The 57671-nt window shown below is 61.1% G+C and carries 48 protein-coding genes, 3 tRNA genes and 1 pseudogene (2 of these 52 cut by a window edge); 39 read left to right on the top strand and 13 right to left on the bottom strand.

Going from position 1 to position 57671, the window contains the following annotated elements:
• From HU715_RS25320 to HU715_RS25305, 4 genes are all read right to left on the bottom strand, one after another.
• Positions 1-49 carry the 5' portion of a LutC/YkgG family protein gene (locus tag HU715_RS25320; RefSeq protein WP_186705971.1) on the bottom strand. The gene continues 623 nt to the left of window position 1, outside the view, so only the first 49 of its 672 coding nucleotides appear in the window; the start codon lies at positions 47-49; its stop codon lies off the left edge, out of view.
• Positions 46-1503: a LutB/LldF family L-lactate oxidation iron-sulfur protein gene (locus tag HU715_RS25315; RefSeq protein WP_186705972.1), complete on the bottom strand. Its 1458-nt coding sequence runs from the start codon at positions 1501-1503 to the stop codon at positions 46-48. The genes HU715_RS25320 and HU715_RS25315 overlap by 4 nt, the downstream gene beginning before the upstream one ends.
• The gene (locus HU715_RS25310) at positions 1500-2324 is read right to left on the bottom strand and encodes a (Fe-S)-binding protein (RefSeq protein WP_186705973.1); all 825 of its coding nucleotides are present in this window, start codon (positions 2322-2324) and stop codon (positions 1500-1502) included. The genes HU715_RS25315 and HU715_RS25310 overlap by 4 nt, the downstream gene beginning before the upstream one ends.
• A 150-nt stretch (positions 2325-2474) precedes the next feature.
• Positions 2475-4169, bottom strand: a complete 1695-nt coding sequence (locus HU715_RS25305; protein ID WP_186705974.1) for a lactate permease LctP family transporter — start codon at positions 4167-4169, stop codon at positions 2475-2477.
• A gap of 262 nt (positions 4170-4431) precedes the next feature.
• Between HU715_RS25305 and HU715_RS25300 the strand changes: the two genes are divergently transcribed.
• Positions 4432-5199 (top strand): FCD domain-containing protein, encoded by a 768-nt coding sequence (locus tag HU715_RS25300; protein WP_186705975.1) that lies wholly within the window; start codon positions 4432-4434, stop codon positions 5197-5199.
• A gap of 198 nt (positions 5200-5397) precedes the next feature.
• Here the strand turns inward: HU715_RS25300 and smpB are convergent, their stop codons facing one another.
• The gene (smpB, locus tag HU715_RS25295; protein ID WP_042730880.1) at positions 5398-5880 is read right to left on the bottom strand and encodes an SsrA-binding protein SmpB; all 483 of its coding nucleotides are present in this window, start codon (positions 5878-5880) and stop codon (positions 5398-5400) included.
• Between the two features lie 118 nt (positions 5881-5998).
• Here smpB and HU715_RS25290 point away from each other — a divergent pair, with 118 nt between their 5' ends.
• The 3 genes from HU715_RS25290 to HU715_RS25280 are packed head-to-tail and all read left to right on the top strand — an operon-like array spanning position 5999 to position 8152.
• Complete coding sequence (locus tag HU715_RS25290; RefSeq protein WP_186705976.1) at positions 5999-7402, top strand: sodium-dependent transporter; 1404 nt, start codon at positions 5999-6001, stop codon at positions 7400-7402.
• A 7-nt stretch (positions 7403-7409) separates the two neighbouring features.
• Positions 7410-7853 (top strand): type II toxin-antitoxin system RatA family toxin, encoded by a 444-nt coding sequence (locus tag HU715_RS25285; protein ID WP_186705977.1) that lies wholly within the window; start codon positions 7410-7412, stop codon positions 7851-7853.
• Positions 7850-8152 carry an RnfH family protein gene (locus HU715_RS25280; RefSeq protein WP_186705978.1) on the top strand — a complete coding sequence of 101 codons (303 nt, stop codon included), beginning with the start codon at positions 7850-7852 and terminating at the stop codon, positions 8150-8152. The genes HU715_RS25285 and HU715_RS25280 overlap by 4 nt, the downstream gene beginning before the upstream one ends.
• A gap of 60 nt (positions 8153-8212) precedes the next feature.
• On the opposite strand, the gene HU715_RS25275 is transcribed toward HU715_RS25280, so the two are convergent.
• Positions 8213-8740, bottom strand: a complete 528-nt coding sequence (locus HU715_RS25275; RefSeq protein WP_014336565.1) for an outer membrane protein assembly factor BamE — start codon at positions 8738-8740, stop codon at positions 8213-8215.
• 97 nt (positions 8741-8837) lie between these two features.
• Between HU715_RS25275 and fur the strand changes: the two genes are divergently transcribed.
• Positions 8838-9242, top strand: coding sequence for a ferric iron uptake transcriptional regulator (gene fur, locus HU715_RS25270; protein WP_003197684.1), 405 nt, complete (start codon positions 8838-8840; stop codon positions 9240-9242).
• A gap of 75 nt (positions 9243-9317) precedes the next feature.
• On the opposite strand, the gene recN is transcribed toward fur, so the two are convergent.
• A complete protein-coding gene (gene recN, locus HU715_RS25265) occupies positions 9318-10991 on the bottom strand; it encodes a DNA repair protein RecN (RefSeq protein WP_186705979.1) in 1674 nt (557 codons plus the stop codon).
• Positions 10992-11234: 243 nt separating this feature from the next.
• Here recN and grpE point away from each other — a divergent pair, with 243 nt between their 5' ends.
• From grpE to HU715_RS25225, 8 genes are all read left to right on the top strand, one after another.
• Positions 11235-11801, top strand: a complete 567-nt coding sequence (gene grpE / locus HU715_RS25260; protein ID WP_186705980.1) for a nucleotide exchange factor GrpE — start codon at positions 11235-11237, stop codon at positions 11799-11801.
• Positions 11802-11902: 101 nt separating this feature from the next.
• Positions 11903-13819 (top strand): molecular chaperone DnaK, encoded by a 1917-nt coding sequence (gene dnaK, locus HU715_RS25255; RefSeq protein WP_014336568.1) that lies wholly within the window; start codon positions 11903-11905, stop codon positions 13817-13819.
• A 321-nt stretch (positions 13820-14140) separates the two neighbouring features.
• Positions 14141-15265 carry a molecular chaperone DnaJ gene (gene dnaJ / locus HU715_RS25250; protein ID WP_039592325.1) on the top strand — a complete coding sequence of 375 codons (1125 nt, stop codon included), beginning with the start codon at positions 14141-14143 and terminating at the stop codon, positions 15263-15265.
• Positions 15266-15274: 9 nt separating this feature from the next.
• Positions 15275-16081, top strand: a complete 807-nt coding sequence (gene dapB, locus HU715_RS25245; RefSeq protein ID WP_186705981.1) for a 4-hydroxy-tetrahydrodipicolinate reductase — start codon at positions 15275-15277, stop codon at positions 16079-16081.
• Positions 16082-16336: 255 nt separating this feature from the next.
• Positions 16337-17473 carry a glutamine-hydrolyzing carbamoyl-phosphate synthase small subunit gene (carA, locus tag HU715_RS25240; protein WP_053118343.1) on the top strand — a complete coding sequence of 379 codons (1137 nt, stop codon included), beginning with the start codon at positions 16337-16339 and terminating at the stop codon, positions 17471-17473.
• A 105-nt stretch (positions 17474-17578) separates the two neighbouring features.
• Positions 17579-20800, top strand: coding sequence for a carbamoyl-phosphate synthase large subunit (gene carB / locus HU715_RS25235; protein ID WP_186705982.1), 3222 nt, complete (start codon positions 17579-17581; stop codon positions 20798-20800).
• Positions 20801-20802: 2 nt separating this feature from the next.
• A complete protein-coding gene (gene greA / locus HU715_RS25230) occupies positions 20803-21279 on the top strand; it encodes a transcription elongation factor GreA (protein ID WP_030139783.1) in 477 nt (158 codons plus the stop codon).
• 28 nt (positions 21280-21307) lie between these two features.
• Positions 21308-21712: an MFS transporter gene (locus tag HU715_RS25225; protein ID WP_186706016.1), complete on the top strand. Its 405-nt coding sequence runs from the start codon at positions 21308-21310 to the stop codon at positions 21710-21712.
• 10 nt (positions 21713-21722) lie between these two features.
• On the opposite strand, the gene HU715_RS25220 is transcribed toward HU715_RS25225, so the two are convergent.
• The gene (locus HU715_RS25220) at positions 21723-22031 is read right to left on the bottom strand and encodes a YhbY family RNA-binding protein (RefSeq protein ID WP_003177852.1); all 309 of its coding nucleotides are present in this window, start codon (positions 22029-22031) and stop codon (positions 21723-21725) included.
• 105 nt (positions 22032-22136) lie between these two features.
• On the opposite strand from HU715_RS25220, the gene rlmE reads away from it, so the two are divergent.
• The 16 genes from rlmE (at position 22137) to HU715_RS25140 (ending at position 37672) form a co-directional block, all read left to right on the top strand.
• A complete protein-coding gene (gene rlmE, locus HU715_RS25215) occupies positions 22137-22769 on the top strand; it encodes a 23S rRNA (uridine(2552)-2'-O)-methyltransferase RlmE (protein ID WP_003177853.1) in 633 nt (210 codons plus the stop codon).
• Positions 22770-22969: 200 nt separating this feature from the next.
• Positions 22970-24883: an ATP-dependent zinc metalloprotease FtsH gene (gene ftsH / locus HU715_RS25210; RefSeq protein WP_053118351.1), complete on the top strand. Its 1914-nt coding sequence runs from the start codon at positions 22970-22972 to the stop codon at positions 24881-24883.
• An 8-nt stretch (positions 24884-24891) separates the two neighbouring features.
• The gene (folP, locus tag HU715_RS25205) at positions 24892-25743 is read left to right on the top strand and encodes a dihydropteroate synthase (protein ID WP_186705983.1); all 852 of its coding nucleotides are present in this window, start codon (positions 24892-24894) and stop codon (positions 25741-25743) included.
• 16 nt (positions 25744-25759) lie between these two features.
• On the top strand, positions 25760-27097 hold the full coding sequence (gene glmM, locus HU715_RS25200; protein ID WP_186705984.1) for a phosphoglucosamine mutase: 1338 nt from the start codon (positions 25760-25762) through the stop codon (positions 27095-27097).
• Positions 27098-27163: 66 nt separating this feature from the next.
• Positions 27164-27919, top strand: coding sequence for a triose-phosphate isomerase (gene tpiA / locus HU715_RS25195; protein ID WP_186705985.1), 756 nt, complete (start codon positions 27164-27166; stop codon positions 27917-27919).
• A 4-nt stretch (positions 27920-27923) separates the two neighbouring features.
• Complete coding sequence (secG, locus tag HU715_RS25190; RefSeq protein WP_025211789.1) at positions 27924-28307, top strand: preprotein translocase subunit SecG; 384 nt, start codon at positions 27924-27926, stop codon at positions 28305-28307.
• A 21-nt stretch (positions 28308-28328) separates the two neighbouring features.
• Positions 28329-28414: transfer RNA gene (locus HU715_RS25185), tRNA-Leu, on the top strand.
• A 97-nt stretch (positions 28415-28511) separates the two neighbouring features.
• Positions 28512-28588: transfer RNA gene (locus HU715_RS25180), tRNA-Met, on the top strand.
• Between the two features lie 140 nt (positions 28589-28728).
• Positions 28729-29187 (top strand): ribosome maturation factor RimP, encoded by a 459-nt coding sequence (gene rimP, locus HU715_RS25175; protein ID WP_053118762.1) that lies wholly within the window; start codon positions 28729-28731, stop codon positions 29185-29187.
• Between the two features lie 59 nt (positions 29188-29246).
• Complete coding sequence (gene nusA / locus HU715_RS25170) at positions 29247-30728, top strand: transcription termination factor NusA (RefSeq protein WP_003177868.1); 1482 nt, start codon at positions 29247-29249, stop codon at positions 30726-30728.
• Between the two features lie 27 nt (positions 30729-30755).
• Complete coding sequence (gene infB, locus HU715_RS25165) at positions 30756-33275, top strand: translation initiation factor IF-2 (RefSeq protein WP_186705986.1); 2520 nt, start codon at positions 30756-30758, stop codon at positions 33273-33275.
• A gap of 160 nt (positions 33276-33435) precedes the next feature.
• Positions 33436-33837 carry a 30S ribosome-binding factor RbfA gene (gene rbfA / locus HU715_RS25160; protein WP_053118363.1) on the top strand — a complete coding sequence of 134 codons (402 nt, stop codon included), beginning with the start codon at positions 33436-33438 and terminating at the stop codon, positions 33835-33837.
• A 3-nt stretch (positions 33838-33840) separates the two neighbouring features.
• Complete coding sequence (truB, locus tag HU715_RS25155) at positions 33841-34758, top strand: tRNA pseudouridine(55) synthase TruB (protein WP_186705987.1); 918 nt, start codon at positions 33841-33843, stop codon at positions 34756-34758.
• Positions 34759-34900: 142 nt separating this feature from the next.
• Positions 34901-35170, top strand: a complete 270-nt coding sequence (rpsO, locus tag HU715_RS25150) for a 30S ribosomal protein S15 (protein ID WP_011332409.1) — start codon at positions 34901-34903, stop codon at positions 35168-35170.
• Between the two features lie 195 nt (positions 35171-35365).
• Positions 35366-37471 (top strand): polyribonucleotide nucleotidyltransferase, encoded by a 2106-nt coding sequence (gene pnp, locus HU715_RS25145; RefSeq protein WP_030139794.1) that lies wholly within the window; start codon positions 35366-35368, stop codon positions 37469-37471.
• 125 nt (positions 37472-37596) lie between these two features.
• Positions 37597-37672: transfer RNA gene (locus HU715_RS25140), tRNA-Thr, on the top strand.
• 10 nt (positions 37673-37682) lie between these two features.
• Here the strand turns inward: HU715_RS25140 and HU715_RS25135 are convergent.
• Positions 37683-38231, bottom strand: coding sequence for a hypothetical protein (locus HU715_RS25135; RefSeq protein WP_186705988.1), 549 nt, complete (start codon positions 38229-38231; stop codon positions 37683-37685).
• 304 nt (positions 38232-38535) lie between these two features.
• Between HU715_RS25135 and HU715_RS25130 the strand changes: the two genes are divergently transcribed.
• The gene (locus HU715_RS25130; RefSeq protein WP_186705989.1) at positions 38536-38841 is read left to right on the top strand and encodes a DUF6388 family protein; all 306 of its coding nucleotides are present in this window, start codon (positions 38536-38538) and stop codon (positions 38839-38841) included.
• Between the two features lie 152 nt (positions 38842-38993).
• On the opposite strand, the gene nadC is transcribed toward HU715_RS25130, so the two are convergent.
• A complete protein-coding gene (gene nadC / locus HU715_RS25125) occupies positions 38994-39842 on the bottom strand; it encodes a carboxylating nicotinate-nucleotide diphosphorylase (protein WP_186705990.1) in 849 nt (282 codons plus the stop codon).
• Positions 39843-40067: 225 nt separating this feature from the next.
• Between nadC and HU715_RS25120 the strand changes: the two genes are divergently transcribed.
• From HU715_RS25120 to HU715_RS27730, 5 genes and pseudogenes are all read left to right on the top strand, one after another.
• On the top strand, positions 40068-42281 hold the full coding sequence (locus tag HU715_RS25120; protein WP_186705991.1) for a DUF1631 domain-containing protein: 2214 nt from the start codon (positions 40068-40070) through the stop codon (positions 42279-42281).
• 64 nt (positions 42282-42345) lie between these two features.
• Entirely contained in the window at positions 42346-42906 is a 561-nt protein-coding gene (gene ampD, locus HU715_RS25115; RefSeq protein ID WP_186705992.1) for a 1,6-anhydro-N-acetylmuramyl-L-alanine amidase AmpD, read from the top strand.
• A complete protein-coding gene (gene ampE, locus HU715_RS25110; RefSeq protein ID WP_186705993.1) occupies positions 42903-43739 on the top strand; it encodes a regulatory signaling modulator protein AmpE in 837 nt (278 codons plus the stop codon). The genes ampD and ampE overlap by 4 nt, the downstream gene beginning before the upstream one ends.
• A gap of 335 nt (positions 43740-44074) precedes the next feature.
• Positions 44075-45214 (top strand): annotated as a pseudogene (locus HU715_RS27735) (HAMP domain-containing protein); the annotation flags it as partial.
• A 144-nt stretch (positions 45215-45358) separates the two neighbouring features.
• The gene (locus tag HU715_RS27730) at positions 45359-46072 is read left to right on the top strand and encodes a methyl-accepting chemotaxis protein (protein WP_437182518.1); all 714 of its coding nucleotides are present in this window, start codon (positions 45359-45361) and stop codon (positions 46070-46072) included.
• 116 nt (positions 46073-46188) lie between these two features.
• On the opposite strand, the gene HU715_RS25100 is transcribed toward HU715_RS27730, so the two are convergent.
• Complete coding sequence (locus tag HU715_RS25100; protein WP_186705995.1) at positions 46189-46965, bottom strand: TatD family hydrolase; 777 nt, start codon at positions 46963-46965, stop codon at positions 46189-46191.
• A gap of 20 nt (positions 46966-46985) precedes the next feature.
• The gene (gene cra / locus HU715_RS25095) at positions 46986-47981 is read right to left on the bottom strand and encodes a catabolite repressor/activator (RefSeq protein WP_186705996.1); all 996 of its coding nucleotides are present in this window, start codon (positions 47979-47981) and stop codon (positions 46986-46988) included.
• A 288-nt stretch (positions 47982-48269) separates the two neighbouring features.
• On the opposite strand from cra, the gene ptsP reads away from it, so the two are divergent.
• The 4 genes from ptsP to HU715_RS25075 all read left to right on the top strand — a co-directional run bounded on the left by ptsP (position 48270) and on the right by HU715_RS25075 (position 55572).
• Positions 48270-51134, top strand: a complete 2865-nt coding sequence (ptsP, locus tag HU715_RS25090) for a phosphoenolpyruvate--protein phosphotransferase (RefSeq protein ID WP_186705997.1) — start codon at positions 48270-48272, stop codon at positions 51132-51134.
• Positions 51134-52075, top strand: a complete 942-nt coding sequence (gene pfkB, locus HU715_RS25085) for a 1-phosphofructokinase (RefSeq protein ID WP_186705998.1) — start codon at positions 51134-51136, stop codon at positions 52073-52075. Before ptsP ends, pfkB begins: the two co-directional genes overlap by 1 nt.
• A gap of 13 nt (positions 52076-52088) precedes the next feature.
• Positions 52089-53834, top strand: coding sequence for a PTS fructose-like transporter subunit IIB (locus HU715_RS25080; protein ID WP_186705999.1), 1746 nt, complete (start codon positions 52089-52091; stop codon positions 53832-53834).
• Positions 53835-54030: 196 nt separating this feature from the next.
• The gene (locus HU715_RS25075) at positions 54031-55572 is read left to right on the top strand and encodes an alkaline phosphatase D family protein (protein WP_186706000.1); all 1542 of its coding nucleotides are present in this window, start codon (positions 54031-54033) and stop codon (positions 55570-55572) included.
• Positions 55573-55709: 137 nt separating this feature from the next.
• Here HU715_RS25075 and HU715_RS25070 read toward each other — a convergent pair whose 3' ends face one another.
• Positions 55710-57671 carry the 3' portion of a PepSY domain-containing protein gene (locus HU715_RS25070; RefSeq protein ID WP_186706017.1) on the bottom strand. It continues 564 nt past the right edge of the window, so the window shows 1962 of its 2526 coding nt (coding positions 565-2526); its start codon lies off the right edge, out of view — the gene reads right to left on this strand; its stop codon occupies positions 55710-55712.

Genomic DNA, 57671 nt, shown 5'->3' with positions numbered 1-57671 from the left:
CCGTCAGGCTTTTACGCAGCTTGGCGAGGATATTTTCCTTGGCGCTCATCGGCGGTCTCCCTGCTGGTTCAGGTGTTCACGGGCCAGGTCATGCAATGAGCGGGCGGCGGGTTTGGGGGCGCTGTGGTTCTGGGTCCACGGGCCAACGTTTCGAGGCGTCAGGGCGCGCAGGCGCGTGGCGAGGAAGCCGAACAGCCGGTACAGCCGCGGCGAGCTGTTGAGCCAGGCCCAGGCATTCCAGATGAACCGTTCCTTGGGCGAGTATTTGCTGCCCTGGCCGCGCATCACTTGGTTAGGGCTGTCCGGCGCCTTGACGTTTTCTTCCCGCAGCCGCCGCAGCAAGGCCGGGATCGGAATTTTCACCGGACACACTTCACCGCAGGCACCGCACAGCGAGGAGGCGCTCGGGTGGTCGGGCACCTTGGCCAGGCCGACCATGTGCGGCGTGATGATTTTTCCGATAGGCCCCGGGTAAACTTCACCGTAGGCATGGCCGCCGATTCGGGTGTACACCGGGCAATGATTCATACAAGCGCCGCAGCGAATGCAGTTCAGGGTCTGGCGCAATTCACTGTCGGCAAATGCCTGGCTGCGACCGTTGTCCAGCAGGACCAGATGGACTTCCTGGGGGCCGTCCAGTTCTTCGGCCTTACGTGGCCCGGAGATCATGTTGACGTAGGTCGTGATGGGCTGGCCGAGGGCTGAGCGGGTCAGCAGCGAGAGCAGCGGCACGACATCACGCAGGTTCTCGACAACCTTTTCGATGCCGGTCACGGCAATGTGCACCGGTGGCACGGTGGTGGACATCCGCCCGTTGCCTTCGTTTTCCACCAGCAGCAGCGTGCCGGTTTCGGCGACGGCGAAGTTGACGCCGGAGACGCCGACGTCGGCCTCGAAGAACTTCTGCCGCAGGACCCTGCGGCCGATCTGAATGAGTTGGTCAACGTCCTTGGTGTACTCCACGCCGAGTTTGTCGTGGAACAAGGACGCGACCTGACCGGCATTCTTGTGGATCGCCGGCATAATGATGTGTGAAGGCTTCTCGTGGTCGAGTTGGACGATGTATTCCCCCATGTCGGATTCGAGACATTCAATGTCCCGAGCCTCGAGGAAATGGTTCATCTCCATCTCTTCGCTGACCATCGATTTGCCCTTGATCACTTGCCGCGCCTCGTGAGCGCGGATGATCGAAAGGACGATGCCGTTGGCTTCGTCCACCGTTTCCGCCCAGTGCACGTTCACACCGTTGCGGGTCAGGTTGCTTTCAAGTTGCTCGAGCAGGTCGGGCAGCTTGGATAACGCACGGGCGCGGACGGCATTGCCCAGCACTCGCAGGTGTTCTCTTTCGTGGGCATCGCTGAAGGACGTTGCCCGCTTGGTCATCAGTGAATCCATCGCACTGCGAAAGTTGTTTCGCAGTTGCGTGTCGTCCAGGGCCTTATGGGCTCGGGCACGAAAATCTTCCTGCACCTCAACGGTCGGAATCAGCGTCGGCGTGCTCATGCGACACCTCCGATGCGCTGGCGGAGGAAACTCGCCAGGTGCTGGCCGCGTAACGCCTCCTGCTGCTTTTCCAGCGCACCGTTGATGTTCATCAAACAGCCGCAGTCAGCGCTGACGACCTGGTGCGCGCCGGATTCCTTCAGCGCTCGGGTCTTGTCGGCCACCATCGCACCGGAAATATCCGGCATGCGAACGCTAAAGGTCCCACCAAAGCCGCAGCATTCGCTTTCGTGGCTGTGTTCGACTCGCTCCACATTGCGCAGCTGCGCCAACAACGCGCGGCCGTGCAGGTGGGTATTCATTTCACGCCGTGCCGAGCAGGACGTATGCAGCGCGACCTTCACCGGCTCGCCGTTGTCGTTCAGCTGCACCTTGCAGACAAACAGCAGGAACTCGGCCAGTTCATAGGTCCGGGCCGCCAAGGCCTGGACCTGCTTGAGCGTTTGCGGCTCGTCCTTGAACAGGTCGGCATAATGCTCGCGCAACATGCCGGCACAGGAGCCCGAGGGCACCACCACCGGATAGTCTTCGGCAAACAAGGCCAGTTGCGCCCGGGCCACGGTCCGCGCCTGCTCGGTATAGCCCGAGGTGTAGGCCGGTTGGCCGCAGCAACTTTGCCCCTGCGGGTAGTCCACCCGGATCCCTTCGCGCTCCAGCAGGTGAATCGCATCCATTCCGGCTTCGGGATAGAACAGGTCCACCACGCATGTGCCGAACAGATAGACCCGGCGCGGTTTCTCGCTGGGGTACTGCCGAGGCTCGGGCAAGGGCGGGGCGACACGGGTCGCGTTCGGTACGGCGTTGTAAAAAAGCTCGCTCATCAGGCGTGTCTCCGGGTGGTCCCGGTTATCCGTCCGCTGAGGCTGCTGAATATAGCCAGGAAATCTTTCAGCAGCCTTGCAGACCCGGTTGTGAATAGCAGACGCCGAATCACGGTTCGGCGTCGGTTTTTCCAGTATTGCGTGTAGGACTTAATGAACCAGCATGCCGGTAAACCAGTAGGCCTGGGCCAACGTGATCAAGCCGACAATCGTTGCAAAGAATAGGCTGTGTTTGAGGGTGAAACGGAACAGATCCGATTCCTTGCCCACCAGCCCGGTCGCGGCGCAGGCCACCGCGATCGATTGTGGCGAAATCATCTTGCCGGTCACCCCGCCGCTGGTGTTGGCCGCGACAAGCAAGGTGTCGCTGACGCCGATCTGGTGCGCGGTGGTGGCTTGCAGCGAGCTGAACAGCGCGTTGGATGAGGTATCGGAGCCGGTCAGGAACACGCCCAGCCAACCCAGGAACGGCGAGAAGAACGGGAACGCCGCGCCCGTGCCTGCCAGGACCAGGGCCATGGTCGACGACATGCCCGAATAGTTGGTGACGAACGCGAACGCCAGCACCATGCCGATGGACAGGATCGGCCAGCGCAGCTCGAAAAGCGTCTCTTTAAAAGTGGTAAGACCAGTTTTCAGGTTGATCTTCAGCACCAGCATCGAGATCAGTGCGGAGAAGAAAATCGCCGTGCCGGTGGCGGAAATCGGATCCAGCTTGAACACGGCCGGGATGGCGGTGGGGTTGATCACGATGGGCGCGACCTTGATCACCATCTGGTCCAGGTGCGCAATGGCGAAGTTGAACACCCAGCCGTACATCGAGCCGCCGGCGGCGAACATGGCCTTGAACGGCTTGAGGGTCCAGATCGTCACCAGCACGGTAAGAATCAGGAACGGCGACCACGCCTTGATGATTTCCCCCAGGCTGTAGGGCGACGCCACGGTGCTGCGCGGTTGGCCGAAACCGCCGGCGTTGGCGGTGACCGTTGCGCTGGAGGTGGTGCCGGCAATCTGGGCGCCGGCGGTGCGCTTGGGCTGCCAGATTTTCAGGAACAGCGTCAGGGAAATCAGGCTGGCCAGGGCGGAGGTGATGTCCGGCAGTTCCGGGCCGATGAAGTTGGAGGTGAAATATTGGGTGATGGCAAAGCTCAAGCCGGCCACCAGCGCTGCTGGCCAGGTTTCCCGCACGCCGCGCAGGCCGTCCATCATGAATACCAGCCAGAACGGCACGAACAGCGACAGCAAGGGCAATTGGCGACCGGTCATGGCGCCGATCTTGAACGCGTCGATCCCGGTGACCTGACCGGCCACGATGATCGGGATGCCCAGCGCGCCGAACGCCACGGGGGCGGTGTTGGCGATCAGGCACAGGCCCGCAGCGTACAGGGGGTTGAAGCCCAGGCCGACCAGCAGGGCGGCAGTGATCGCCACCGGTGCGCCGAAGCCCGCGGCACCTTCCAGGAATGCGCCAAAGCAGAAACCGATCAACAGCACTTGCAGGCGTTGGTCATCGGTAATCGACAGCACCGAGCTGCGAATCACTTCGAACTGGCCGCTCTTGACGGTCAGTTTGTAGAGAAACACTGCGGCGACGATGATCCAGGCAATGGGCCACAGGCCATAGGCAAAGCCATAGCCGGCAGCGGCGAAGGCCATGTCTGCGGGCATATTGAACGCAAAGATCGCCACTGCAATCGCCAGGGCCAAGGTGATGCTGCCGGCCACATGCCCCTTGAGGCGAAACACCGCCAGGGCCAGGAAGAAAAATACGATGGGAATAACGGCCGCGAGTGCGGACAAGCCGAGGCTGCCGAGCGGGCTGTAGAGCTGTTGCCAGGTTTGCATGATGGGTGGGCCCCTAATTGTTGTTGGTCAGGCACTGATCAGCGATTTGGATAATTGGTATTACCAATTTACAAGCGCTGTCGGCTAGGGTAAAAGCCTTGGTTGTCGTGTGTCAATTTGCCGCCCTGAAACTTTCGTCGAATAAGCGGTGCAGAACGCATCTGATCCGTTCGAACAAATGGCTTTTGGTGGGTGTGAGCACGGCCCGGATGGGCCAGAATAGAGAGCCCGGCGAGCCGTCGGGATCGTGGAGAATTGAGTTATGGGGTTTGATCAGATTCGTCAGCGCCGTTTGTCTGACGATATTGTCGAGCGGCTTGAAGGCATGATCCTTGAGGGCACGCTGAAGTCGGGTGAGCGGCTGCCCGCCGAGCGGACCCTGGCCGAGCAGTTCGGTGTGTCACGCCCCTCGTTGCGTGAAGCGATCCAGAAGCTGACGGCCAAAGGCTTGTTGATCAGTCGCCAGGGCGGCGGCAACTATGTGGTGGAGTCGCTGGGCTCGACGTTCAGTGATCCGCTGCTGCAACTGTTGGAAAGCAACCCCGAAGCACAGCGCGATTTGCTGGAGTTCCGTCACACGCTGGAGGCTTCCTGCGCTTATTACGCGGCACTGCGGGCCACGGAGGTGGATCGCGAGCGGCTGACGGCGGCGTTCGACGAACTGCAGGATTGTTACTCGCGCCACGACGAGGTCAGTCGGGCGGAGGAGGGCGCGGCGGATGCCCGATTCCATCTGGCGATCGCCGAGGCCAGCCATAATGCGGTACTGCTGCACACCATTCGTGGCTTGTTCGACCTGCTCAAGCGCAACGTCGTCACCAATATCGGCGGCATGTATAAGCAGCGCAGTGAGACCCGCGACATGCTGATCAGCCAGCATCGGGAGTTGTACCAGGCCATTATGGATGGGCATGCCGAACAGGCGCGGGAAGTTTCCAGCCGACATATCTTGTATGTGCAGGAAGTCTTGGAAGAGGTGCGTCAGGAAGTACAGCGCGTGGCGCGGGCGGAGCGGCGTAAAGGGATGTAATCGCGCCGGTGGCCCCCTGTGGGAGCGAGCCTGCTCGCGAAAGCGGTCTGTCTGACACATCACTGTCGCATGTGCCACCGTCATCGCGAGCAAGCTCGGCTCCCACAGTGGATCTTCAGTGAACACAGGATCTGTGTATTGCCGGGATCTGGTGTGGGAGCGGGCTTGCTCGCGAAAGCGGTCTCAAGGACGAAAGAATCAGTCTTCCTTGCCCTTGTTGCGCACCGCGCGCTGCAGCTCGCGGCCGGCATCGCGTTCGCGCTCGGTATCGCGCTTGTCGTACTCCTTCTTGCCCTTGCCCAGCGCAATTTCGCACTTGATCAAGTGCTTGCTCCAGTACAACGACGTGCAGACGCAGGTGTAGCCCTTCTGCTGCACGGAGGCGAAGAGCTTTTCCAGCTCGCGCTTGTTGAGCAGCAGCTTGCGCGAACGCACGGGATCGGCGATGACATGGGTGCTGGCGGTGGTCAGCGGCGTGATATGACTGCCCAGCAGCCAGGCTTCGCCGTCCTTGAGCAAGACATAACTGTCGACCAGTTGCGCCTTGCCGGCACGCAAGCTCTTTACTTCCCAGCCGGCCAGGACCATGCCAGCCTCGAAACGTTGTTCGATGAAGTAATCGTGTCGCGCCTTTTTGTTTTGCGCGATGGTCCCTGTGGGGTGTTTCTTCTGTTTAGCCATAGGGGCGGCATTATAGGCAGTTGCGTGCGTGTCGGCTACGGTGAAGCTGCGTGCTTGAGCACGTTGAGTGAATCCCGGACAATGCGGCCTCTTTTTTGAACGCTTGGGCGTGATCACGATGTCGACAGACAAGGTTTCTGTCCACGGCAGTTGGGCTAGCCGCTGGGTCTTCATATTCGCGGCGACCGGTTCCGCCGTGGGGCTGGGTAGTATCTGGAAGTTTCCATACATGGTCGGCGTCTACGGTGGCGGTGCCTTCGTATTGATGTTCCTGGCCTGCATCGCCCTGATCGGCGCGCCGGTCATGCTGGCGGAGACACTGATCGGCCGTCGCGCCCGGCAAAGCCCGGCCAACGCGCTGAAGGTGTTGGCCGTGGAGGCAGGACACTCGCCGAAGTGGTCCTGGGGTGCGTTCGCCGGGATGATCACGGCACTGTTGATCTTGTCCTTCTATAGCGTGGTCGGTGGCTGGTCGCTGGACTACATCATCGACATGGGGCGAGGCGATTTCCAGGGGGCGACGCCTGATCAGGTCGGCGCTTACTTCGGCAATGTGATCGCCGACCCTTGGAGACTCACGCTTTGGCACACGCTTTTCATGGTGCTTTCCGCCGTGGTGATAGCCCGGGGCGTGGTGGCAGGGCTTGAGCGCAGCCTGCGGATCATGATGCCCTTGCTTTTCGTGATGATCCTGGTCCTGCTGGGCTACAGCATGACGACCGGACACTTCATGGAAGGCGTGCATTTCATGTTCGACTTCAAGCCGGAAAAAGTCATGGATGGCCTGCTACCGGCCATGGGGCACGCGTTCTTTTCCCTCAGTGTCGGGGTCGGTTCGATCATGATCTACGGCGCCTACATGCCGAAAAATGCGTCGCTGACCAGGACTGTTGTCGGTGTTGCGCTGCTGGATACCTTCGTGTCGCTGCTGGCGGGCGTGGCATTGTTTCCGATTGTGTTTGCCGCCGGCCTGAACCCCAGCGAAGGGCCGGGGCTGATGTTCGTCAGCCTGCCATTTGCTTTCGGTAGCATGGCGTTCGGCCAAGTCATGGGCGTGGTGTTTTTTGTCCTGGTGGCGATTGCCGCCTGGAGTTCGGCCATCTCTCTGCTTGAACCCATGGTGGCCTATCTGGTCGAGCGCACCCGCTTGAGTCGCGCCTGGGTCACGTTCTGGCTGGCTTTCACTTGCTGGTTCGTGGGCTTGGGCACGGTGTTTTCCTTCAATATATGGAAGCAGGCGAAGTTTTTCGTGAACGAAGACGGGCTGTTCCATCTCTACCAGTGGGGAGCAACCGGAGGGCTGGATTTCTTTGGCGTGATTGATTTCTTCACATCTCGGATCATGCTTCCACTGGGAGGTCTGTGTTTCGTGGTGTTTGCAGGGTGGATCATGGGGCGTGAAGCCGTGCGTGATGAGTTGTCGCTGCGCAGTCCTGTATTGTTCGCCTTGAGCCTGTTCTTGATGCGCTATGTGGCGCCCATTGGCATTCTCGTAGTGTTTGCCGCCCAGCTGTGGAAGTGACGCTTACATGACGACACATATTCAACGCTCGGCCTTGCTGCCCTACCCGGCGCAGGCGCTTTACGACTTGGTCAATGATGTGGCGAGTTATCCGGAGTTCCTGCCTTGGTGCTCGTCTGCCGAGGTGCTCGAGAGCTCCGAAACCCATATGCGCGCCAGCCTCAACGTCGCCAAGGGCGGCCTGAGCCAGCATTTTGTTACTCGAAATACCTTGGTGCCTGGCCAGTCCATCGAAATGAACCTTGAAGAAGGGCCATTCAACCAGCTCCATGGTGTATGGGTGTTCAAGCCGCTTGGCGAGAAAGCCTGCAAGATCAGCCTGGACCTTTCATTTGACTACGCCGGTCCGTTGGTACGAGCAACATTGGGACCGCTGTTCAACCAGGCCGCCAATACCCTGGTCGATGCGTTCTGTCAGCGCGCCAAGCAGAACGCAGAGCTCAAGCGTTGATCGAGATAGAAGTGGTGTACGCCTCGGTGGATCGCCAGGTCTTGCGCACCTGCAGGGTGCAGGAAGGCACCAGTGTTCGCGCAGCGCTGGTGGCGTCGGGGATTGCCGACGTATTCCCGGAGCTGGACCTGGCAACTTGCCCGGTGGGGATTTTTGGCAAGGTGGTTGCCGATCTGGATAACCAAGTGGTGCGAGCGGCCGATCGATTGGAAATTTATCGACCTTTATTGGCTGATCCGAAGGAAATTCGCCGCCTGCGCGCGGCCAAGGCTGCCCAGGCGCGACAATCGGAGCAATAACCTGGCCGGAATCGCAGGCAAGAAAAAACCCGGCATGCCGGGTTTTTTTCTTGTCGCGATTTATTGCGGCGACGTATCCAGAGGCTCCGGAGTCGGGACCGGTACGGTCTCGACGTTGTCCACGTCCTTCTGGATCTGGTCCAGCAACGAACCTGGCTTGACCGGCTTTTCCGGTTTCGGCTGTTCGGCATTCTGGGCCGGGTCGGTCACGGTGGTGCCGCTGTCCTTGCCCATGATGGCCTCGTCGCGGCTCACACCAGGCATGAAATCGCCCGACAGGCTGACAAGTTGGTCGTCAGGGCTGAAGATGACGCTGATGCGTTCCTGCTGGCGCTCACCGCCGCCTGGCTGCAAGCTGTACAGATAATCCCAGCGATCGGCATGGAACGTGTCGGTCAGCAGAGGGTTACCCATGATAAACCGTACTTGCCGGCGGGTCATTCCCGGGCGTAACTGGTCTATCATGTCCTGCGTGACGACATTGCCCTGCTGGATGTCGATTTTGTAAACCCCGGGGAATGAACAACCGGCGAGTGCGAGCAGTCCCACAAAGGTGAAACTGGTTAGCAAGAGCTTGGTGTTTTGCATCGGTGGGCGACTTCCACTATCTTGGCTGGGACAACGTAAACGCCGATCATACCCGCATTAAGAGAAGCTGCGAAGCAGCATCGCGAGAAAGCTGACCATGGTTGAAAATAGCGAACTACGCAAAGCCGGCCTCAAAGTGACCCTGCCACGGGTCAAGATTCTACAAATGCTCGATTCCGCCGAGCAACGCCACATGAGCGCCGAGGATGTCTACAAGGCGCTGATGGAGGCTGGTGAGGACGTCGGTCTGGCCACGGTTTACCGTGTCCTGACCCAGTTCGAGGCAGCTGGCCTTGTGGTGCGACACAACTTCGACGGAGGCCATGCGGTCTTCGAACTGGACGACGGCAAGCATCACGACCATATGGTCAACGTCGAGACCAGTGAAGTCATCGAATTCTTCGACGAAGAAATCGAGCGGCTGCAGAAAGCAATCGTCGACAAGTATGGCTTCGAGATGGTTGATCACAATCTTGTGCTGTACGTACGCAAGAAAAAGTAAGCATGTCGCGCGGACTTAAGGTTCGCGAAACGAACGAAGGCGACCCCAGGGTCGCCTTCGTGCTTTCTGCCGTTCTCAGTTTTTCGCGGTAACGACCATTTTTTTCGCGTGGGCCAGGGATTCCTTGGTGAGGTCGATCCCGCCCAGCATTCGTGCCACTTCTTCTACACGCTCGTTTTTGTTGAGCTTCGACACGGCGGTGCGAGTCGCGTCCTCGCCACGCACCTTGTGTACAAATAAATGCTGGTGCCCTTGGGCGGCGACCTGGGGCAGGTGAGTGACGGTCAACACCTGGCCACGCTCGCCCAGTCGGCGGAGCAATTGGCCGACAATTTCCGCTGTCGGGCCACCGATGCCCACGTCCACTTCGTCGAACACTAGTGTCGGTACGCGGGAGGTCTGCGCGGTGATGACCTGGATGGCCAGGCTGATTCGTGACAATTCACCGCCGGAGGCGACTTTGGCCAGGCCCTTGAGTGGTTGCCCGGGGTTGGCGCTGACCAGCAATTCCACCTGTTCCAGCCCATTGGGTTGGAGTTCGTCGCCGGCGTTGGGGCGCAATTCGATGGTGAAGCGTCCACCGGGCATGCCCAGGCGTTGGATTTCCTGCTCTACGGCACTGGCCAGCCCTGTCGCGGCTTGGCGTCGCAGCTCGCTGAGCTCTTTGGCCTTTTCCTGATAATGACGGGCATAAGAAGCCAATTCGTCCCCGAGGCGCTCGATGGACTCGTCGTTGGCGTTCAGGGTCTCGAGTTCTTCCAGCAACCGCTGTTGGAGTTCGGCAACCTCGGTCGGCTGGATGCGGTGTTTGCGCGCCAGTGTATAGATAGTGTCCAGGCGCTCTTCCAGGTATTGCAGGCGTGCCGGGTCGGCGTCGAAATGATCGAGGAAGCGATTCAGTTCCCCAACGGCTTCCTCGACCTGGATCTGCGCGCTCGTCAGCAGGTTGGTCGCTTCGCTCAGGGCGCCCACCGAATTGTTCACGCTGGACAACCGGTTCAGGCTCCCTGTCAGCGCATTGAGCACGTTGCCCGAATCGCTCTCGCTGCATTGCTCGACCACCTGGCGGCAGATGCCCAGCAGGGTTTCGGCGTTGGTCAGGTTCTTGTGTTCCTGCTCCAGTTCTTCCAGTTCATTTTCACCCAGGGCCAGGTTCTCCAGTTCTTCGAGCTGGTAGCTCAATAGCTGGTGACGGGCGCGCTGTTCGTCGCCGGAATTGGAGAGGCGATCCAGTTCCTGCCGGGTCTGGCGCCAACGCTGGGCGGCCAGTTGGACTTGCCGGGCCAGGTCGGTAGCGCCGGCGTATTCATCCAGCAGGCGACGATGGGTGTCGGTCTTGAGCAGGGATTGATGTTCGTGCTGACTGTGGATGTCGATCAGCAACTCGCCGAGGGCCTTGAGGTCGCCCAGCGGGCAGGGCGTGCCGTTGATGTAGCCTCGGGAGCGGCCTTCGGCGGTGATGACCCGGCGCAGGATGCACAGGCCATCGGTGTCCAGGTCGCGTTCGGCCAGCCAGGCGCTGGCCTCGGGGATATCGACCAGGTCGAAGGTCGCCAGGATGTCGGCCTTGTCCGCTCCGGGGCGCACCACGCCACTGTCGGCGCGGTCGCCCAGGGTCAGGCCCAGGGCGTCGAGCATGATCGATTTGCCCGCGCCGGTTTCACCGGTGATCACGCTCATGCCTCGATCGAGTTCGAGGTCGAGGTGTTCGACAATGGCGTAGTTGTGTACGGACAGGTGCACCAGCATAAGGCCGCTCCCAGGCTTTAGGTCTGGTTATTTATACAGTGTTTTGTTTCGGCCTGACAATGCCCAAGCTTAGCTCGATTTGCTTGGGAAAATGATTTTCTTAGCGCGGCACGGAATGATTATGCGGCTGCTTTTTGTAAGGTTAATTCGTCAGATGACCCTTGAAGCTGGAAAACCCGGCCCCATATACCGGGGCAGAAGCGCGAGTCGAGCTCGCGGACGAAGTTGAAAGGAGAAATCTCTATGGCTGACGAACAGACGCAGGACACGCAAAATCTAGACGCCAATCAGGCTTCCCAGGATTCCGGTGAAGACCTGTCGGCACGTGTACAAGTGCTCGAGGAGCAACTGGCCGGTGCGCAGGACCAGGCGTTGCGTGTAGCCGCCGACCTGCAGAATGTCCGCCGTCGCGCCGAGCAAGATGTAGAAAAGGCCCATAAATTCGCCCTGGAGCGTTTCGCCGGCGACCTGCTGCCGATCATCGACAGCCTGGAGCGCGGCCTGGAGCTGTCCAATCCGGATGACGAAAACATCCGTCCGATGCGCGAAGGCATCGAGCTGACCCTGAAAATGTTCCAGGACACCCTCAAGCGTTATCAGCTCGAAGCCCTGGATCCCCATGGCGAGCCCTTCAACGCCGAGCATCACCAGGCCATGGCGATGCAGGAAAGTGCTGACGTCGAGCCAAACAGCGTCCTGAAGGTTTTCCAGAAAGGCTACCTGCTCAACGGCCGCCTGCTGCGTCCGGCCATGGTCGTGGTCAGCAAGGCGCCGGCACCGGTTTCGCCTTCTATTGATGAGCAGGCTTGAAATCGGGCGCAGCGGCCCCATCTATAAGTCAAGCGTTTAAGTGCTACCGCGGTTAGCCACCACTGCTGCGGCAACAAAATCCAAGTTCCGGGAGAGTTAACATGGGCAAGATTATCGGCATCGACCTGGGGACCACCAACTCGTGCGTCTCCGTGCTGGAAAACGGCAAGGCCAAAGTTATTGAAAACGCTGAAGGCGCGCGCACCACGCCGTCGATCATTGCGTACGCCAATGATGGCGAGATTCTGGTTGGCCAGTCGGCCAAGCGTCAGGCAGTGACCAATCCGCATAACACCCTGTACGCGGTGAAGCGTCTGATCGGTCGCAAGTTCGACGAAGAAGTCGTTCAGAAAGACATCAAGATGGTGCCTTACAAAATCGCCAAGGCTGACAACGGCGACGCCTGGGTTGAAGTGAACGGCCAGAAAATGGCGCCGCCACAGATCTCGGCCGAGATCCTCAAGAAAATGAAGAAAACCGCCGAAGACTACCTCGGCGAAGCGGTGACCGAGGCGGTCATCACGGTTCCTGCCTATTTCAACGACAGCCAGCGCCAGGCGACCAAAGACGCCGGCCGCATCGCGGGCCTGGACGTAAAACGTATCATCAACGAACCGACCGCGGCCGCTCTGGCCTACGGCATGGACAAGGCCAAGGGCGATCACACCGTGATCGTTTACGACCTGGGTGGCGGTACCTTCGACGTTTCCGTGATCGAAATCGCTGAAGTCGACGGCGAGCACCAGTTCGAAGTACTGGCAACCAACGGTGACACGTTCCTCGGTGGTGAGGACTTCGACATCCGCCTGATCGACTACCTCGTCGACGAGTTCAAGAAAGAAAGCGGCATGAACCTCAAGGGTGACCCGCTGGCGATGCAGCGCCTGAAAGAAGCCGCTGAAAAAGCCAAGATCGAACTGTCCTCGAGCCAGTCGACCGACGTGAACCTGCCGTACATCACCGCAGACGCCACCGGTCCTAAGCACTTGAACGTAAAAATCTCCCGCGCCAAGCTCGAAGCGCTGGTGGAAGACCTGGTTCAGCGCACCATCGAACCTTGCCGCATTGCCATGAAAGACGCCGGTATCGACGTTGGCTCGATCAACGACGTGATCCTGGTGGGCGGCCAGACCCGTATGCCGCTGGTCCAGAAGCTGGTGACCGACTTCTTCGGCAAAGAAGCCCGTAAGGACGTGAACCCGGACGAAGCCGTTGCCATGGGTGCTGCCATCCAGGGCGCCGTTCTGGCCGGTGACGTGAAGGACGTTCTGCTGCTCGACGTCAGCCCGCTGACCCTGGGTATCGAAACCATGGGTGGCGTGATGACCGCGCTGATCGAGAAAAACACCACGATTCCTACCAAGAAATCCCAAGTGTTCTCGACGGCCGACGACAACCAGGGCGCCGTGACCATCCACGTGCTGCAAGGTGAGCGCAAGCAAGCTGCCCAGAACAAGTCCCTGGGCAAGTTCGACCTGGCCGAGATCCCGCCAGCACCACGTGGCGTGCCGCAAATCGAAGTGACCTTCGACATCGACGCCAACGGCATCCTGCACGTTGGTGCGAAAGACAAGGCCACCGGCAAGACCCAGTCGATCGTGATCAAGGCCAACTCCGGCCTGTCCGAGGAAGAAATTCAGCAGATGGTTCGCGACGCTGAAGTCAACGCCGAGGAAGACCGCAAGTTCGAAGAGCTGGCCAGCGCCCGTAACCAAGGCGATGCCCTGGTGCACTCGACCCGCAAGATGATCGCCGATGCTGGCGAGAAAGTGACCGCGGAAGAGAAAACCGCCATCGAAGCGGCCGTGGTTGCCCTGGAAGCCGCTGTGAAAGGCGACGACAAGGCGGCCATCGAGGCGAAGATCGAAGAGCTGTCGAAGGTCTCCGCACCTGTGGCTCAGAAGATGTACGCCGAGCAGGCCCAGCCTGCCGAAGGCGCGGCTGCGCAGGGCGAATCGGCCGAGAAAGCCGACGACGTCGTCGACGCCGAGTTCGAAGAAGTGAAAGACCACAAGTAATCGCTTGTTGGTCGGCCGGTTGACTGCGTTTGTGCGGTGGCTGGTAGGATGTCGCCGCGCGGGAGCTTGCTCCCGCGTTGGCGTGTCTGGAGGCAACGAATTTTTTACAGCATGCGACAAAGCTCGGGTGCTGACGGCGTGTTCGGGAATGCTCCTGCTTTCCGGCGATGGACGCCGCGTTTTGGCCGGGTACCTGGCTGAAAGTTTACAACCAGGATCGTTGAATTGACGTGAGTTGGGTCCGGGCCTGCATTGGGGCTCAACGAGTTTGGCAAGGTTCAGGAGAGGTTTGCCGGACGTCCTATAAGAGTGCAAAGACTAATGGCGAAGCGTGATTTTTACGAAGTATTGGGTGTTGAGCGGGGAGCCAGCGAGGCGGAGCTGAAGAAGGCTTATCGTCGCCTGGCGATGAAGCACCACCCGGACCGTAATCCCGGCGACAAAGCGTCGGAAGAGATGTTCAAGGAAGCCAACGAGGCTTACGAAGTCCTGTCCGATTCCAGTAAGCGCGCGGCCTACGACCAGTACGGGCATGCCGGTGTCGACCCGAGCATGGGTGGCGGCGGTGCCGGTTTCGGCGGCCAGAACTTCTCCGATATTTTCGGTGATGTGTTCAGCGATTTCTTCGGCGGCGGTCGCGGCGGTGCCCGTGGTGGCGCCCAGCGTGGCAGTGACCTGCGCTACACGCTGGAGCTGAATCTGGAAGAAGCGGTGCGCGGTACCACCGTCAATATCCGCGTGCCGACACTGGTCAACTGCAAGCCGTGTGATGGCTCGGGTGCCAAGAAGGGCTCCTCGCCCGTGACCTGCCCGACCTGCGGCGGCATTGGCCAGGTTCGCATGCAGCAGGGCTTCTTCTCGGTCCAGCAGACCTGCCCGCGTTGCCATGGCCAAGGCAAGATCATTTCCGATCCGTGTGACTCCTGCCATGGAGAAGGGCGTGTCGAAGAGTACAAGACGCTGTCGGTCAAGGTGCCGGCCGGTGTCGACACCGGTGATCGCATTCGCCTGTCTGGCGAGGGCGAGGCGGGTGCCCAGGGTGGCCCGACTGGCGACTTGTACGTGGTCATCAACGTCCGCGAACACGCGATTTTCCAGCGCGATGGCAAGCACCTGTTTTGCGAAGTGCCGATCAGCTTCGTCGATGCGGCCTTGGGTGGCGAGCTTGAAATCCCCACCCTCGACGGTCGCGTCAAGCTGAAAATCCCCGAAGGCACGCAGACCGGCAAGCAGTTCCGGATCCGTGGCAAAGGCGTCGCGCCAGTGCGTGGCGGTGGTGCAGGCGACCTGATGTGTCGCGTAGCGGTGGAAACGCCGGTCAACCTGGGGCGTCGTCAGCGTGAACTGTTGGAAGAGTTCCGCAACTCCCTGGCCGATGACAACAGCCACTCACCGAAAACCACCGGTTGGTTCGAAGGCGTGAAGCGCTTCTTCGGCGACCTGTAAGGAGTTCGCATGCGACGTATAGCTGTGATGGGCGCTGCGGGGCGCATGGGCAAGGCGCTGGTCGAGGCGGTGCAGCAGCGCTCGCCGCTCTCCGGCCTCACGGCGGCCATCGTTCGGCCCGACAGTACGCTGGTGGGCGCCGATGCTGGCGAGCTGGCATCGTTGGGACGTATCGGCGTGCCGATGTCCGGCGGCCTGGAGAAGGTGCTCGACGAGTTCGACGTGCTCATCGACTTCACCCTGCCGGAGGTGATGCTGAAAAACCTGGCGATCTGCCGCAAGCATGGCAAGGCCATGGTGATCGGTACGACCGGGCTGGATGCGACGCAGAAGCAATTGTTGGCCGATGCCGGCAAGGACATCCCGATCGTATTCGCGGCGAACTTCAGCGTGGGCGTGAACCTGTCGCTCAAACTGCTGGATCTGACGGCCCGGGTGTTGGGTGACGATGCCGATATCGAAATCATCGAGGCTCATCACCGGCACAAGATCGACGCGCCGTCGGGGACAGCCTTGCGCATGGGTGAAGTGATTGCCGATGCGCTGGGGCGTGATCTGCAGAAGGTCGCCGTGTATGGGCGTGAAGGGCACACCGGTGCCCGTGAGCGTGACACCATCGGTTTCGCCACGGTGCGTGGTGGCGATGTGGTGGGCGACCACACCGTGCTGTTCGCCACTGAAGGCGAGCGACTGGAGATCACCCACAAGGCGTCGAGCCGGATGACCTTCGCCAAGGGCGCGGTACGTGCCGCGCTGTGGCTGGATGGTCGCGAGCCTGGTTTGTACGACATGCAGGACGTTCTCGACCTGCGTTGATGCCATTAAGGGCGGGGTTCAGGTTATACTGAGCCCCGTTTTACACCGCTTCGCGACGACCTGTCGCATTCCCCTGCCTTTAAGGCTCATTAGCGGTGGACCAAAAAACCCTTTTTCTGTAAGCTACAGCTTTAGTGTGTCCACTAAAAGCGCGCAGAATAATTCAGTGAACAAGCGGGGTGACGTGTCCATACGTCACTCCGCTTTTTTACAACCTGCGATCGCCCTTTCAGGCTTTATTTACGGGAGGTCTTCTTGACTAAGCCAGCCATACTCGCCCTTGCTGATGGCAGCATTTTTCGCGGCGAAGCCATTGGAGCCGACGGTCAGACCGTTGGTGAGGTGGTGTTTAACACCGCAATGACCGGCTATCAGGAAATTCTTACCGATCCTTCCTACGCCCAGCAAATCGTTACCCTGACTTACCCGCACATCGGCAACACCGGCACCACGCCGGAAGACGCCGAGTCCGATCGTGTCTGGTCCGCCGGCCTGGTCATCCGTGACTTGCCGCTGGTAGCGAGCAACTGGCGTAACACGATGTCCCTGTCCGACTACCTGAAAGCCAACAACGTCGTGGCGATCGCTGGTATCGACACCCGCCGCCTGACCCGCATCCTTCGGGAAAAAGGCGCTCAGAACGGCTGCATCATGGCCGGCGACAACATTTCCGAAGAAGCCGCCATCGCCGCTGCCCAGGGTTTCCCTGGCCTCAAGGGCATGGACCTGGCGAAAGTCGTCAGCACCCAGAAACAATACGAATGGCGCTCCACGGTCTGGGACCTGAAGACCGACAGTCACGCGACGATCGAGGCTTCCGAGCTGCCGTATCACGTGGTGGCGTACGACTACGGCGTCAAGCTGAATATCCTGCGCATGCTGGTCGAGCGTGGCTGCCGCGTCACCGTGGTACCGGCGCAAACCCCGGCCGCCGACGTCCTGGCCCTCAAGCCCGACGGCGTGTTCCTGTCCAACGGCCCGGGCGACCCGGAGCCTTGCGACTACGCGATCCAGGCGATCAAGGACGTGCTGGAAACCGAGATCCCGGTATTCGGTATCTGCCTCGGTCACCAGTTGCTGGCCCTCGCTTCGGGCGCCAAGACCCTGAAAATGGGTCACGGCCACCACGGTGCGAACCACCCGGTCCAGGACCTGGACACCGGCGTAGTGATGATTACCAGCCAGAACCACGGTTTTGCCGTGGATGAAGCGACCCTGCCGGCCAACGTTCGCGCGATTCACAAATCGCTGTTCGACGGCACGCTGCAAGGTATCGAGCGTACCGACAAGAGCGCGTTCAGCTTCCAGGGCCACCCTGAAGCGAGCCCGGGCCCGAACGATGTGGCGCCGCTGTTCGATCGCTTCATCAACGAGATGGCCAAGCGACGCTGACCGCGCGAAGCCCGAGGGCGGCCCCGAACGCGGTGGCCCCCTCGGGCGCTTCAAAGATTGTTCGACGGCCTAGCCGACTGACCTGCGGATTTGAGTGACAAACCCATGCCAAAACGTACAGACATAAAAAGCATCCTGATTCTCGGCGCTGGCCCGATCGTGATCGGCCAGGCTTGCGAATTCGACTACTCCGGCGCCCAGGCCTGTAAAGCCCTGCGCGAAGAGGGCTACCGCGTCATCCTGGTGAACTCCAACCCGGCCACCATCATGACCGACCCGGCCATGGCCGACGCCACCTACATCGAGCCGATCAAGTGGCAGACCGTCGCCAAGATCATCGAGAAGGAGCGCCCGGACGCGCTGCTGCCGACCATGGGGGGCCAGACCGCGCTGAACTGCGCACTGGACCTGGAGCGCGAAGGCGTCCTGGAAAAATTCGGTGTGGAAATGATCGGCGCCAATGCCGACACCATCGACAAGGCCGAAGACCGTTCGCGCTTCGACAAGGCGATGAAGTCCATCGGCCTGGACTGCCCACGCTCGGGCATCGCCCACAGCATGGAAGAGGCCAACGCCGTCCTGGAACGCCTCGGCTTCCCGTGCATCATCCGTCCGTCCTTCACCATGGGCGGCACCGGTGGTGGCATCGCCTACAACCGTGAAGAATTCGAAGAAATCTGCGCCCGTGGTCTCGACTTGTCGCCGACCAAGGAACTGCTGATCGACGAATCCCTGATCGGCTGGAAAGAATACGAAATGGAAGTTGTCCGCGACAAAAAGGACAACTGCATCATCGTCTGCTCCATCGAGAACTTCGACCCGATGGGCGTGCACACCGGTGACTCGATCACCGTTGCACCGGCCCAGACCCTGACCGACAAGGAATACCAGATCCTGCGTAACGCCTCCCTGGCGGTACTGCGTGAGATCGGCGTGGAAACCGGCGGCTCCAACGTCCAGTTCGGCATCTGCCCGAACACCGGGCGCATGGTGGTCATCGAGATGAACCCGCGGGTATCCCGTTCGTCGGCCCTGGCCTCCAAGGCCACCGGTTTCCCGATCGCCAAGGTCGCCGCCAAGCTGGCCGTGGGCTACACCCTGGACGAGCTGTCGAACGACATCACCGGCGGCAAGACCCCGGCGTCCTTCGAACCGTCCATCGACTACGTTGTCACCAAGCTGCCACGCTTCGCCTTCGAGAAGTTCGCCAAGGCCGATGCCCGCCTGACCACCCAGATGAAGTCGGTCGGTGAAGTCATGGCCATCGGCCGGACCTTCCAGGAATCCCTGCAGAAAGCCCTTCGCGGCCTGGAAGTGGGTGTCTGTGGTCTCGATCCGAAGCTGGATCTGAACGACCCGGAAAGCATGAGCGTGCTCAAGCGCGAGCTGACCGTGCCGGGTGCCGAGCGTATCTGGTACGTGGCCGATGCCTTCCGCGCCGGCATGACCGTCGAGCAGATCTTCGGCATGAACATGATCGACCCTTGGTTCCTGGTCCAGATCGAAGATCTGATCAAGGAAGAAGAGAAGGTCAAGACCCTGGGCATGTCCAGCATCAACCGCGACACGATGTTCCGCCTCAAGCGCAAAGGCTTCTCCGACATGCGCCTGGCCAAGCTGCTGGGTGTGACCGAGAAGAGCCTGCGTGCTCATCGGCACAAGCTGGAAGTGTTCCCGGTCTACAAGCGCGTCGACACCTGCGCGGCCGAGTTCGCCACCGACACCGCCTACCTGTACTCCACGTACGAAGAAGAGTGCGAAGCCGCGCCATCGACCCGGGACAAGATCATGATCCTGGGTGGCGGTCCTAACCGGATCGGCCAGGGCATCGAGTTCGACTACTGCTGCGTACACGCGGCACTGGCCCTGCGCGACGACGGTTACGAGACCATCATGGTCAACTGCAACCCGGAAACCGTGTCCACCGACTACGACACCTCCGATCGCCTGTACTTCGAGCCAGTGACCCTGGAAGACGTGCTGGAAATCGTCCGCGTCGAGAAGCCAAAAGGCGTGATCGTCCAGTACGGCGGCCAGACCCCACTGAAACTGGCTCGCGCCCTTGAAGCCGCCGGCGTGCCGATCATCGGTACCAGCCCGGATGCCATCGACCGCGCCGAAGACCGTGAGCGCTTCCAGCAGATGGTCGAGCGCCTGAACTTGCGCCAGCCGCCAAACGCCACCGTGCGCAGCGAAGACGAAGCGATTCGTGCCGCCGCCAAGATCGGTTATCCGCTGGTGGTGCGTCCGTCCTATGTGCTGGGCGGTCGTGCGATGGAAATCGTCTACCAGGAAGACGAACTCAAGCGTTACCTGCGCGAAGCGGTCCAGGTGTCCAACGACAGCCCGGTGCTGCTGGATCACTTCCTCAACTGCGCCATCGAGATGGACGTGGATGCGGTCAGCGACGGCAAGGACGTGGTGATCGGCGCGATCATGCAGCACATCGAGCAGGCTGGTGTTCACTCCGGTGACTCCGCCTGTTCGCTGCCGCCGTACTCGCTGCCGGCGCACATCCAGGACGAGATGCGCGAGCAGGTCAAGAAAATGGCCCTGGAACTGGGTGTCATCGGCCTGATGAACGTGCAACTGGCCTTGCAAGGCGAAGATATCTACGTCATCGAAGTCAACCCACGCGCTTCCCGTACCGTGCCGTTCGTTTCCAAGTGCATCGGTGTTTCCCTGGCGATGATCGCGGCGCGCGTCATGGCTGGCAAAACCCTGAAAGAGCTGAACTTCACCAAGGAAATCATCCCGAACTTCTACAGTGTGAAAGAGGCGGTGTTCCCGTTCGCCAAGTTCCCTGGCGTAGACCCGATCCTCGGCCCTGAGATGAAGTCCACCGGTGAAGTGATGGGCGTGGGCGATACCTTCGGTGAAGCCTTCGCCAAGGCCCAGATGGGCGCCAGCGAAGTGTTGCCGACTGGCGGCACGGCGTTCATCAGTGTGCGTGATGACGACAAGCCGCTGGTTGCAGGCGTAGCCCGTGATCTGATCAACTTGGGCTTCGAAGTGGTCGCCACTGCCGGTACTGCCAAGCTGATCGAAGCGGCGGGCCTGAAAGTGCGCCGCGTGAACAAGGTGACCGAGGGCCGTCCGCACGTGGTCGATATGATCAAGAATGACGAAGTCACGCTGATCATCAACACCACCGAAGGTCGTCAATCGATCGCCGATTCCTATTCCATTCGTCGCAATGCGCTGCAGCACAAGATCTACTGCACCACGACCATTGCTGCGGGCGAAGCGATCTGCGAAGCGCTCAAGTTCGGTCCCGAGAAGACCGTGCGTCGCTTGCAGGATCTACATGCAGGATTGAAGGCATGAGCATAACCAAGTACCCGATGACTGTTCAGGGCGCGAAGGCTCTGGAAGAAGAACACGCTTTCCTGACCAAGGTCGAGCGCCCGCGCTTGAGCCAGGCTATCGGTGAAGCGCGTGAGCTGGGCGACCTGAAGGAAAACGCCGAATACCACGCTGCCCGAGAGGAGCAGGGGATGGTCGAGGCGCGTGTCCGTGACATCGAAGGCCGCATGCAGAATGCGGTGATCATCGATGTCACGACGATTCCGCACACCGGCAAGGTCATTTTTGGCACCACGGTGGAGATCGCTAACGTCGAGACCGATGAAAGCGTGACCTACCAGATCGTTGGCGAGGACGAGGCAGACATCAAGCTCGGCAAGATTTCCGTCGGTTCACCCATTGCTCGCGCCTTGATTGCCAAGGAAGAGGGTGATGTGGTTGCGGTGAAGACGCCGGGTGGTGTCATCGAGTATGAGATTGTCGAAGTCCGTCACATCTGAACGAAGGCGCCCGCTGCGAGCCGGCGCCATGATCTGGCAGCTCACCCAGATGTTATGGGTGGGCGGCATCTGGTTGTTGCACATTGGTTTGCTGCCGGTGCTGGGTCGAGTCGGCCTGGCACCGCTGCTCATCGATGAAATCGCCGGCATGCTGACGGCGCTGCTGGTGGCGTTTTCCGCGGCGTGCGTGATGTTTCAGGCTTTGGTGCTGGTTCAGGCTGAAGGCCTTGCCAGTCTATGGCGCGACATTCGTGGGCAGTTGCTGCTCATGTCGATGTATGCGTGCGGGATGTTCTTTGCGGTGCATCTCGGCTGGCCGGATGCGAGCCAGTGGCAGGTATTCAGTTACCTGGTGCTGGGCTTTTCCGGTTTGGTGCTGGTGTTGCAGCCGGTTCCCGGGTGGAGCGGCAGGGTGTGCGAGGCACACCCTTGACCCTTTGACATCACTTGAAGCGGTGAACGTTCGACAGTTGCTTGTTGACGCTGAAGTTCTTGCGATAAATCAGCGCCATCTTGCCGATGACCTGCACCAGGTCTGCCTTGCCGGTCTTGCACAGTTCGGCAACGGCAGCCAGGCGGGCTTCGCGATCGAGGATGTTGAGCTTGATCTTGATCAGCTCGTGATCGCCCAAGGCGCGTTCCAGTTCGGCGAGTACACCTTCAGTCAAACCGTTGTCAGCCACAGTCAAAACCGGTTTCAGATGGTGGCCAATGGATTTGTATTGTTTCTTCTGCTCTTGAGTGAGCGGCATAATCTGACCCCTGCGTCTGATCTTGTAAAAAGCGGCGGCCAGTTTACCCGAGCAAGTCCGGGACCGCCCACTTAATCACGACCCGTTTTATTTTTGAGGTGGCCCGTGGCCCGTTCCAAGACAAGTCTTAAATGGCTGCAAGAGCATTTCAACGACCCATTCGTGAAAATGGCGCAAAAGGACGGGTATCGTTCCCGTGCCAGCTACAAGCTGCTGGAGATTCAGGAAAGAGACCGTTTGATCCGTCCAGGCATGAGCGTGATCGACTTGGGCGCCGCCCCGGGTGGCTGGTCCCAAGTGACCAGTCGTCTGATTGGTGGGCAAGGCACATTGATCGCTTCCGATATCCTGGAAATGGACAGCATCCCGGATGTGACCTTCATTCAGGGCGACTTTACCGAGGACGCCGTGCTGGCGCAGATCCTTGAAGCGGTTGGAAAAAACGAGGTGGACCTTGTGATTTCCGATATGGCCCCCAATATGAGTGGATTGGCATCTGTTGATATGCCGCGATCGATGTTCCTGTGCGAGTTGGCGCTGGATCTTGCGACTCGGGTGTTGAAGCCAGGTGGTGATTTTTTGATCAAGGTCTTCCAGGGTGAAGGCTTCGACGAATATCACAAGAGCGTGCGCAAGCAGTTCGAGAAGGTCACGACGCGCAAGCCGAAATCATCGCGTGATCGTTCCCGTGAGCAGTACCTGCTAGGCCGTGGTTTCCGTGGTCGCAGTGAGGAATAAGAGGTTTTTCGACCGGGGCGATAGGTTTTTCGTATTTCGTCCCGTGAGCATTAGCGAATAATGTGTAGAAAGTGTTTCACAAAGGGTTACAGACGGCGCCTGCCAGAGTCGTAGGTAATGTAGTAAGTTAGGCCGGTGAATATCATGCGAAGCGCGCGCCAGTAGCGGAGCTTGCTTCAGAGGGTAGTTAATTGAACGATATGGCAAAGAATCTGATCCTGTGGTTGATCATCGCCGCTGTCCTGGTGACCGTGATGAACAACTTCTCCAGTCCTAACGAGCCGCAGACCCTCAACTATTCCGACTTCATCCAGCAGGTCAAGGATGGCAAGGTCGAGCGTGTAGCCGTTGATGGCTATGTGATTACCGGCAAGCGCACCGATGGCGACAGCTTCAAGACCATTCGTCCGGCAATCCAGGACAATGGCTTGATCGGTGACCTGGTGGACAACCATGTCGTGGTCGAAGGCAAGCAGCCTGAGCAGCAAAGCATCTGGACCCAGCTCCTGGTCGCCAGCTTCCCGATCCTGGTGATCATCGCCGTGTTCATGTTCTTCATGCGCCAGATGCAGGGCGGCGGTGGAGGCAAGGGCGGGCCGATGAGCTTTGGCAAGAGCAAGGCCCGGCTGCTGTCCGAAGACCAGGTGAAAACCACCTTGGCCGACGTCGCAGGTTGCGACGAAGCCAAGGAAGAAGTCGGCGAGCTGGTTGAATTCCTGCGCGATCCGGGCAAGTTCCAGCGCCTGGGCGGTCGTATTCCTCGTGGCGTGCTGATGGTCGGCCCGCCCGGTACCGGTAAAACCTTGCTGGCCAAGGCGATTGCCGGTGAAGCCAAGGTGCCGTTCTTCACAATTTCCGGTTCCGACTTCGTCGAAATGTTCGTCGGCGTGGGCGCCAGTCGTGTCCGGGACATGTTCGAACAGGCCAAGAAGCACGCACCCTGCATTATCTTCATCGACGAAATCGACGCCGTCGGTCGCCATCGTGGCGCCGGCATGGGTGGCGGTCACGACGAGCGTGAACAGACCCTCAACCAGTTGCTGGTCGAGATGGACGGTTTTGAAATGAACGACGGCATCATTGTGATTGCCGCCACCAACCGTCCTGACGTACTTGACCCTGCGCTGCTGCGTCCAGGTCGTTTCGACCGCCAGGTCGTGGTGGGGTTGCCGGACATTCGTGGTCGCGAGCAGATCCTCAAGGTCCATATGCGCAAGGTGCCAATGGGTGACGACGTTGCTCCGGCCGTCATCGCGCGTGGTACGCCGGGCTTCTCCGGTGCTGACCTGGCGAACCTGGTCAACGAAGCGTCGCTCTTTGCTGCTCGCACTGGCAAGCGCGTCGTGGAAATGAAGGAGTTCGAGCTGGCCAAGGACAAGATCATGATGGGCGCGGAGCGCAAATCCATGGTCATGTCGGAGAAAGAAAAGCAGAACACCGCGTATCACGAGGCGGGCCACGCGATCGTCGGTCGTGTCGTGCCCGAGCATGATCCGGTCTACAAAGTCTCGATCATCCCGCGCGGTCGTGCCCTGGGCGTGACCATGTTCCTGCCGGAAGAGGATCGCTACAGCCTGTCCAAGCGCGCATTGATCAGCCAGATCTGTTCGCTGTACGGCGGTCGTATCGCTGAAGAGATGACGCTGGGCTTCGACGGTGTGACCACGGGGGCGTCCAACGACATCATGCGCGCCAGCCAGATCGCCCGGAACATGGTCACCAAGTGGGGCCTGTCCGAGAAGTTGGGGCCGCTGATGTACGCCGAGGAAGAGGGCGAGGTGTTCCTCGGTCGTGGTGGCGGTGGCCAGCATGCAAGCTTCTCCGGCGAGACGGCCAAGCTGATCGACTCCGAAGTGCGCAGCATCATCGACCAGTGTTATGGCACTGCCCGGCAGATTCTCACGGACAACCGTGACAAGCTCGATGCCATGGCCGATGCCCTGATGAAGTATGAAACCATCGATGCCGAGCAGATCGACGACATCATGGCGGGGCGCGAGCCTCGTGAACCGCGTGACTGGTCGGGCGGCGGTACCGGTACTTCCGGCACGCCACCGGCGGTACAGGGTGAGCGTCCGGAAACACCGATTGGCGGCCCGGCCGCTGATGTCTAAGGCTTGAAATGACTTCTGTTCAGTCCTCGACCCGGTTGCCTTGCGGCAACCGGGTTCTTGATTTGGCCCATGCACATGTCATGGGCATTCTCAATGTCACCCCTGATTCCTTTTCCGATGGTGGTCGATTCAGCCAGCTCGATGCTGCACTGCGGCATGCCGAGGCCATGGTGGCCGCCGGCGCAACGCTGATCGATGTGGGGGGCGAATCGACTCGGCCGGGCGCGCGGGCGGTCTCGCCTACCGAGGAATTGGAGCGGGTGGCGCCGATTGTCGAGCGCATCCATCGCGAGCTCGATGTCATTATCTCGGTCGATACATCCACGCCTGCGGTCATGCGCGAAACTGCACGGCTGGGGGCGGGCCTGATCAATGATGTTCGATCCTTGCAGCGCGATGGTGCCCTGGATGCTGCGGCGGACACGGGGTTGCCGGTGTGCCTGATGCATATGCTCGGCGAACCGGGGACCATGCAGAACGACCCGCACTATGATGACGTCACCCGGGAAGTGGGTGAGTTCCTCGTGGCGCGTCTGGGCCAGTGTGCTGCCGTGGGCATCCCTGCCGAGCGGATCATTCTTGATCCCGGGTTCGGCTTTGCCAAGACACTGGCGCACAACCTGAGCCTGTTTAAACATATGGAAGCCTTGCATGCCCTGGGGCGGCCCCTGTTGGTCGGGGTCTCGCGAAAGAGCATGATAGGCAATGCCTTGGGTCGCCCGGTGGGCGAGCGCCTGTATGGCGGTCTCGCCCTGGCGGCCTTGGCCCTTGGTAAAGGTGCACGCATATTGCGCGTGCACGATGTGGCCGAAACGATGGATGTCGTGCGGATGATCGCAGCTGTGGATTCAGCCGAATAAGAATGACGGAGCACTTATGAGCAAGAAATATTTTGGCACCGACGGTATTCGTGGTCGGGTCGGCGAATACCCCATTACCCCTGATTTCATGCTCAAGCTCGGCTGGGCGGCCGGCATGGCGTTCCGCAAGATGGGCGCCTGCAAGGTGTTGGTGGGCAAGGACACGCGAATTTCCGGCTACATGTTCGAATCAGCCCTCGAAGCCGGCCTGACATCGGCGGGCGCCGATGTGATGCTGCTCGGCCCGATGCCGACGCCAGCCATCGCCTACCTGACCCGTACGTTCCAAGGCCAGGCAGGCATCGTGATCAGTGCCTCGCACAACCCCCATGATGACAACGGCATCAAGTTCTTCTCCGGCCAGGGTACCAAGCTGCCGGATGATATTGAGCTGATGATCGAAGAGCTGCTGGACACCCCGATGACGGTGGTCGAGTCGAGCAAGATCGGCAAGGTGTCGCGGATCAACGATGCGTCGGGTCGCTACATCGAGTTCTGCAAAGGCAGTGTGCCGACCGGCACCAGTTTTTCTGGCCTGAAAATCGTTGTCGATTGCGCCCACGGGGCAACCTATAAGGTCGCGCCGAGCGTCTTTCGCGAACTGGGCGCCGAAGTGGTGGTGCTGTCCGCCCAGCCCAATGGCCTGAACATCAACCACAACTGTGGTTCCACCCATACCGAGGCGTTGCAGGCTGCGGTGCTAGCCGAGCAGGCTGATCTGGGCATCGCCTTCGATGGTGACGGTGATCGGGTCCTGATGGTTGATCACACCGGCACGGTTGTCGATGGTGACGAGCTGCTGTTCATCATTGCTCGCGACCTGCATGGGCGTGGCAAGCTGCAGGGCGGCGTGGTCGGCACGTTGATGAGTAACCTTGGGCTGGAACTGGCCCTGGCGGACTTGGATATCCCGTTCGTGCGGGCCAATGTGGGCGACCGCTACGTGATCTCGGAGTTGCTGGAGCGCAACTGGGTGATCGGGGGCGAGAACTCCGGCCACATCGTGTGCTTCGACCACACCACCACCGGTGATGCGATCATCGCGGCCTTGCAGGTGCTGATGGCACTCAAGGCGCGCAACGAGGGGCTCGCACAATCGCGCCAGGCGTTGCGCAAATGCCCGCAAGTGTTGATCAATGTACGTTTCGGTGGCGGTGTAAACCCTCTCGAGCATGCGAAGGTCAAGCAGGCCAGCGAGCGTGTAACGCAAGCGATGGCGGGGCGTGGACGCGTGTTGTTGCGCAAGTCCGGCACAGAGCCGTTGGTGCGTGTCATGGTCGAAGGCGAGGATGAAGCGCAAGTTCGCGGTTATGCCGAAGAGCTGGCAAAACTGGTTACTGAAGTTTCTGCCTGAATTCGGCTTGCCAGTCATGAATCCGTTGGGTAACATCTGCGCCCACTTTGACCGACGAGGTACAGCATGCGTCGCCCTATGGTAGCTGGTAACTGGAAGATGCACGGTACCCGCGCCAGCGTCGCTGAGCTGATCAATGGCCTTCGTCATCTGGCCTTGCCAAGCGGTGTTGATGTCGCGGTTTTCCCGCCTTGCTTGTATATCAATCAAGTGATTGATGGCTTGAAGGGCAAGTCGATTTCGGTCGGCGCGCAGAACTCTGCGATGGAAGCCATGCAAGGTGCGTTGACCGGTGAGATTGCACCGAGTCAATTGGTGGATGCAGGTTGTTCCCTGGTCCTGGTCGGGCACTCCGAGCGTCGCCAGATCATGGGTGAGCAGGACAAGACCTTGATCCGCAAATTTGCTGCGGCCCAGGCCTGTGGTCTGACTCCGGTGTTGTGCATAGGGGAAACCCGCGAGCAGCGTGAGGCCGGCAAGACCCTTGAGGTTGTCGAGCGTCAGCTGGGCAGCATCATCGAGGAGCTGGGTGTCGGTGCTTTTGCAAAGGCGATCATTGCTTACGAGCCAGTCTGGGCCATCGGCACTGGGCTGACTGCTTCGCCGCAACAGGCGCAGGATGTGCACGCAGCCATCCGCGCGCAGTTGGCGGCAGAGAATTCTGAAGTGGCACGAGGTGTGCGGCTTCTATACGGCGGCAGCGTGAAGGCGGCCAATGCGGTCGAACTGTTCGGCATGCCGGATATCGATGGGGGGCTCATTGGTGGAGCGTCCCTGAATGCAGATGAGTTCGGTGCGATCTGTCGCGCCGCGGGAAACTGAAAAAATGCTGGAAACAGTCGTAGTCGTTTTTCATCTGCTGGGTGCACTGGGCGTAGTTGCTCTCGTATTGCTGCAGCAGGGTAAAGGTGCGGATGCTGGTGCGTCTTTCGGTGCAGGTGCTTCAAATACTGTGTTCGGAAGCCAAGGTTCCTCTACCTTTCTCAGTAAGTTTACTGCTATACTTGCCGCCGGTTTCTTCATAACCAGCTTAGGGTTAGGTTACTTTGCTAAAGAGAAAGCTCACGAGCTGACTCAAGTAGGTCTGCCAAACCCAGCGGTATTGGAAGCGCCAAAGCAACAACCGGCTTCTGATGATGTCCCGGTGCTTCAAGAGCAAAAGTCGGCCAACCCGGCGACTGACGTGCCTCCAGCTCAAGAGCAGAAGTAAGAAGGTTTCAAACGCTGTATTGCCGAGGTGGTGGAATTGGTAGACACGCAACCTTGAGGTGGTTGTGCCCATAGGGTGTAGGGGTTCGAGTCCCCTTCTCGGTACCAATTATCAGGAGAGCCCGCGATTGCGGGCTTTCTTGTAGGTGGAAGGGTTACATTGACCCTGTAAGGGATCGGTCGTATACTTCCGCCCCAGCTTTGTCGCGGGATGGAGCAGTCTGGTAGCTCGTCGGGCTCATAACCCGAAGGTCGTCGGTTCAAATCCGGCTCCCGCAACCAGTTTCAGGGGCCCCTTCCAAGGGGCTTTTTGTTAGCTGGACACTTTATAACGCCGCTATTCGACGGCGTTTCAGGGATGGGCGATTCGCCCATTTTTTTTTATTTGCACAGCATGCACAAACATGCACGAGGGGGTTCAGGTGTCGAGCAAGCTAGAACAGTTGCAGGCCTTGTTGGCCCCGGTGGTCGTGGCCCTTGGCTATGAATGCTGGGGTATTGAGTTTTCGGCTCAAGGTCGCCACTCACTGTTGCGCGTTTATATCGATAAGGAAGGCGGCGTGTTGGTGGACGATTGCGCCATCGTCAGCCGTCAGATCAGCGGTGTACTGGATGTTGAAGATCCAATCACCTCCGAATACACCCTTGAAGTTTCCTCGCCTGGCATGGAGCGCCCCCTGTTCACACTTGAACAGTTCGCTTTGTTTGCCGGTGAACAAGTGAAGATCAAGCTGCGCTCGCCTTTCGAAGGTCGACGCAACTTCCAAGGCCTTCTGCGCGGTGTAGAAGAGCAGGACGTCGTGGTGCAGGTAGATGACCATGAGTTCCTGTTGCCGATCGATATGATCGACAAGGCCAACATTATTCCCAGTTTTGACTGATACGTGCCAGATACTGCGGATCCCGCGGATCCAATGGCTTGCGAAAGGCGAGGCGTACGATGAGCAAAGAAGTACTGCTGGTTGTTGAGTCGGTATCCAATGAAAAGGGCGTACCGGCTAACGTTATTTTTGAAGCGCTGGAGCTGGCTCTGGCCACTGCTACCAAGAAGCGGTTCGAAGACGAAGTTGATTTGCGTGTGGAGATCAATCGCCACACCGGTGCCTACGAGACTTTCCGTCGCTGGACGGTCGTCGAAGAAGCCGACCTGGACGATCCAGCTATCGAAACCTGGCCGAGCAAGGTTGCGGAAACGCACCCGGGCGCCAAGGTCGGTGATGTCGTCGAAGAAAAAATCGAGTCCATCGAATTCGGTCGCATCGCTGCACAGACTGCCAAGCAAGTCATTGTGCAAAAGGTTCGCGAAGCCGAGCGCGCGCAAGTCGTCGACGCTTATCGCGAGCGCCTGGGGGAAATCATCTCCGGCACCGTGAAAAAAGTCACCCGCGACAATGTGATCGTCGACCTGGGCAACAACGCCGAAGCGTTGCTGGCTCGCGAAGACATCATTTCTCGCGAAACTTTCCGGGTTGGCGTGCGTTTGCGTGCGCTGCTCAAGGAAATCCGCACCGAGAACCGGGGCCCGCAGCTGATCCTGTCGCGTACAGCGCCGGAAATGCTGATCGAGTTGTTCCGCATCGAAGTGCCGGAAATTGCTGAAGGCCTGATCGAAGTCATGGCCGCTTCCCGTGATCCGGGTTCGCGCGCCAAGATCGCGGTCCGCTCCAAGGACAAGCGTATCGACCCACAAGGTGCCTGCATCGGCATGCGTGGTTCGCGTGTCCAGGCCGTATCCGGCGAGTTGGGCGGCGAGCGCGTGGACATCGTCCTGTGGGACGACAACCCGGCTCAGTTCGTGATCAACGCCATGTCGCCTGCTGAAGTGGCGGCAATTATCGTCGACGAAGATGCCCACGCCATGGACATCGCCGTTGGCGCAGACAATCTGGCTCAGGCCATCGGTCGCGGTGGTCAGAACGTGCGTCTGGCCAGCCAATTGACTGGCTGGACCCTGAACGTGATGACCGAATCGGACATCCAGGCTAAGCAGCAAGCTGAAACCGGCGACATCCTGCGCAACTTCATCGAAGAGCTTGAAGTCGATGAAGAGCTGGCGCAGGTGCTGGTGGATGAAGGCTTTACCAGCCTGGAAGAGATTGCCTACGTACCGGTGGAGGAAATGCTCAACATCGACGGCTTTGACGAGGAAATCGTCAACGAGCTTCGCGCTCGGGCCAAGGATCGTTTGTTGACCAAAGCCATCGCTACTGAGGAAAAGCTGGCAGACGCCCATCCGGCCGAAGACCTGCTCTCGCTTGAGGGCATGGACAAGGATTTGGCGATGGAACTGGCGGTGCGCGGCGTAATTACCCGCGAAGACCTGGCCGAGCAGTCTATTGACGATCTGCTCGACATCGACGGCATTGACGATGATCGTGCCGGCAAGTTGATCATGGCCGCCCGAGCCCACTGGTTCGAGTAATTAGGCGCGGCCTGAGGAGAGAAGTGCATGACGCAAGTCACGGTGAAACAACTGGCCGATGAGGTCAAAACACCGGTAGAGCGCCTGTTGCAGCAGATGCGTGAGGCAGGTCTGCCGCACACCGCCGCCGAGGAACATGTGACCGACAGTGAAAAGCAGTCCCTGCTGACTCACTTGAAGAGCAGTCACAAGGCAAAAGTGGAAGAACCGCGCAAGATCACTCTGCAGCGTAAAACCACCAGCACCCTGCGTGTTGCCGGTAGCAAAAGCATCAGCGTTGAAGTACGCAAGAAGAAAGTCTTCGTACAGCGCAGCCCGGAAGAAATCGAAGCCGAGCGCAAACGCGAACAGGAAGAACGTCGCGCAGTAGAAAATGCTGCTCGTCAGAAGGCTGAAGAAGAAGCCAAGCGTCGCGCCGAAGAAGAAGCGCGCCGCCAGCCTGCTGCTGCGCAGACCGCCCCGGTAGAAGCCGTCGAGGCTGTTGCCCCGGCCGCCGAACCTGTGCGCGAAGCGGCGCCAGTCGTGGCTGCTGCCCCGGCTCCAGCCGACACTCGCAAGCGCGACGAACAGCGTCGTCCGGACAAGCCACGTGCCGACGACAACCGTCGTGGCAGCGGCGATGGTGAGCGCAAGAACGCGCCTCATCGTGCTTCGGTCAAGGAAAAGGCGCCAGCCCCTCGTGTTGCGCCACGTACCACCGACGAAGAAAGCGACGGCTTCCGTCGTGGCGGTCGCGGCAAGGCCAAGCTGAAGAAACGCAACGCCCACGGCTTCCAGAGCCCTACCGGTCCTGTCGTGCGTGAAGTGAAGATCGGCGAGACCATCACTGTGGGCGATCTCGCCCAGCAGATGTCGGTCAAGGCTGCTGAAATCATCAAGTTCATGTTCAAGCTGGGTACGCCAGCCACCATCAACCAGGTACTGGACCAGGAAACTGCCCAACTGGTTGCTGAAGAGCTGGGCCACAAAGTGACCCTGGTCAGCGACACCGCCCTGGAAGATTCCCTGGCCGAGTCCCTGAAGTTCGAAGGCGAGGCGGTTTCCCGTGCTCCGGTCGTGACCGTCATGGGCCACGTCGACCACGGTAAAACGTCCCTGCTCGACTACATTCGTCGCGCCAAGGTGGCGGCCGGTGAAGCGGGTGGTATTACCCAGCACATCGGTGCGTACCACGTTGAAACCGACCGCGGCATGGTGACGTTCCTCGACACCCCGGGTCACGCCGCGTTTACCGCGATGCGTGCCCGTGGTGCCAAGGCGACCGACATCGTGATCCTGGTGGTTGCAGCGGACGACGGCGTGATGCCACAAACCATCGAAGCCGTTCAGCATGCCAAGGCTGCTGGCGTGCCGCTGGTGGTTGCGGTGAACAAGATCGACAAGCCGGGCGCCGATCTCGATCGCATCCGCAGCGAACTGTCGGTCCACGGCGTGACCTCCGAAGAGTGGGGTGGCGACACTCCATTCGTTCCGGTCTCGGCGAAGATGGGTACTGGTGTTGACGAACTGCTCGAAGCCGTTCTGTTGCAAGCCGAGGTTCTCGAACTGACCGCTACGCCTTCGGCACCTGGCCGTGGTGTTGTGGTTGAATCGCGCCTCGACAAGGGCCGTGGCCCGGTTGCAACGGTCCTGGTCCAGGACGGTACGCTGCGTCAAGGCGACATGGTGCTGGTCGGCTCGAACTATGGCCGCGTGCGCGCCATGCTCGACGAGAACGGCAAGCCTATCAAGGAAGCCGGTCCGGCTATCCCGGTCGAGATCCTCGGCCTGGACGGTACCCCGGATGCTGGCGACGAGATGAGCGTTGTGGCTGACGAGAAGAAAGCCCGTGAAGTGGCTCTGTTCCGTCAAGGCAAGTTCCGCGAAGTCAAACTGGCTCGTGCTCACGCTGGCAAGCTGGAAAACATCTTCGAGAACATGGGCCAGGAAGAGAAGAAGACGCTCAACATCGTCCTCAAATCCGACGTCCGTGGTTCCCTGGAAGCGTTGAACGGCGCCTTGAATGGCCTGGGTAACGACGAAGTGCAAGTGCGTGTGGTCGGTGGCGGCGTCGGTGGTATCACCGAGTCCGATGCCAACCTGGCACTGGCTTCCAACGCTGTACTGTTCGGCTTCAACGTGCGTGCCGATGCCGGCGCTCGCAAGATCGTCGAGCAGGAAGGCCTGGATATGCGTTACTACAACGTGATCTACGACATCATCGAAGACGTCAAGAAAGCGTTGACCGGTATGCTGGGCAGCGACGTCCGGGAGAACATCCTGGGCGTGGCCGAAGTTCGCGACGTGTTCCGTTCGCCGAAATTCGGTGCCATCGCCGGTTGCATGGTGATCGAAGGTGTCGTTCACCGTAACCGTCCGATCCGTGTACTGCGTGAAGACATCGTGATCTTCGAAGGCGAGCTGGAATCCCTGCGTCGCTTCAAGGATGACGCTTCCGAAGTGCGTGCCGGCATGGAATGCGGTATTGGCGTCAAGAGCTACAACGACGTCAAGGTTGGCGACAAGATCGAAGTCTTCGAGAAGGTCCAGGTTGCTCGCAGCCTCTAACTCGCGCACTTCAAGAGCCGCGCCGGGCAGCCGCATGAACATGCGCTGCCTGGCTGGCGGACTCTAAACGCAACGCCCGGTCTGGCTTTTTGCCAGGCCGGGCGTTTGCCGCTTTCAGACCTCACGGGTTTCACCGTGGGGCAGTAACAGGTAACAAGACATGGCAAAAGAATACAGCCGTACCCAACGAATCGGCGATCAGATGCAGCGCGAGCTGGCCCAACTGATCCGTCGCGAAGTCAAAGACCCGCGCGTCGGCCTGGTCACCATCACCGCAGTGGAAGTCAGCCGTGACGTCGGTCACGCCAAGATTTTCATCACCGTGATGGGCCAGGACAGCGCCGAAGAAATCGCCCAGAGCATCAAGGTGCTCAACTCGGCCGCCGGCTTCCTGCGTATGCAGTTGGCTCGGGAGATGAAGCTGCGCAGCGTCCCGCAGTTGCACTTCCATTACGACGAAAGCGTCGCCCGGGGTGCGCATCTGTCGGCACTGATCGAGCGCGCCGTGGCGGAAGACAGCCAGCACCCGGTTGCGGCTGAACCTGAAGACACCAAGGAGTAATCGGTGGCTCAGGTCAAACGTATCCGTCGTAATGTCAGCGGTATCATCCTGCTCGACAAGCCGCTGGGGTTCACCTCCAACGCGGCGTTGCAGAAGGTTCGCTGGTTGCTCAATGCTGAAAAGGCCGGGCACACCGGTAGCCTCGATCCGCTGGCCACTGGCGTGCTGCCACTGTGCTTTGGCGAGGCGACCAAGTTCTCCCAGTACCTGCTCGATTCCGACAAGGGTTACGAAACCCTGGCGCAACTGGGCAAGACGACTACCACGGCGGACGCCGAGGGTGAAGTTTTGCTGGAGCGCCCGGTGACCGTTGGTCAGACGGATGTCGAAGCGGTGTTGCCGAAATTTCGCGGGCAAATCAGTCAGATACCGCCGATGTACTCGGCTCTGAAGCGTGATGGCCAGCCGCTGTATAAACTGGCTCGTGCAGGCGAAGTAGTGGAGCGTGAACCGCGTTCTGTTACTATTGCGCGCTTGGAATTGCTGGCCTTTGACGGTAATACTGCGCGGCTGGCCGTGGATTGCAGCAAGGGCACCTATATCCGCACCCTGGTGGAGGATATTGGCGAGCAGCTCGGCTGTGGCGCGTACGTGGCAGAATTGCGACGGACCCAGGCCGGGCCTTTCACGTTGGCCCAGACGGTCACGCTGGAAGAGCTTGAAGCGGTGCATGCCGAAGGCGGCAACGAAGCGGTCGACCGTTTCCTGATGCCATCGGACAGCGGCCTGCTGGATTGGCCGCTCTTGCAGTTCTCGGAACACAGCGCGTTCTACTGGCTCAACGGCCAGCCGGTACGCGCCCCGGATGCGCCGAAGTTCGGCATGGTCCGGGTACAGGATCATAACGGTCGCTTCATCGGTATCGGTGAAGTGAGCGAAGACGGGCGCATTGCGCCGCGTCGGCTGATTCGGTCGGAATGACCGGAACCAGCCTGCGTAACAGCGGGTTGGCGAGTGTGGCTGTTAACAGGCACGGTCACTACTCATTTATAGATACAGGGATTTGTCCCTGGCCTGTTGAAGCTGTTCCTCGGAACAGTTTCCTGACTAAAAGGATTGCCTCATGGCTCTCGACGTTCAAGAAAAAGCTCAAATCGTAGCTGACTACCAGCAAGCTGTTGGTGACACTGGTTCGCCAGAAGTGCAAGTTGCACTGCTGACCGCCAACATCAACAAACTGCAAGGTCACTTCAAGGCCAACGGTAAAGATCACCACTCCCGTCGTGGTCTGATCCGCATGGTAAACCAGCGTCGCAAGCTGCTGGACTACCTGAAAGGCAAGGACGTGAGCCGTTACAGCGCTCTGATCGCTCGCCTGGGTCTGCGTCGCTAATCAGCGATTGCGCTAGAGGTTGGTGGTCTGTCGTACGTCAGTGGGGTTTCCCGCTGGCGCATGGCAGGCTCCCAGCCTCAAGTTTTATCTGGATACACGTTTTACCCTGGACAGGCGTCGGGCCGATTCCCGTCATTGCCCAAGAATTTCGCAAGAAGACAAGTTCCCCAAGAGCCACAAAGAAGGTAGGACACCGTGAACCCGGTAATCAAAAAATTCCAGTTCGGTCAGTCGACCGTTACCCTCGAGACTGGCCGTATCGCCCGTCAGGCCTCCGGCGCAGTGCTGGTCACCGTTGACGACGACGTCAGCGTATTGGTGACCGTTGTCGGTGCCAAGCAAGCCGATCCAGGCAAGGGCTTCTTCCCTCTGTCTGTTCACTACCAGGAAAAGACTTACGCTGCCGGTAAGATCCCTGGCGGTTTCTTCAAGCGCGAAGGCCGTCCTTCCGAGAAGGAAACCCTGACTTCCCGACTGATCGACCGTCCGATCCGTCCGCTGTTTCCAGAAGGTTTCATGAACGAAGTGCAGGTTGTCTGCACCGTCGTGTCCACCAGCAAGAAAACCGATCCGGACATCGCTGCGATGATCGGTACCTCGGCTGCCCTGGCTATCTCCGGTATTCCTTTCGATGGCCCGATCGGCGCTGCCCGCGTTGCGTTCCACGAAAGCACCGGCTACCTGCTGAACCCGACTTACGAGCAGTTGAAGGCGTCGAGCCTGGACATGGTCGTGGCCGGTACTTCCGAAGCCGTGCTGATGGTTGAATCCGAAGCCAAGGAACTGACCGAAGACCAGATGCTGGGCGCCGTGCTGTTCGCCCACGACGAGTTCCAGGTGGTGATCAACGCCGTCAAGGAACTGGCCGCAGAAGCCGCCAAGCCAACCTGGACCTGGGCACCACAGCCAGAAGCCACCGAGCTGCTGGGCGCGATCCGTGCCGAGTTCGGCGACGCGATCTCCCAGGCCTACACCATCACCATCAAGGCCGACCGCTACGCACGCCTGGGCGAGCTGAAAGACCAGGTCGTTGCCAAGTTCTCCGGCGAAGAAGGCCAGCCATCGGCCAGCGACGTCAAGGCTGCTTTCGGTGAAATCGAATACCGCACCGTTCGCGAAAACATCGTAAACGGCAAGCCGCGTATCGACGGTCGCGACACCCGCACCGTTCGTCCGCTGAACATCGAAGTCGGCGTCCTGCCAAAGACCCACGGTTCGGCCCTGTTCACCCGTGGCGAGACCCAGGCGCTGGTCGTTGCAACACTGGGCACCGCCCGTGACGCGCAACTGCTGGACACCCTGGAAGGCGAAAAGAAAGACCCGTTCATGCTGCACTACAACTTCCCTCCGTTCTCGGTGGGCGAGTGTGGTCGCATGGGTGGCGCCGGTCGTCGCGAAATCGGTCACGGCCGTCTGGCCCGTCGTTCGGTCCAGGCCATGCTGCCAGCCGCTGACGTGTTCCCGTACACCATTCGCGTGGTGTCGGAAATCACCGAGTCCAACGGTTCGAGCTCGATGGCTTCGGTCTGCGGCGCTTCCCTGGCCCTGATGGACGCTGGTGTGCCGATGAAGGCACCGGTTGCGGGTATCGCCATGGGTCTGGTTAAAGAAGGCGAGAAGTTCGCCGTCCTGACCGACATCCTGGGTGACGAAGACCACCTGGGCGACATGGACTTCAAGGTGGCCGGTACCGCCAAAGGCGTCACCGCACTGCAGATGGACATCAAGATCAAGGGCATCACCGAAGAAATCATGGAAATCGCCCTGGGCCAAGCCCTGGAAGCGCGCCTGAATATCCTCGGTCAGATGAACCAGATCATCGGTCAGTCCCGTACCGAGCTGTCGGAAAATGCTCCGACCATGATTGCGATGAAAATCGACACCGACAAGATCCGTGATGTCATCGGTAAAGGCGGCGCGACCATCCGTGCGATCTGCGAAGAAACCAAGGCTTCGATCGACATCGAAGACGACGGTTCGATCAAGATCTTCGGCGAAACCAAGGAAGCGGCAGAAGCAGCACGCCAGCGCGTCCTGGGCATCACCGCGGAAGCCGAGATCGGCAAGATCTACGTCGGCAAGGTTGAACGCATCGTCGACTTCGGCGCGTTCGTCAACATCCTGCCGGGCAAGGACGGTCTGGTTCACATCTCCATGCTGAGCGATGCTCGCGTCGAGAAAGTGACCGACATCCTGAAGGAAGGCCAGGAAGTGGAAGTGCTGGTACTGGACGTGGACAACCGCGGCCGTATCAAGCTGTCCATCAAGGACGTCGCGGCAGCCAAGGCATCGGGCGTTTAATCACCCCCTCGCTTAGCCGCTGAACAAGCAAACGCCCCGACTGGTTCGGGGCGTTTTGCTGTCTGGAGTAAATCCCTGTGTCGCGGGTTGCCTGGCCACAGGGGACGGTGCTAGTTTTAGCCACCGCCCGTGTAGCTCAGCCGGTAGAGCAGCGCACTCGTAACGCGAAGGTCGCAGGTTCGATTCCTGTCTCGGGCACCATCTCCCCTCGTTATTTCACCTTCCTGCTCAGCTCCTCGACCGTGCGCTTGAGCTGGTCCATCTCGTTGTCCTGATCGCTGAGTTCCCGTTTCAGAGACGAAATCTCGCTGTTGCTCGAACTCGAACTGGAGCCGCTATTGCGCTTGAGTTCTTCCACCTGCTTGCCAAGATCCTTCAGATCGCTTTCCTGTTCCTTGATGGTGCGCTTGAGCTCGTCGATCTCCTTGCTGCTGGAGGTGGAGCTGGACCCGCTGTTGCGCTTGAGTTCTTCGATCTGGCGTGCCTGGTCGCTGAGGGTGCGTTTCTGGTTTTCCAGTTCGTCGGCATTGTTCTTTACGGCTTTTGGCAGGTTTTCCAAGGCGCTGGCGCTGACATTGGTCTTTACGAGTACGTACTTATCGAATTGGTTGTAATGAAGTGCAGGAATGGCGTCGTGGTCAGAGGGACCATCGGAGGAGACTTCAACCGCCGCTTGGGCAACGCCGGCCAAGGTCAGGCTGCCGAGCAGCAAGGTCGCGGTAGCAAGACGGGTCGACGAACGTTTCGAAAAGCTGCGCATCACTGGGGTTCCTTGTGAGATGCCGGAATGGCACATTGCTATGACTGGTTGTTCTGACAGATGTTCCCTAGTCCCCTTAGCTTCGTATGCACATGGTTTTTTGTGGGATAGATGTAAAGAGCCGTGTAAATCGTTGGCAAAACATCCTATATTCACTGCCTGCATGAGCACCGCCCAGCAGTTTTCAGATGATCCACGAATGGTTCTGAAGGCCAGGTGAACCGGGCTTCTAACGGCTTCCTGCGTCAGAGAGATCCTTGATGATCCAGATCCATCTTCCATTCCCCAGATCAACGAGAACGCCATGACTGTTAAAGCATTGTCCCAGGAAGCCAGGCACGAAGAAGCACTGAAGAAATATGTGCTGGATGCGCCCCAGTTGCTGGAAGAGATCAAGGACTTGTCCGCCGACGATCAGAAAGACCAGATCCAATGGGCATTCGAGGACGAGGCCGAAGCCCAGGGGCTGCAACCCTGGGAGTTGACGCTCAAGTACACCTGCACGCCTGAAGAGTTCGAGGTGCAGCGCCTTGCATTGCACAAGGAAGCGGCCGAGGTGTTGGGTGTGGAATGGGATGAATACTGCGAGATGAATAATCTGGTGGTCTGAGAACACGCGGTAAGAGCGACACTGTGGCGAGGGAGCTTGCTCCCGCTGGGTTGCGCAGCAGCCCCAAAAAGAGGGGGCCGCTTCGCGGCCCAGCGGGAGCAAGCTCCCTCGCCACGGACTATCTTCGTTTCTGATTGCCCGGCGTCAGCCTGTCAGAGGCTCAGTCGCATCGACAGATCCACCGCCTTCACATCCTTGGTCATCGCCCCGATCGAGATGTAGTCCACCCCGGTCTCGGCTATCGGGCGCAACGTGCTTTCGTTGATGCCGCCGCTGGCCTCCAGTTTCGCCTTGCCGCCATTGAGGCGTACGGCTTCGCGCATGTCGTCCAGGCTCAGTTCGTCGAGCATGATGATGTCGGCACCGGCCGTCAGCGCTTCTTTCAATTCCGCCAGGCTTTCCACTTCGACTTCCACCGGTTTGCCCGGTGCGATCTTATGGGCGGCGGCGATGGCCTGGGCGATCCCGCCGCAAGCGGCGATGTGGTTTTCCTTGATCAGGAAGGCATCGTACAGGCCGATGCGGTGGTTATGGCAGCCGCCGCAGGTGACTGCGTATTTCTGGGCCAGGCGCAGCCCGGGCAGGGTCTTGCGAGTGTCCAGCAACTTCACTTGGGTGCCGGCGACAAAGTCGGCCAGGTAGCGGGCCCGGGTGGCGACGCCCGACAGCATCTGCAGGAAGTTCAGCGCGCTGCGTTCGCCGGTCAAAAGCGAGCGGGCCGGGCCTTCCAGATGGAACAGCACCTGGTCGGGGCTGACCCGGTCGCCATCGCGCACTTGCCAATGCACCGCGACACGCGGATCCAGCTGCCGGAACACGGCATCGACCCAGGCCGTGCCACTGATGATCGCCGCATCGCGGGTGATGATGGTGGCCTTGGCCAGGCGTTCGGCGGGGATCAGTTGCGCGGTGATGTCGCCGCTGCCGACGTCTTCAAGCAACGCGCGGCGCACGTTGGCTTCGATTTCGGCGGTCAGGTCGGCGAGGCGTAGATTCGGCATAACGGGCTCCACAAACAAAGTGGCCTGGATTATAGGGTGTCGAAACCTGCATTTGGTCGCGTCCTCGCAACATTTCCTCATTTCCTCGGTCACTAGTTGCGCCGTATTTCGAGCTGCGTCACAGAGTACCGCTGGTGCGGCGGGGTTCTTTTACCCATAATCCGCCTTTCGATTGACGCCATAGCTTTGACGTCATGAGCCGAAGAACCGTTTCAGGAGGCCAGGATGCACAACGACGGGAATGTAGTGCCTTTGCACAAGGTGTCTACCGATCAGGCGACTCGCTCGCCGCTCGCCCGCCTGCCTGTGATTCTGCTTCAGGTTCGCGACAAGGCCGCCCAGCAGTTGCGCCTGGGCTTGCAGGGGCTGTTCGATAACGCTGACGACACCTTGTTCGAAATGGCCGACCGGGCGCGCGATGACGTCGAGCAGAACCTGTACTTCGAGGCCATGCGGGACCTGCGCCTGAAGCGCAAAAGCATCGAGCGGGAATTCATCGAGCAGTTCTTCGAGACCTTCGTCAACCTGGCCCAGTACGACCTGACCCACGCCACCTTGGCGCCTACCCTGGCGTCGGACGGTCAACCCCGGCGCTCCCAGGACGACCTGGAGCGGCAGTTGGCGGTCGAGGCCATGGTCGCTCGGGTGCTCAGGCGCGATGGCGTGGCGCTGGAGCAACTGACGGCCCGGCTCGGTGTGCTGCTGGCTCGACCGCTGGGCAATCAGCACAATCCCCTGAGCCCGGCACTGCTGTGCGAAAAGTTCTTGCAGGCCGGGCGCAACCTGGGCGTGGGCATCAAGGTCAAGCTGATCCTGCTCAAACTGTTCGAGCGTTATGTGCTCAGCGAGTGCGACCAACTTTATACCGAGGCTAACCAGTTGCTTGCGGCCACGGGGATCCTGCCGGAGCTCAAGGTGACGCCGGCGCGTCGGGTCTCGGATCGCCCCGAGGATAACCCCAGGCCCAACGCCGAAATCGCCGCCAAACCCAGCGATGCCGAAGTTGACGACAGCGTGCAGGAAGTGTTCGCCGCCTTGCAGAAGCTATTGATGCAAGTGCGCGGCAGCGTGGCGCCGACCCTGGAACCCAGTGTGCCGCCCCAGCCAATTTCTACCCGTGACCTGCTGCGGCTGCTCTCGCATTTGCAGCAATACGTGCCGGCGCCTGCCGTGCAGGACGAGTTCGACCTGCGTAGCCAGCTCGAACAACTGCTGACCCGGGTCAGCGTCAGGAGTGGCAAGTCCCGGGTGGTCGACGGCGCGGATGAAGATGTGATCAACCTGATCTCGATGATGTTCGAATTCATCCTCGACGACCATAACCTGCCAGATTCCTTCAAGGCCCTGATCGGTCGCCTGCAAATCCCGATGCTCAAGGTCGCGGTGCAGGACAAGAGCTTTTTCAGCCGCGGTAACCATCCGGCCCGGCGACTGCTCAACGAAATCGCGGCCGCGGCCATGGGGTGGGGCGATTGCGACGATCATCAGCGTGACAGCCTGTACTTGCGCATCGAGCAGGTCGTGCAGCGCTTGCTGAATGACTTCGTCGATGACCCGGCGATTTTCTCCGAACTGCTCGCCGATTTCCTCGCCTTCACCAGTGACGAACGGCGCCGCAGCGAGTTGCTTGAGCAGCGTATCCGCGACGCCGAAGAAGGGCGGGCCAAGGCCGAACTGGCGCGCCAGCGTGTCGAAGGGGCGCTGAACCAGGTGATGCTGGGCAAAGTCTTGCCACAAGCGGTGGTGGAGTTCGTGCAGCAGGCCTGGAGCCAGGTGTTGTTGCTGACCTGTTTCAAGCACGGCAAGTATTCCGCCGAGTGGCAGGCTGACGTCCTGACCCTGGAGCAATTGATCTGGAGCGTCGAGCCTCACGACGAGCCCGATGCGGGCCTGCGTCTGCTGGCGATGGTGCCGGAACTGCTCAAGGCCCTGCGTGAAGGCCTCAGCCGTTCGGCGTTCGACCCATTCGCCACCAGCGAGTTTTTCAGTGAGCTGGAAGTCCTCCATGTGCAGGCGCTCGAACGCGTGGGCCAGGCAACGGAACAGGTCCAGTCGCTCGATTCGCCGGCCATGGTCGAGGTGTCGGAAAGAATTGTTTTGCGTGCGCCGCAAAAGTCGGCGGGGGAGAGCGTGGCGGTGCATTTGCCGGCGGATGACGTCGGCCTGCTGCAGGTCGACCAACTGCACCTGGGGAGCTGGGTCGAGTTCCAGGAGGACGAGGACAATTCCCTGCGTTGCAAGCTGGCGGCGATCATCGAGGCCACCGGCAAATACGTCTTCGTCAATCGCACTGGCCTCAAGGTGCTGGAGCACAGCCGCACCAGCCTGGCCCTGGAGTTCCGCCGGGGCGCGGCGCGGCTGTTGGACGACACCCTGTTGTTCGACCGGGCGCTGGAGTCGGTGCTGGGCAATCTGCGCCAGCTCAATCGCGGCAAGTGATCGCGCAGCCCGGCCCGATCACGGCATACTGACGGCATTCACCGTCGTCATCGAAGGAACCTGTATGCAGTTGGACTCCGCGAGCGGTTGGTGCGAGGGGGTGCGTCATTGCCCGTCGCCCAACTTCAATGCGCGCCCGGAAGGCGAAATCTCCCTGCTGGTGATCCACAACATCAGCCTGCCACCGGCACAATTCGCCACGGGCAAGGTGCAGGAATTCTTCCAGAATCGTCTGGATGTCACGGAACATCCCTACTTTGCCGGTATCGCCGACTTGCGCGTCTCCGCACATTTCCTGATCGAACGTGACGGCAGCGTGACCCAGTTTGTCTCTTGTCTGGATCGCGCGTGGCATGCGGGCGTCTCGTGCTTCGAGGGGCGTGAGGCCTGTAACGATTTTTCCCTGGGCATCGAGCTGGAGGGCACGGATGATCTGCCATTCACCGACGCGCAATATGTCGCATTGGTGGACCTGACCCGGCAGTTGCAAGCGGCGTTCAGGGCGATCACCGTGCAGCGTATCTGCGGGCACAGCGACATCGCTCCAGGGCGCAAGACCGATCCGGGACCGGCATTCGACTGGGCGCGCTATCGCGCGGCCCTGACAGAAGGGGAAGGACAATGAGTTTTCTGGTGTTGCTGCTGGCCGTCTGGATCGAGAAGTTCTCGGCCTTGCGCCTGCGGGTCCAGCGCGACGGCGGTTGGCTGCGCGAGCTGAACAAACTCGAGGCGAGCCCACGGTGGGTCAACCGGCCTTGGCTGGTGTTGACGGCGATGGTCCTGCTGCCCGTGGCCCTGCTGGCGTTGCTTTTGTGGGTGCTGGAGCCAGTGGCCTACGGTTTGCTGGCGCTGCCGGTGCACTTGCTGGTGGTGATTTATAGCCTGGGGCGCGGTGATTTGCTGGCTGCTCTTGGGCCGTTTCGCGACGCCTGGCGGCGGGAAGACCTGCAAGCGGCGGCTCATGTGGCCAAGCGCGACCTGGACATTGAAGCCGATGACGGTGAGCAGTTACTGGAGCGAGTCCAGGGCCATTTGTTGTGGCAGGCCTACCAGAGCTTTTTCGCGGTGATTTTCTGGTACTTCGTGTTGGGCCCGGTCGCGGCCTTGAGCTATCGATTGCTGGCGCTGGCTGCCGAGCACAGCCAGAACCCCGGCGTCGCCGAGCGGGCCGCGCAAATGCGCCATGCCTTCGATTGGGTGCCGGTGCGGTTGCTGGCGGCGAGCTTCGCCCTGGTGGGCAATTTTGTTGCGGTCAGCCGGGTCATGTTGCATGAACTGTTGAACTGGAACATCAGCGCCGCCGACCTCATCGACAAGGTTGGCCTGGTGGCTGGCGAGATCCCCAAGCCCGTCGCCGGGCCGGACGGCATCAACAGCCTGGATCGCCTATGGGAATTGCTGCTGCGTGCGGCGGTGCTCTGGTATGCCGGGTTTGCGTTGTGGACGGTGTTGGCCTGATCAACGTACAAGGTTGTATATAAGCGCTTTTTGTGGCGAGGGAGCTTGCTCCCGCTCGGCTGCGCAGCAGCCGCAAACCCGGACAAAGCGATCTTCCTGAAGGAACCCGGGGGCCAGCTTCGCGGGCCAGCGGGAGCAAGCTCCCTCGCCACAGTGCTGCCGTGGCCAATCTCTCTCGTTAACCTTAAGTTACAAATCTCCCCGCCGATTTAGGCTATACAGGGACAGCGCCCGAATAGTGGCTTTCTGCTGTCTCCGTGCGCGCGCTCATAACAATAAGAACACTACCGGGAGACTTCCTAGTGAAGAGTTTGCTCTGGCCCGCCGTCGCGCTGATGAACCGCCTGAGCTTCGGCATGAAGTTCAGCCTGATCAGCGTGCTGTTCCTGCTGCCCATGCTGGTGACCAACTTCTTTCTGGTGCGTGATTCCTATCGGGAATTCCAGGGCACCCAGGTGGAGCTGCAAAGCCTCGACCTGCTGGGCAGCAGCCTGGCCCTGCGCCGGGACCTGGAAACCCTCAACAACCTGGTGCAGATCAATGCCAGCCTGGGCCAGTCCGGCAAGGCCGGTGATGTGGAGGCGAAGATCGGTAGCCTGGAACAACAGGTCCTCACGCGTCTGCAAGGCATGACCGCCATGGCCATCGAGCCCGAGCAGGTCAGTGCCTTCGAGGCCAAGCGTGACGAGATGATTGGCGCTTTCAAGGCCCAGCAAACTGAAAGCTCCCTGCAGAGCAAAAGTGCGTTGATCGGCAAATTGCTCAACAGCGCCCAGATGTTCAGCCAGATCATCGCCAGCCAGGCGGGGCTGAGCCGCGACAACCAGAGCGACATCCGCCAGCTCAGCGAACTGATCATCGGCACCACCCCCAAGGTCACCCAGATCCTCGGCGAAGGCCGGGCGCTGGGTGCGTCCTCGTTGGGGCTGGGGTTTCTCAATTCGGCGTCGAGCACCCGCTTCGATGAGTTGCTGGGGCAGATCGAAAAGCTCCAGGGTGAGTACGACTTGAAACTGCAGGACGCCCTCGGTTCCAGCAAAGCGGCTGGACAAGCCCTTGCCACCCAGGCCGACGGCAGCAAAGGCACCCTGAAAAAAGCCTCGGAACTGATCGAGGAGCAGGTGGTGATGGCCGACACCCTCGATGCGCCGTGGCCGGCATTCTTTGATCAGGTCAGCGGCTTGATGGCGCAGACCTATCAATTGAATGAAGCGACCCAGGATTTTCTCGGTGTGCAGTTGCAACAGCGCCTGGAGCAGAATCGCAGCCATATGGTGCTGCAAGCCGTGGCGCTGATGGCGGTGTTCCTGTTGATTTTCTACCTGTACGCCGGCTTCTACGCGTCGACCCGCACCACCCTCCAACACCTGGGCCAGATGATGGATAAGGTGGCGGCGGGGGACATGACGGTCAATTTCGTCGCCCGCAGCCAGGATGAACTGGGCGAATTGGGTGAAGTGTTCAACGGTACGGTGGCGAAGATCCACGACCTGATCGAACAGGTCGGTCGCACCGTCGCGGAAGTCGAACGCCAGGCCGGGCAGGTGGAAACGGTATCGGCCCGGAGCAACCAGGCTGTCGCTGGCCAGCGCAGCCAGATCGAACTGGTGGCCACGGCGATGAACCAGATGTCGGCCACGGCCCAGGAAGTGGCCCGCAGTGCCGCCGCCGCGGTGAGCAGCGCCCACAGCGTGAACGACGAAACCCTCAGCGGGCGCGGGCTGGTGGAGTCCCAGCAGGGCAGCATCGCCCGCTTGGCCAGCGAGATTGACCAGTCGGTGCAGGTGATCAATCAACTGGCGACCGACAGCCAGGCCATCAGCCGCGTGCTGGATGTGATCAAGAGCATCGCCGAACAGACCAACCTGCTGGCCCTCAATGCCGCCATCGAAGCCGCCCGAGCCGGTGAGCAGGGGCGTGGTTTTGCGGTGGTGGCCGATGAAGTCCGGACCCTGGCCAAGCGGACCCAGCAATCGACCGAAGAAATCGAAGCGATGATCACCCGCCTGCACGGCGGTGTCGGTGCCGCCGTCAAGGCGATGGGCACTAGCCACGAGATGGCCAGCGGCACCGTCGGCCAGTCGGAAAAGGTCCAGCAGGCCTTGGAAAATATCCTCGGTGCGGTCGGCATGATCGTCGACCAGAACCAGCAGATCGCCGCCGCTGTGGAACAGCAGACGGCCGTGGCCCATGACATCGACCAGAACATCGTCGAGATCAACCGCGCCGGCGAACGCACCGCCGAAGGCGCTCACCAGACCGAAGACGCCAGCCGTGCGTTGTCCGCCCAGGTGGTGCAGCTCAAGCAGTTGATCAATGCGTTTCGGGTATAGCTATCGGTCGCCGATCCAATGTGGGAGCGGGCTTGCTCGCGAAAGCGGTGTATCAATCGACAAACAGGTTATCTGACACTCCGCTTTCGCGAGCAAGCCCGCTCCCACAGGAGGAATCACCAGTTGAACAGTTTGCGGGCATTGGCTGTGCTGGCCTCGGCCAGTCGCTCCGGGCTGACCCCCATGATCCCCGCCAATGCCTCGCAAATCGCCGGCAAATGCGCCGGGCTGTTGCGTTGGCCAGGAAACATCGCCGGAGCCATGTCCGGGGAGTCGGTTTCCAGCACCACCGCCTCCAGCGGCAGTTTCGCCAGCACCCGGTGCATGCGCAGGGCCTGGGGCCAGGTCGCGGCGCCGCCGAGGCCGAGTTTGAAGCCGAGCTTGAGGTATTCGCGGGCCTCTTCAAAACTGCCGGCGAAGGCGTGGATGATGCCCGCGCGTGAAGGGCCCATCCGCTTGAGGGTCGCGATCACGTCGGCATGGCTGCGGCGCACGTGGATCAGCGCCGGCAGTTCGAACTCCACGGCCAGTTGCAACTGTGCTTCGAACAGCGCCTGCTGGCGTTCGCGGTCCAGGGTGGGGATGTAGTAATCCAGGCCGATTTCCCCCACGGCACACAATTGCCGGTGCCCGGCCAGGCGACCCAGCCATTCGCGCAACAGCGACACGTCGTCGGGTTGGTGCTGATCGAGGTACACCGGGTGCAGGCCCAAGGCGGCATGCAGGTCCGGGTCGCCTTGCACCAGCTCCCAGACCCGCTGCCAATTGTCCCGGTACACGCCCAGTACCACCATTTGCCGCACGCCCAAGGCGCGGCTTTCGGCCAGCAGGGCCGGGCGATCCGCGTCAAAGTCTGGAAAGTCCAGGTGGGTGTGGGTGTCGATCAACTCCATGCATCAATCCTGAAGAAACGTCAGCCCTGGTGGATCCGCTGCTTGAACGTCCGCGCGATGGCCTGCACGCCTGGCTGGTAATCATCGTTTTCGATGGCCGCCAGGGCCAGTTCCAGGGCCTTGTCGGCGATCAATTGATGTTGCTGGGACATGGCATTGACCGGCAGCGGCAGGAAATCCAGCAACTGCGTGTCACCGAACGTGCCCAGGCGCAGCGGACGCGCCTTGAGCGGGAAATCGTGCAGGGCGTCGAACACCCCTTGCAGCAGCACGTAGGACGTCGTGATCAACGCATCCGGCAGATGCCCCAGGCGCGCGAGCATTTCCTCCATCAACTGGCGGCCGCACTCACGGCTGAACGACTCGCCGTGTTCGATCAACACCTGGCCCTCGAACCCGGCCAAGGCTTCGCGAAAGCCCGCGGCCCGTTCCTGGCTGATGCTCAGCTCGGGACGGGCGCTGATCAAGGCGATTTGCCGAGGGTAGGTCTCCAGCAGGCTGCGGGTCAGGTGCAGGCTGGCCTGGCGGTCGTCGCTGATCACTGAGCAGAAATGCGCCGGTTCCATCACCCGGTCGATGGCGATGATCGGAATGCCCTTGGCCTGCAACTGCTGGTAGCTGTCGTCGCCGGCCGGCAGGCAACTGGCGACGATCAACGCATCGCAGCGCCGGGCACGGAACAATTGCAGCAGTTGCCGTTCACTCTCAGGTGCATCGTCGGAACTGGCGATCAGCAACTGATAGCCCCGCGCCCGTGCGCCTTGTTCCAGCAACTTGGCGATGCGGGCGTAACTGGGGTTCTCCAGGTCTGGCAGGATGAAGCCCAGGGTACGGGTGTGCCGGCTGCGCAGTCCGGCGGCCTGGGGGTTGGGCGTGAAGCCGTGTTCCTCGACCACCGCCCGCACCCGTTCGACGGTGGCGCTGCTGATGCGTTGCTGTTCGGCCTTGCCGTTGATCACATAACTGGCGGTGGTCACGGACACACCGGCCAGTTGGGCAATATCACTGAGTTTCAACCCGGTTTTCCTTGTTTTTTCGAGTTAGCCCCGACGATAAGGGCCATCCTACCCGATTCAAGCTGACGGTCACCGTCCAAGCGCTTACGACAAGTTGCACTTCAAGGATGAGAGATTATCGAGTAACGTGCCAATCTTTCTAGATTAAACGTTTCAGCAAGCGTATTTTCAAGGCTAGCAGAATTTTTGGCCGCTCTGCCGCGATACCGCCAAAAGCTGTCCTGCAACGCTAAGCTGATTCATTCAAAACAATACCTGGCGCCAACCGGACGCCAAAAAGGAGAAAGCATGCTCGAGCTCACTCTAGAGCAGATATCCATGGCGCAGACGGCTGTGGATAAAGACGCTGCACTGCAATTGCTCGCCGACAAACTGGTGGCCGATGGCCTGGTAGCCGAGGGTTACCTCGCCGGCTTGCAGGCTCGCGAAGCCCAGGGTTCGACCTTTCTTGGCCAAGGTATTGCCATCCCCCACGGCACCCCGCAGACCCGCGACCTGGTCTACTCCACCGGCGTGCGTCTGCTGCAATTCCCCGAAGGCGTGGACTGGGGCGACGGCCAGATTGTCTACCTGGCCATCGGCATCGCCGCCAAGTCCGACGAACACCTGCGCCTGCTGCAACTGCTGACCCGCGCCCTCGGCGAGACGGACCTGGGCCAGGCCCTGCGCCGTGCCGGTTCCGCCGAAGCCTTGCTGAAGCTGCTGCAAGGCGCGCCCCAGGAATTGGCCCTGGATGCGCAGATGATCGGCCTCGGTGTGTCGGCTGACGATTTTGAAGAACTGGTATGGCGCGGCGCTCGGTTGTTGCGCCAGGCCGACTGCGTGAGCAACGGCTTTGCCGGCGTGTTGCAGCAAGTCGATGCGCTGCCCCTGGGCGATGGCTTGTGGTGGCTGCACAGCGAACAGACCGTCAAGCGCCCGGGCCTGGCGTTCGTTACCCCGGACAAACCCATCCGTTACCTGGGCCAACCGTTGAGCGGTCTGTTCTGCCTCGCCAGCCTCGGCGAGGCCCACCAGGCTTTGCTGGAAAGGCTTTGCGCCCTGCTGATCGAAGGCCGCGGCCACGAATTGGGCCGCGCCACCAGCAGCCGCAAAGTGCTGGAAGTGCTCGGCGGTGAATTACCCGCCGACTGGCCCAGCGCGCGCATCGGCCTGGCCAATGCCCATGGTCTGCATGCACGTCCGGCGAAGATCCTCGCCCAATTGGCGAAAAGCTTCGAAGGCGAGATCCGCGTGCGCATCGTCGACGGCCAGGACAGCGCCGTGTCGGCCAAGAGCCTGAGCAAGTTGCTGAGCCTGGGCGCCCGTCGCGGCCAGGTCCTGGAATTCATCGCCGAACCGAGCATTGCCGCCGATGCCTTGCCCGCGCTGCTGGCGGCCATCGAAGAAGGCCTGGGCGAAGAAGTCGAACCGCTGCCGCCGCCGAGTGCGCCGCGGGAAACCGCAATGGCCGAAGTCGCGACCGTCATGTTGGCGCCCGAAGCCGGCAGCCTGATCCAGGCTGTCGCCGCCGCCCCGGGCATCGCTATCGGCCCGGCCCACATCCAAGTGTTGCAGGCCATCGATTATCCGATGCGCGGAGAGTCGGCAGCCATCGAGCGCGAGCGCCTGCAAAACGCCCTGAACCAGGTGCGCCGCGATATCCAAGGCTTGATCGAACGCGCCAAGGCCAAGGCCATCCGCGAGATTTTCATCACCCACCAGGAAATGCTCGACGACCCGGAACTGACCGACGAAGTCGACACCCGCTTGAAGCTGGGCGAGAGTGCGCAAGCGGCGTGGATGGGCGTGATCGAAGCCGCCGCCAAAGAGCAGGAAGCCTTGCAGGACGCCTTGCTGGCCGAACGTGCCGCCGACCTGCGGGACGTTGGCCGTCGAGTGCTGGCGCAGCTGTGCGGCATCGAAACCCCGGCTGAACCCGAACAACCCTACATCCTGGTGATGGACGAAGTCGGCCCGTCCGATGTCGCCCGTCTGGACCCGGCTCGCGTGGCGGGGATCCTCACCGCCCGTGGTGGCGCCACCGCCCACAGCGCCATTGTCGCCCGCGCCCTGGGCATTCCGGCGCTGGTGGGCGCCGGTGCGGCGGTGTTGCTGCTGGCGCCGGGCACATCGTTGCTGCTGGATGGCCAACGCGGTCGCCTGCACGTGGACCCTGACGCCGCCACTTTGCAGCGCGCCAAGGAAGAACGCGACACCCGCGAACAGCGTCTCAAGATCGCCGCCGAGCAGCGTCACGAACCGGCGGTGACCCGTGACGGTCATGCCGTGGAAGTGTTCGCCAACATTGGCGAAAGCGCCGGCGTCGCCAGCGCGGTGGAGCAGGGCGCCGAAGGCATTGGCCTGTTGCGCACCGAACTGATCTTCATGGCTCACACCCAGGCGCCGGACGAAGCGACCCAGGAAGCCGAATACCGTAAAGTGCTCGATGGCCTGGCCGGTCGGCCGCTGGTGGTGCGCACGCTGGATGTGGGCGGCGACAAGCCGCTGCCGTACTGGCCGATCGCGAAAGAAGAAAACCCGTTCCTCGGCGTGCGTGGGATCCGCCTGACATTGCAGCGTCCGCAGGTCATGGAGGCGCAACTGCGGGCCTTGTTGCGCTCGGCGGACAGCCGTCCGCTGCGGATCATGTTCCCGATGGTGGGCAGCGTCGATGAGTGGCGCCAGGCCCGGGACATGACCGAGCGCCTGCGCCGGGAAATCCCCGTGGCAGACCTGCAACTGGGGATCATGATCGAAGTGCCGTCCGCCGCGTTGCTGGCGCCGGTGCTCGCCAAGGAAGTCGACTTCTTCAGCGTCGGCACCAACGACCTGACGCAATACACCCTGGCGATCGACCGTGGTCACCCGACGCTGTCGGCCCAGGCCGATGGCTTGCACCCGGCCGTGCTGCAACTGATCGACATCACCGTGCGCGCCGCCCATGCCCATGGCAAATGGGTCGGAGTGTGTGGCGAACTGGCGGCCGATCCGCTGGCGGTGCCGGTGCTGGTGGGCCTGGGTGTGGACGAACTGAGTGTCTCGGCCCGCAGCATTGCCGAGGTCAAGGCGCGGGTCCGCGAATTGAGCCTGGCGCAAGTACAAACCCTGGCCCAAGAGGCTTTGGCCGTGGGCAGCGCCGATGACGTGCGCGCATTAGTGGAGGCGCTGTAATGGCGAAGATTCTTACCCTGACCCTCAACCCGGCGCTCGACCTCACGGTGGAGTTGGCGCGCCTGGAGCCGGGCCAGGTCAACCGCAGCGACGGCATGCATGCCCACGCCGCCGGCAAGGGCGTGAACGTGGCCCAGGTGTTGGCCGATCTTGGCCATACGCTGACGGTCAGTGGTTTTTTGGGCGAAGACAATGCCCAAGTGTTCGAGACGCTGTTTGCCCAGCGTGGTTTTGTCGATGCCTTTATTCGTGTCCCTGGCGAGACTCGCAGCAACATCAAGCTGGCCGAGCAGGACGGACGTATCACCGACCTCAATGGCCCGGGGCCGATGGTCGACGAAGCCGCGCAGCAAGCGTTGCTGGCGCGCCTTGAGCAAATCGCTCCCGGCCACGATGTGGTTGTGGTGGCCGGCAGCCTGCCCCGGGGCGTCAGCCCACAGTGGTTGCAGGCGCTGATCCTGCGCCTGAAAAAACTCGGCCTGAACGTGGCCCTCGACACCAGCGGCGAAGCCTTGCGCGTCGCGCTGGCGGCGGGGCCGTGGCTGATCAAGCCGAACACCGAGGAACTGGCCGATGCGCTGGGTTGCGAGGTGGTCAGCGAAGCGGCCCAGGCGCAAGCGGCGCAGCGCCTGCATGCCCAGGGTGTCGAACATGTGGTGATTTCCCACGGAGCCGATGGCGTGAACTGGTTCAGTGTCGGTTCGGCGCTGCATGCGTCGCCACCCAAGGTGACGGTTGCCAGCACCGTGGGCGCCGGCGATTCGCTGCTGGCGGGCATGCTGCACGGCCTGCTCAGTGCCGACACCCCGGAGCAGACGCTGCGCACCGCCACGGCCATCGCTGCCATGGCCGTCACGCAGATCGGTTTTGGCATCCACGACACCGCGTTGCTGGCGTCGCTTGAACAGGGTGTGCGCGTGCGCCCCCTGACAGAACAATAAGAGGGTTCGCAAGATGAAATTAGCCATTGTGACGGCCTGCCCGAACGGCATGGTTACCAGTGTGTTGTGCGCCCGCCTGCTGGACGCCGCGGCGCAGCGCCAGGGTTGGAGCACCAGTGTCGAAGTCCATGATGCGGCCCATCCGGAGCGCCAGTTGTCGGCCGCGACCCTCGAAGCGGCCGAGTGGGTGTTGCTGGTCGCCAGCGGCCCGGTGGACCTGTCGCGGTTTGTTGGCAAGCGGGTGTTCCGCAGCACACCGGCCCTGGCTCTCCAGGACGTTGATGCGGTGCTGCGTCGTGGCGCCGAAGAAGCTGAGGTCCTGGGCGAGGCCGACGTGTTCGCGCAAGAACCGGCGACTCCGACCGAGCGCGCTCCACGCCTGGTGGCGATCACGGCTTGCCCGACTGGCGTGGCCCACACCTTCATGGCCGCCGAAGCCTTGCAGCAGGCGGCGGCGCGCTTGGGTTACGACCTGAAGATCGAAACCCAAGGCTCGGTGGGCGCGCGCAATCCGTTGAGCCCCGAGGCGATCGCCGAGGCCGATGTGGTACTGCTGGCGACCGATATCGAAGTCGCCACCGAACGTTTTGCCGGCAAGAAAATTTATCGTTGTGGCACCGGCATTGCCTTGAAACAGGCCGAAGCCACGTTGAAAAAAGCCTTGGCCGAAGGCCGCCAGGAAAGTGGGGCGAGTGGCGCCGCTTCGGGGCCGGCGAAAGCGGAAAAAAGCGGTGCCTATAAGCACTTGCTGACAGGCGTATCGTTCATGCTGCCGATGGTGGTGGCCGGTGGTTTGATGATCGCTTTGTCGTTCGTGTTCGGCATCGAGGCCTTCAAGGAACCTGGAACCCTGGCGGCGGCGCTGATGCAAATCGGCGGCGAAACCGCGTTCAAATTGATGGTGCCGCTGCTGGCCGGCTACATCGCCTATTCCATCGCCGACCGTCCGGGCCTGGCCCCGGGCATGATCGGCGGGATGCTGGCGAGCACCCTCGGCGCCGGCTTCATTGGCGGGATCATCGCCGGGTTCCTGGCCGGCTACGCGGCCAAGGCGATCAACCGCTACGCGCGCTTGCCCCAGAGCCTGGAAGCGCTCAAGCCGATCCTGATCATTCCGCTGCTGGCGAGCCTGTTCACCGGCCTCGTGATGATCTACATCGTCGGCAAACCGGTGGCGGGCATGCTCGAAGCCCTGACCCACTTCCTCGACAGCATGGGCACCACCAATGCGATCCTGTTGGGCGTGTTGCTGGGGGCGATGATGTGCGTCGACCTCGGCGGGCCGATCAACAAGGCCGCCTATGCGTTTTCGGTGGGTCTGCTGGCGTCGCAAAGTTATGCACCGATGGCCGCGGCCATGGCCGCCGGCATGGTGCCGCCCATTGGCCTGGGCATCGCCACGTTCATCGCCCGGCGCAAATTCGCCCAGACTGAACGCGAGGCCGGCAAAGCGGCGCTGGTGCTGGGGCTGTGCTTCATCTCCGAAGGCGCGATCCCGTTCGCGGCCAAGGATCCGCTGCGGGTGATCCCGGCGAGCATCGCCGGCGGTGCGCTGACCGGTGCGCTGTCGATGTACTTCGGCTGCAAGCTCATGGCCCCCCACGGCGGCCTGTTCGTGATGCTGATCCCCAACGCCATCAACCATGCGCTGTTGTACCTGCTGGCGATCGTGGCGGGGAGCCTGCTGACGGCGGTGGCGTATGCGCTGCTCAAGCGGCCTGAGGTGGTAGAGATGGCGTTGGAGCCGGCCAAGGCCTGATTTAAGTCACACCACCCTACCTGTGGGAGCGGGCTTGCTCGCGAAAGCGGCGTGTCAGACAACATTTTCGTCGACTGACACACCGCTTTCGCGAGCAAGCCCGCTCCCACAGTGGCTTTTGGGGGGGGCATGAAATTCCTGTCACACCCACTTCACACTCCCATGCTTAAGTTTTCCCATTTCAAGGGAGAACACCATGAGCGAATTCGACCTGGGCCGTCGCCGTGTGATGCAAGCCGTAGGCGCTGGTTTATTGCTGCCCGGGCTAGCCCCGGCGGTGATCGCTTCGGTCAAGGACCGGCCCGTGCTGACCGAAGGCGTGCAGTCCGGCGATTTGCAGGGCGACCGGGCGATGATCTGGAGCCGCAGCGACCGTCCGGCGCGGATGGTGGTGGAATGGGACACCCGCAGCAAGTTCAGCAATCCCCGCCGTTTCGTCTCACCCATGGTCGATGCCCGCAGCGATTTCACCGCTCGGGTCGAACTCACCGGGCTGCCCCGCGACCAGGCGATTTTCTACCGGGTGCATTTCGAAGATGCCCAGAGCGGCGTCGCCAGCGAACCCTGGCTCGGCCACCTGCGCAGCGTGCCGCAGTTCAAGCGCGACATCCGGTTTGTCTGGAGCGGTGACACGGTCGGCCAGGGTTTCGGCATCAACCCGGACATCGGCGGCATGCGCATCTACGAAGCCATGCGCCTGCGCCTGCCGGATTTCTTTATCCACAGTGGCGACACCATCTACGCCGACGGCCCGGTGCCCGCGCAGGTGACCACGGAGGGCGGTCGCATCTGGCGCAACCTCACCACCGAAGCCAAGAGCAAGGTCGCCGAAACCTTGGATGAATATCGTGGCAACTATCGTTACAACCTGATGGACGAAAACGTCCGCCGTTTCAACGCCGAGGTGCCGCAAATCTGGCAGTGGGACGACCATGAGGTGGTCAACAACTGGTCGCCGGGCAAGCAACTGGACGAGCGCTACCAGACCAAGGATATCCACAGCCTCGTGGGCCGTGCGCGCCAGGCCTGGCTGGAATACGCGCCGATGCGCCGGCAGAAGGCCGACGGCGGCGGACGCATCTACCGCAAGCTCGGTTACGGGCCGCTGCTGGATGTGTTCGTGCTGGACATGCGCAGCTACCGCGAAGCCAACGACGCCAACCTCGGCGCGGCCAAACCGTTCCTGGGGCGTGAGCAGTTGAATTGGCTCAAGCGCGAGTTGAAGCAGTCCCGGGCCCAGTGGAAAGTCATCGCCGCCGACATGCCCATCGGCCTCGGTGTGCCGGACGGCGAGGTCAGCCCCGGCGTGCCACGCTGGGAAGCGGTCGCCAATGGTGACCCGGGCGCGGCCCAAGGGCGCGAAGTGGAAATCGCCGAACTGCTCGGTTACCTGCGCAAGCATCAGGTGCGCAACTATGTCTGGCTCACCGCCGACGTTCACTATTGCGCCGCCCATCACTACCACCCTGAACAGGCCGCGTTCCAGGATTTCGAACCGTTCTGGGAGTTCGTCGCCGGGCCATTGAACGCCGGCAGCTTCGGGCCCAACGCCCTGGACAAGACCTTCGGCCCGGAGGTGGTGTTCCAGAAAGCCCCTGCGACCCAGAACACTTCGCCATTCGCCGGGTATCAGTTCTTTGGCGAGGTGAACATCGACGGGCAGAGCGGGGAGATGGGCGTGGTGTTGCGGGATCTGGAGGGCGTGGCGGTGTTCGAGAAGAAGTTGCAGCCGGTGTGAACCAAGGATCACAGAGTTCCCCTGTGGGAGCGGGCTTGCTCGCGAAGGCGGTGTGTCAGTTGGCAGACGTGTTGTCTGACACGCCGCCTTCGCGAGCAAGCCCGCTCCCACAGGATGTTGTGTGTTCTTGAAGTTTGTCAGTAAACATCCCGCCGATACCGCCCCTGCTCGATCAGCCGTTCCACGGCCTCGCGCCCCAGCACGCTGTTGAGCACGTGGTCGACGCCGGAGGCCATGCCCTGCAGGCTGCCGCAGACATAGATCACCGCACCGTCGGCCAGCCATTGCTTGAGCAGCGCGGCCGATTCCAGCAGGCGGTCCTGGACGTAGATCTTCTGCTTCTGATCCCGGGAGAACGCCAGGTCCAGGCGTTCCAGGTCGCCGGAGGTCACCCATTCCTGCAGCTCATCACGGCAGTGGAAATCGTGCTCGCGATTGCGTTCGCCAAACAGCAGCCAGTTGCGCTGCATGCCTTCGGTGACGCGGGCCTTGAGCAGGCTGCGCAGACCCGCCAGGCCGGTGCCGTTGCCCAGCAGGATCATCGGCACGCCCTGGGCCGGTAGGTGGAAGCTGCTGTTGCGGCGCAGTCGCAGGCTGATGGCGCTGCCCAGCGCTGCGTGCTCGGTCAACCAGCCGGAACCGACGCCCAGGCTGCCGTCGGGGTGGCGTTCCTGGCGCACGATCAGCTCCAGCACGCCGTCGGCCGGGATCGAGGCGATGGAATATTCGCGTATCGCCAGCGGTGCCAGCGCATCCACCAGGGCCTGGGCATGCAGGCCGACCAGATGGGCGCGGTTTTCCGGCAACTGGCGGGTCGCCAGGGCCTGGTCGAGGCTCTGGGACAGGTCATCGACCTGCACGCGCGCGTGGCCGGCGAGGCCGAGGCCATCGAGGAAATGTTCGATGGCCGACAGGTCATTGCGCGGCAGGATTTCCACCAGGTCACCGGCCAGCCAACTGCTCGGCCCGGGGGCGGTGAGGCCCAGCAGGTACACGCCTGAGCCGCTGCTGTCGGGGTTGAGCAGGGTGCGTTGGCTCAGCGTCCAGTTTTCGAAGCGGGGGGCCTGCCAGGTCTGCGCGGGCGCGTGTCCGGTCAGTTCGGCCAGTTGTTGTTGCCAGTGACGCAGGGCGTAAGGGTCGCCACTGTCGACTTCCACCGGCGCGAACAGGGTCTTGCCGCCGTGTTCCGCCAGCCAGGCGTGCAGTCGCCGGGCGAAGCCGCAGAAATGTTCATATTGACGGTCGCCCAGGCCCAGCACCGAATAGTGCAGGCGCTCCAGGCTCAAGGCTTGGCCCAAGACCTTGCGTTCGAAACCGCGGGCACTGTCCGGGCCTTCACCGTCGCCGAAGGTGCTGACGACAAACAGCGCGTGGGTGGCGTTGTTCAGGTCTTGCTCACGCACACCGGCCAGTGGCTGGACGTTCACGGGCAAGCCGGCGGCCTGGAGTTGGCCGGCGGTCTGCCAGGCCAGTCGCTCGGCGAAACCGCTTTGGCTGGCGAAACCGATCAGCCAGGCCGGCGCATCGGTCGGGTTGGCGCTCAGGGCCTGGCGGGCGTTTCTGGCCTGGCGCTGCTTGCGGCGACGGTCCAGGTACAGCAACCAGCCGGTGATGAAGAACAGCGGCATGGTCAGCGCGGCCACGGTGACCAGGATCCGCCCGACCAAGCCGAAATAGCTACCGATATGCAGGGCATAGACGCTGGTGAGCAACTGTGCCTTGAGGCTCTTGTCGCTGTAGCGGCTGTGCCGGCTGACGACGCCAGTGGCCGGGTCGAGGATGAGCTGGTTCAGTGCCCGGTCGTGGGGCGAACTTTCCAGCAGATAGAACACGGTCGCCGGTTGCCCGGCCACCGGCGGCATGCGCACGTTGTAGGCGGACAGGCCCGGGCCGGCGGCGCTGTAGATGCTGCTCCACATCGCCCGGTAATCAGCCATGGGAAGCGGACCGCTCGGCGCAGGGCCGCGATTGCGCACCCGTTCCTCTTCCGGCGAATCGGAGAGCAGGCGGGTCACGCCTTTGTTGTACCACTCGTAGGACCAGGTCAGTCCGGTGAGTGCCGCCAGCAAATAGAACACCAGGCACCAGGTGCCCGCCAC

Origin of the sequence: Pseudomonas zanjanensis (assembly GCF_014268745.2) — a bacterium.
GTDB lineage: Bacteria > Pseudomonadota > Gammaproteobacteria > Pseudomonadales > Pseudomonadaceae > Aquipseudomonas > Aquipseudomonas zanjanensis.
The sequence above is the reverse complement of the archived record's forward strand: the minus strand, read 5'-3'. Positions and strand labels throughout refer to the sequence as shown.

What these genes read in the sequence shown, in the direction of transcription:
- HU715_RS25315 (WP_186705972.1), bottom strand. Translation starts at nt 1,503, where the DNA reads ATGAGCACGCCGACGCTGATTCCGACCGTTGAGGTGCAGGAAGATTTT.
- HU715_RS25310 (WP_186705973.1), bottom strand. Translation starts at nt 2,324, where the DNA reads ATGAGCGAGCTTTTTTACAACGCCGTACCGAACGCGACCCGTGTCGCC.
- HU715_RS25305 (WP_186705974.1), bottom strand. Translation starts at nt 4,169, where the DNA reads ATGCAAACCTGGCAACAGCTCTACAGCCCGCTCGGCAGCCTCGGCTTG.
- HU715_RS25300 (WP_186705975.1), top strand. Translation starts at nt 4,432, where the DNA reads ATGGGGTTTGATCAGATTCGTCAGCGCCGTTTGTCTGACGATATTGTC.
- smpB (WP_042730880.1), bottom strand. Translation starts at nt 5,880, where the DNA reads ATGGCTAAACAGAAGAAACACCCCACAGGGACCATCGCGCAAAACAAA.
- HU715_RS25290 (WP_186705976.1), top strand. Translation starts at nt 5,999, where the DNA reads ATGTCGACAGACAAGGTTTCTGTCCACGGCAGTTGGGCTAGCCGCTGG.
- HU715_RS25285 (WP_186705977.1), top strand. Translation starts at nt 7,410, where the DNA reads ATGACGACACATATTCAACGCTCGGCCTTGCTGCCCTACCCGGCGCAG.
- HU715_RS25275 (WP_014336565.1), bottom strand. Translation starts at nt 8,740, where the DNA reads ATGCAAAACACCAAGCTCTTGCTAACCAGTTTCACCTTTGTGGGACTG.
- fur (WP_003197684.1), top strand. Translation starts at nt 8,838, where the DNA reads ATGGTTGAAAATAGCGAACTACGCAAAGCCGGCCTCAAAGTGACCCTG.
- recN (WP_186705979.1), bottom strand. Translation starts at nt 10,991, where the DNA reads ATGCTGGTGCACCTGTCCGTACACAACTACGCCATTGTCGAACACCTC.
- grpE (WP_186705980.1), top strand. Translation starts at nt 11,235, where the DNA reads ATGGCTGACGAACAGACGCAGGACACGCAAAATCTAGACGCCAATCAG.
- dnaK (WP_014336568.1), top strand. Translation starts at nt 11,903, where the DNA reads ATGGGCAAGATTATCGGCATCGACCTGGGGACCACCAACTCGTGCGTC.
- dnaJ (WP_039592325.1), top strand. Translation starts at nt 14,141, where the DNA reads ATGGCGAAGCGTGATTTTTACGAAGTATTGGGTGTTGAGCGGGGAGCC.
- dapB (WP_186705981.1), top strand. Translation starts at nt 15,275, where the DNA reads ATGCGACGTATAGCTGTGATGGGCGCTGCGGGGCGCATGGGCAAGGCG.
- carB (WP_186705982.1), top strand. Translation starts at nt 17,579, where the DNA reads ATGCCAAAACGTACAGACATAAAAAGCATCCTGATTCTCGGCGCTGGC.
- HU715_RS25225 (WP_186706016.1), top strand. Translation starts at nt 21,308, where the DNA reads ATGATCTGGCAGCTCACCCAGATGTTATGGGTGGGCGGCATCTGGTTG.
- HU715_RS25220 (WP_003177852.1), bottom strand. Translation starts at nt 22,031, where the DNA reads ATGCCGCTCACTCAAGAGCAGAAGAAACAATACAAATCCATTGGCCAC.
- ftsH (WP_053118351.1), top strand. Translation starts at nt 22,970, where the DNA reads ATGGCAAAGAATCTGATCCTGTGGTTGATCATCGCCGCTGTCCTGGTG.
- folP (WP_186705983.1), top strand. Translation starts at nt 24,892, where the DNA reads ATGACTTCTGTTCAGTCCTCGACCCGGTTGCCTTGCGGCAACCGGGTT.
- glmM (WP_186705984.1), top strand. Translation starts at nt 25,760, where the DNA reads ATGAGCAAGAAATATTTTGGCACCGACGGTATTCGTGGTCGGGTCGGC.
- tpiA (WP_186705985.1), top strand. Translation starts at nt 27,164, where the DNA reads ATGCGTCGCCCTATGGTAGCTGGTAACTGGAAGATGCACGGTACCCGC.
- secG (WP_025211789.1), top strand. Translation starts at nt 27,924, where the DNA reads ATGCTGGAAACAGTCGTAGTCGTTTTTCATCTGCTGGGTGCACTGGGC.
- nusA (WP_003177868.1), top strand. Translation starts at nt 29,247, where the DNA reads ATGAGCAAAGAAGTACTGCTGGTTGTTGAGTCGGTATCCAATGAAAAG.
- infB (WP_186705986.1), top strand. Translation starts at nt 30,756, where the DNA reads ATGACGCAAGTCACGGTGAAACAACTGGCCGATGAGGTCAAAACACCG.
- rbfA (WP_053118363.1), top strand. Translation starts at nt 33,436, where the DNA reads ATGGCAAAAGAATACAGCCGTACCCAACGAATCGGCGATCAGATGCAG.
- rpsO (WP_011332409.1), top strand. Translation starts at nt 34,901, where the DNA reads ATGGCTCTCGACGTTCAAGAAAAAGCTCAAATCGTAGCTGACTACCAG.
- HU715_RS25135 (WP_186705988.1), bottom strand. Translation starts at nt 38,231, where the DNA reads ATGCGCAGCTTTTCGAAACGTTCGTCGACCCGTCTTGCTACCGCGACC.
- HU715_RS25130 (WP_186705989.1), top strand. Translation starts at nt 38,536, where the DNA reads ATGACTGTTAAAGCATTGTCCCAGGAAGCCAGGCACGAAGAAGCACTG.
- nadC (WP_186705990.1), bottom strand. Translation starts at nt 39,842, where the DNA reads ATGCCGAATCTACGCCTCGCCGACCTGACCGCCGAAATCGAAGCCAAC.
- HU715_RS25120 (WP_186705991.1), top strand. Translation starts at nt 40,068, where the DNA reads ATGCACAACGACGGGAATGTAGTGCCTTTGCACAAGGTGTCTACCGAT.
- ampD (WP_186705992.1), top strand. Translation starts at nt 42,346, where the DNA reads ATGCAGTTGGACTCCGCGAGCGGTTGGTGCGAGGGGGTGCGTCATTGC.
- ampE (WP_186705993.1), top strand. Translation starts at nt 42,903, where the DNA reads ATGAGTTTTCTGGTGTTGCTGCTGGCCGTCTGGATCGAGAAGTTCTCG.
- HU715_RS27730 (WP_437182518.1), top strand. Translation starts at nt 45,359, where the DNA reads ATGAACCAGATGTCGGCCACGGCCCAGGAAGTGGCCCGCAGTGCCGCC.
- HU715_RS25100 (WP_186705995.1), bottom strand. Translation starts at nt 46,965, where the DNA reads ATGGAGTTGATCGACACCCACACCCACCTGGACTTTCCAGACTTTGAC.
- ptsP (WP_186705997.1), top strand. Translation starts at nt 48,270, where the DNA reads ATGCTCGAGCTCACTCTAGAGCAGATATCCATGGCGCAGACGGCTGTG.
- pfkB (WP_186705998.1), top strand. Translation starts at nt 51,134, where the DNA reads ATGGCGAAGATTCTTACCCTGACCCTCAACCCGGCGCTCGACCTCACG.
- HU715_RS25080 (WP_186705999.1), top strand. Translation starts at nt 52,089, where the DNA reads ATGAAATTAGCCATTGTGACGGCCTGCCCGAACGGCATGGTTACCAGT.
- HU715_RS25075 (WP_186706000.1), top strand. Translation starts at nt 54,031, where the DNA reads ATGAGCGAATTCGACCTGGGCCGTCGCCGTGTGATGCAAGCCGTAGGC.